Source organism: Leeuwenhoekiella nanhaiensis, assembly GCF_002744755.1.
Classification (GTDB): domain Bacteria; phylum Bacteroidota; class Bacteroidia; order Flavobacteriales; family Flavobacteriaceae; genus Leeuwenhoekiella; species Leeuwenhoekiella nanhaiensis.
The window spans coordinates 1-57,671 of sequence record NZ_KZ319299.1; the positions used below are offsets into that span (position 1 = coordinate 1).

The window sequence follows — 57,671 nt, forward strand, 5'->3', positions numbered from 1 at the left end:
GTTTAAAAGATTGAAACGAAAAGCCTGTCCCCAAGGGAACGCACTGAAAAAGTTATTCTTTATCAAGAAGAATAAAGGAGGAAGGATGTTTTGAATTCTCTTTACGATTATAAGTAGCGTCAAACCTAGGATCGGGAACATATGCCATTCGTTGTATAGCAATGACTTCGAGTGTAATAAAATCAAATTCGGTAACCACTTTACCGGTTAGTTTGTAGATTCCTCTTCCGTGAAAGGGATATTTCTTAGCAATCGGAGGAAAATGCACCGTATCTAACCACTGGCCTTCTCGATCCAGAAATGTCCCGAAAAACATTCGGTCTCCCTTAGACGTACGCGTATTCTTTAAGGTCACGAGATAGCCGTAAATAGTAATGACTTTATCAAGATGATTTTTTAAATCTGCTGTGACTAATTTGCTATCAGGTTCATTTTCCAATAAAATAAAAGGATCGTAAAGCGGAAAGCCTATAAGTTCCAATTGATCAAATGCATTTTCCAGATCTGTTACGGAGAATTTGGGCAAAATATAATCGTGCATAGATATCCTGAAGAAGCTTTGCTGTAGTTCGTTTTTAGGTATGGTGTTTTCTTTATAATAAGCCTCCCAGAGTAGGCTGCGTTTGTCTTTGCCTAAAGATCTAAGGGCATCTATACGTATAAGTAAATCGAGCTGCTCAATACTTAACGGTACACGTTCTATAAAATCATCATAGGATTTGAATAGCCCCTGAACCCGGGCATTTATAATTTTCAACATGGTTTTTTGCTCCAGACTGTCAATATGCTGAAAGCCCAGATAGATCGTTTTACCTTTAATAGAAGTTTCAATGAAGCCGTAGTTTATGCAAGGTGCTTCAATCTTTGCTCCGTTGAGCCGTGCTTCGTGAATGTAGGTTTCGGCCCTGTAAAAACCCCCGCCATTGTTTAAGGTTGCAACCATATATTCAAGCGGGAAATAGCATTTGAGGTAAAGACTTTGGTAGCTTTCTACAGCGTAGGAGGCTGAGTGCCCTTTTGCAAAGGCATAACCTGCAAAGCTTTCTATTTGACGCCATACTTCATCTACAATAGCTTCTGGCTCACCAGCACTAATACAGTTGTCTCTAAATTTCTTCTTTACCGCTTTAAACTCTTTTCTCGACCGGTATTTACCGCTCATTCCCCTGCGCAAAACATCGGCCTCTCCCAGGTTTAGTTTGGCATAATGATGCGCTACTTTAATCACGTCTTCCTGATACACCATAATCCCGTAAGTATCTGGCATTATTTTTTGCAGTACAGGGTGACCTTCGTTGCGTCTTTGAGGATTGCGATGTCTTAAAATATACTCACGCATCATTCCGCTTTTAGCTACTCCCGGACGTATAATGGAGCTTGCAGCGACCAATAAGAGATAATTGTCAACGCCCAATTTTTTTAACAGCATACGCATAGCCGGTGATTCTACATAAAAGCAGCCTATGCATTCTGCCCTGGCTATCATTGCATTGATGTTGGCATCTTTAAAAAGCGGTTTCGGATTGTGAATGTCGAGCAGCTTTGCTTCGGGCTGATTGGTTTTTACGATTTCAATCGCATCTTTAATCTTTCCCAGGCCGCGTTGTCCTAAAATGTCAAACTTAAACAAGCCTACATCTTCAGCGATATGCATATCAAATTGAACGGTAGGAAAATCTTTTGGAGGTAAATAAGTTGCGCTAAAATAGTGAATAGGCCTGTCTGATATTAAGATTCCACCTGCGTGAATACTCAGGTAATTGGGATGCTCGTGTAAAATAGCGGCATATTTCAATGTAAGCCTGCTTAAATTATCGAGGTTTTGTAAGGAGTAGTTGCCGGCACTCAGTTTATCGATCTCATGTTTGGGAATCCCAAAAACCTTTCCCAGTTCGCGTACCGCACCACTATGTTGAAAGGTGACATACGAACCCAACAACGCTGCCTGACCGTTTTGGCCAAATTCCTCAAAAATAAAACGGGTAACATCTTCGCGATCCCAGGTAGAAAAGTCGATATCAAAATCAGGCGGATTGAGGCGGTATTCGTTCATAAACCGCTCAAAATAGAGGTCGAGTTCTATAGGGTCTACATCTGTGATGCGTAGTAAATACGCAACGATGCTGTTTGCACCGCTCCCGCGGCCTACGTAGAAATAATTTTTGCTCCGGGCATATTCAATAATTTTCCAGTTGATGAGAAAGAATGCAACAAAATCCTGTTTTCTTATAAGACTAAGCTCCTTCTCGAGGCGTTCCACTATTGTTGGGGTTAGTTCTTCATAACGTTCGCTCAAACCCTTGTCACAGAGTTTTTTTAGCTTTTTAAAATCGGCATAACTGCTACCCAGAACCGTTTTTAAGTTTTGAGAGGGTCTTTTGGGCGAAAAGTCAAAATCAATACTGCAAGCCTTCAGTAAAACTTCTGTGTTTTTAAGGATGTATGGGTGTTCTACGAAAACTTCTTTTACTTTTTCCGGTGGAAGCATATACTCATCGGGAGAGCCTTGTTCTTCTAATGGGAGCTTACTTAAAAGGGTATTGGTGTCTATGGCCCTCAATAAACGGTGTGTACTAAAATCTCTTTTAGAATTAAAACTTACCGGAAGCAATAAAACCAATTTGTCCTTATAGGCGCTGTATTTAGAAAAGCGAAGCCGGTTGAGATCTTTTGGTCCTATACCGATGAATTCATTTTCGGAAAAAGTGATTTTATCGAGTTCCATCGCCCGTTCAAAAGCGTAAATGGTATACGCATTTTTAAAATGCGGCGCCTTGTCAGCAATCGGAGTTTTATCATGGAGGTGCTTTGATAAAAAATTATTCAGTTCTAAATACCCTTCATTATTCCGCGCCAGCGAAACATAGCATTGCTGATTTCCATTTCTAAAATCAATTCCCAGAATGGGTTTGATGTTTTTTTCTTTCGCTCTGCGAACAAAATTTAAGCCTGCAGATGTATTATTGATGTCAGTCAATGCAATACAATCTTGCTTATGCTCAATCGCAAGGTTGAGTAATTCTACCTCTGAAAGTGTACCGTAGCGCAGGCTGTAATAGGAATGACAATTTAAATACATGTTGCAATCGGTTTATTGATGTCGGTGTGCCAAAACGATAGGAGGCTGACCGTTAAAAGGATTACCCTGCCCGCCAATGGTTCTGGAGCCTTCTCCCATCGTAGCTGCACGCATAACACTACGGTCGCCGTAGCGTTTGCGTATGGCATCCATCGCTTTGTACAGGTTAACCGTACGGTTGGTGTTTTCAAAAAGGTCTATCTGGTAATGACCTTCGGTAAGGCCGCTAAAGCGCACACCAACCAGCCGAATGAGCAATCGGCGGTTATAGAGTTTATCAAAAAGTTCAAGCACAGCGGGGATCAGATTGTGATCTGCCGCGGTATAAGGGATTTTGAGCTGTTTGGAATAAGTCTGAAAATCGGAATACCGAACCTTAACCGCAATGCACGAAGTGAGTTTGTTGCCCTGTCTAAGCTGAAATGCGAGGTTCTCTGCCATAGCGTGAATGGTTGTTCTCAGTTTAACCACATCGGTCGTGTCCTGCCCGTAAGTGCGCTCGCTGGAGATTGATTTACGTTCGTGATACTCAATAATGGGGGAGCGGTCAATGCCGTTAGCGCGCTCCCAGATCATTCGCCCATTTTTTCCAAAAACGGAAACCATCATCTCAACCGGCATTTGCTGCACCAGGCCAATGTGTTTTACGCCCAGATTGCAGAAGGTTCGAAAGGTTTTTTCCCCAACCATCGGTATTTTTTTGATGGAAAGCGGTTCGAGAAAGATTTTTTCAAAACCGGCGTCAACCTTGAGTTGATTGTTAGGCTTGGCTTCATTTGTAGCCACTTTAGAAACGGTTTTATTGACTGAAAGGCCAAAGGAAATAGGTAAGCCGGTTTCTTTAATGACTTTAGACCGAAGCTCTTTCGCAAACTTGTAACAGCCAAAAAAGCGGTCCATCCCCGTGAGATCTGCGTAAAATTCATCAACACTGGCTTTTTCCAGAACGGGGACCTGCTCCTGAAGGATTTCGGTAACGGTTTTAGAATATTTGGTATAAATACCTGCATTTCCGCGAATGTAAGTCGCTTGTGGGCAGAGTTGCCGGGCCATTTTCATCGGCATACCCGAGTGAACTCCAAACTTGCGGCTCTCGTAGCTGGCCGCACTCACCACGCCCCGATCGCCGGTGCCACCTACGATCACAGGTTTGCCTACCAGCGAAGAATCTGCCAGGCGTTCGCAGGAAACAAAGAAGGTATCGAGATCCAGATGTAAAATATTTCGGTTCATATAAATAGGAATTATTACAAAAATATGGAAATATTCCTATTTTAATCTTTGCCAAAGACCAATCTAAACGTTAAATATTAAAATTTGACTTTGGTTATAGTATGATAATTTTAATGTTTTGCTTTCGTATTAGAAACGAATTATAAGTTGTATTGGCTTAATTCTAAATTGCGTACTTTAGAAATATGGTAAATTATAAAGAACATATTGTTATCGATCCTAATAAAAGGTTTGGTAAACCTATAATTTTAGGGACCAGAATTTCGGTTTATGATGTGCTGAATTGGCTTGCCAATGGTATGTCTAGGGAGGAGATTTTAGATGATTTTCCAGAGCTCAGCGAGGATAATATAACAGCCTGTTTATTATTTGCTGCAAATAGAGAACGTAGAATTAGAGTAGCCTCGTGAAACTGTTGTTTGATCAAAATATATCATTTAGGATTATCAAACAGTTGGAGAATGTTTTTCCCGGATCTAAACAGGTAAAGGCACTTGGTCTTGAAAACACTTCTGATACAGAAATTTGGGAGTACGCCAAAATAAACAATTTTGTTATTGTTACGTTTGATGCAGATTTTTCAAATATTGCAAGTATTAAAGGTAATTACCCAAAAATAATTTGGCTAAGAACAGGTAATACTACAACCAGAAATATAGCAGCATTATTAATTAGCAATCAATCCTTGTTAAAGGATTTTGTTGAAAATGTAGAGTTTAATGAAGTCGCCTGTCTTCAGATTGAACAGGATTAATTAGTCTGAAACGATTATCCCTTCAATCTCGATCTCGTCGTATTTTTTCTGAATCAATTCTCTTGAATATTTGCGTTCCAGACGTCTGAGCGTGAAATGTGCGGTGGCAATTTTCTGAAAATGTTTGATGAAAAGTACATTAATCGAAGCACCGGCAGCAGCCCCAATAACCGGAATGGCCTGTGCGGCAAATTTTTCACTCACCTGAATGCTGAAACGTGCCGCCACCTGAGTGATGAGTTTTGAAATAGGGCCTGCTGTTTGTGAAGCCAGGGTTTCGATGATTTTTTTGGTTCCATTTTCGGCTACATAGGCACTTGCCTGATTCATCGCAGTGTGCAGGGCGGTGCGGGTGGCGTAATACGAAGTTTCGAGCGCATCGTCTTCAGTAGAAGTTCCGCCTAAAGCAAAAACCTGCAGACATGCAAGTTGAGTCTCAATGTCGTGCACGTCTTCCCCCTGACTTCGGGCGATATCCATAATAGAGCGCATCATAAATTTGGTCGAAATCAGCAAATCTGTTGTAAAACCGGCAACTCCAAAAAATCCGCCGGTTGCCCCTGAAAAACCGGTTACCAGTTGGTAGGTAAGATTAGATGATGGCGAACTTTGTTTATCAACTTTTAAGGTTTTCAGGTTTGCTTTTACTGCAAGCTGCAATGCCTTTTGAATCGTGGTGCTTACTTTACTTTGGTATTTTTGAGGTAAAAGCTCTAAGCCCTGATCGATGGGGGTGCCTATGTTATTGAGCACACGCATCAAAAACGGAGTTTCATCCAGATCTTTTTGACATTTTTTGATAAGAATTAAATCTTGTGCGCTGACAGACTCTGTGATCTCGTTATGCATAAAAATAATTTTAGTTGGCGGTTAATTCAGATTTAGAACAGCCTCTACGTATTCTAAATTTTTTCTGAAGTGGTCTTCATCTACTTCTGAAACGTAACCGGGAACGATTTTATTTAGCTTTTGCTGCGTTTCGGGATTATTCATTAATTCAGGAAAGGCTTTTTCAAGCACTTGCAGCATAATAGGGACAGCGGTTGAAGCTCCGGGAGACGCACCGAGCAGGCAGGTGATGCTTCCGTCTTTACTGCTAATTACTTCGGTGCCAAATTCAAGTTTTCCGCCTTCAAACTCATCTCTTTTGATGATTTGCACGCGTTGCCCGGCGACTTTGATCTCCCAATCTTTGTCATCTGCATCTTTAATAAACTTCCTGAGATCGTTCATTCGATCTTCAAAAGACATTGCAACCTGTTTAATAAGATATTCGGTAAGTGGAAGATTATGCCAGAAAGCACCCAGCATCGGTGAAATATTATCCCATTTAATAGACTTGAGCAAATCAAGGAAGGAACCTTCCTTTAAAAATTTAGGACTGAAGCCTGCAAAAGGCCCAAAAAGTAGTTCGCGTTTGCCGTTGATAAAACGGGTGTCTAAATGCGGCACAGACATCGGCGGATCGCCCAGCCCTGCTTTGCTGTACACTTTTGCATGGTGCTGATCTATGATTTGCTGGTTTTTACAAATAAGCCACTCTCCACTAACCGGAAAGCCTCCATAGCCTTCTTTTTCTTCAATTTCTACTTTTTGAAGCAGCAATAAACTTCCGCCACCGGCGCCTATGAAAACATGATCGGCGTCCAGGTGTCTGATAGTGCCGGTCTCTTTGTTTTTAACTTTAACAGACCATTCGTGGGGTCGCTCAGGATCTACGTCTTCAACCTCCTCATTGCATTGTACGGTGGTGTTGTATTCTTCTTCAAGTATTTTAAAAAGTTTACGGGTAAGTTCACCGTAATTCACTTCGCAGCCGCGATCTATGCGTGAGGCAGCCATCACCTCGTCCTCTTCCCGTTCGCGCATCATTAGTGGAAACCATTCCTTCATTTTTAGAATTTTACGCGTAAACCGGATACTGTCAAACATAAAATGCGAGCGCATTGCCTCGTAGCGTTTTTCCAGATAATCTGCATTGTCTGTACCGGTAACCCAGCTGTGATGGGGAACGTTTGAAATAAAAGAATCAGGGGTTCCCATTAAATTTTGGGAGACTAAATACGCCCAGAATTGTTTTGAAACTTCAAATTGATTGCAGATCGAAATGGCTTTGGTGATGTCGACAGTTCCATCTTCTAATTGGGGAGTATAGTTGAGTTCGCAAAGTGCAGAATGGCCGGTGCCTGCATTATTCCAGGCGGCAGAGCTTTCAAGAGCGACATCATCCAGGCGTTCTAAAATTAGGACTCTGGCTTCGGGTTTGAGTAATTTAGTAAGAAGGGCGAGTGTGGCGCTCATAATACCTGCTCCCACACAAATCAGATCGTATTCCTTATTGACCTGAATGGTTTTTGTTTCCATAGTTGGTGTTTTGATTAAAATTAGAAAACACGACTATGAAACTATGGCAAGGCTTTGTTAATAGTTTTAAGTGCGAAATTATTCGTCCCCTCATTCGCACCCTGTAAAAACAAAAAACCCCGAAACGTGAGTTTCAGGTTTTTTTGTGGTACCTCCAGCCCCGATGCTTCGGGGGAGCCAGGTTCTATCTTTTACTTAAAATTTCATTTAGTAGTTGAGGATTGTTAACTAGTTTCTCAATAAACTTTTTGCTTTTCATTCTCTTAATAAAGCGTTCCAGATACAAAGCTTCATTTCGATCTGCGCAACTAAAAGATAGCTTCAATACCCAGTCACTCGCAGCTTTTGTGTAGGCACTTTTAATTTTATGGGAATTGTGAATACTAATGCGTTGCTCTACGTCTGAAGTTTCACCAACGTAGAATTTATCAATTTTTTCAGAATAGATAATGTACAGGTAATGATTCATTGATTTCTAAAAACAAAAAACCCCGAAACGTGAGTTTCAGGGTTTTTTTGTGGTACCTCCAGGAATCGAACCAGGGACACACGGATTTTCAGTCCGTTGCTCTACCAACTGAGCTAAGGTACCTCGCCAAAGCGGCTGCAAATATAAAATCATATTTTAAACTGCACAACACTTCTGTAGAAAATTCCTGATTTATTTTTTGAGCTTTTTGTAATTCGGTGAGTCTGAGGGGTAGAGTATTTGTATTTTTGCAAAAATTTTTCAGCACATGACAACCTTAGCCATAGATTTTGGAAATACCCGGGTAAAATTCGGTCTTTTCGAGGGTGGGGAGCTTGAGACTTCCTGTTCGGTTCTTGCAGGCGATGCTCAAAAGCTGTTTGCAGAACTTCAGGAACGTGTTAATCTTCATAAGGTTGTCTTTTGCGCGACAGGCAATTCAAAAGATTTTGTCACGTTTCTAAAAAAAAGAGGTCTTTCCTATGAAGTTGTTGATGCCGGTACGCCGGTACCTTATACTAATTTGTATAAAACACCTGAAACACTGGGTCTTGACCGAAAAGTGCTAATGGTTACGGCTTTTAAGGAGTTTTCAGGTGTAAATACTTTAGTAATTGACGCAGGTACCTGTGTGACCTATGATTTTAAGAATAAAGAAGATGCTTATCTGGGCGGTGCAATCGCTCCCGGTTTGCAAATGCGATTTAAAGCAATGCATCACTTTACGGCAAAACTGCCGAATCTGGAGGCTTCGGGAGATCCTGTTGAGCTTATAGGTGCAGATACATATAGTGCGATGCAATCTGGAGTTATTAATGGCCTGATTGCTGAAATTGACGGGTTAATCGACCGATATAAACTCGAATACGACGAGTTAAAGATTATTTTAACAGGAGGGGACGGGCTATTTTTGTCTGATAGATTAAAAAATGGCATATTTGCGGACTCAAATTTTCTCCTGAAAGGACTCAATTATTTAGTAGAATTTAAAAGGACTTAATGATCAAAAGAATTTTAATTGTTGTTTTAATAGGCTTTACAGTATCAGGCTGGGCTCAGGAGGGAAATACATCACCGTATTCGTTTTACGGTTTAGGTCTGTCAAATTTTAAAGGTTCTGTTGAGAACCAGGCAATGGGCGGTATAAGTATTTTGGGAGATAGTATACATACTAATTTTAGAAATCCTGCTGCTTTTGGAGCTTTAAAACTTACCAATTTCGCTATTGCAGGAAGTCATACAGAAACCAGTTTAACTTCAGACGAAGGGAGTGGCAGTACCACTGCAACTACAATCGATTATTTATCGCTTTCCTTTCCGGTTTCCAGAAAACTGGGTGTAGGCTTTGGTTTGATCCCGCAAACCTCTGTTGACTACGCTAACATCGAGGTTTCCGAAGAGCAAATTAATCAGTACAGTGGTAGAGGCGGGGTAAACCGGGCATTTTTAGCCGCCGGTCTTGAGCCCTTTAAAGGTTTTAGAATTGGAGCCGAAGCCAGCTATAATTTTGGGAGTATTCGCAATGAGATCATTCAGGCTGATGCCAATCAACAATATGCTGTACGAGAAATCGACCGTTCAGATGTGAGTGGCTTTACCTATAATTTAGGTCTTCAATACGAACAAAATTTAGGAAGAGGCTACCAGTTACATACATCGGCTACATTTCAGCCAGAGACCGCATTAACTTTAGAGAACGACCGTTCCCTGCAGTCCGTTATTTATTCTGCAGCTGATAGATCAGTGGCGGGGGTTGTAGAATCTCAGGACTTTCGTTTGGCAGATACAGAAATGATCATGCCAAATACCTATTCAGTTGGTCTGGGTACAGGGAAGCGTAACGTGTGGTTTGCCGGCGGACAGGTAGAGTTTGCGGAAACCAGCAAAAGCACTAACAGATCTTTTACTTTAAACGATGCATCTTATCAGGATTCGTATAAATACCGTCTTGGAGGTTATTTCATTCCTGACTACAATTCAATTACAAGTTATTTTAGCAGAGTCACTTACAGACTCGGTGCTCGCTATGAAGAAAGCGGATTATACATACAAAATGAGTCGATTGACGAGTTTGGCATATCTTTTGGACTTGGATTACCGTTAGGACGCGGATTCAGTAATGCCAACTTGACATTTGAATACGGCCAGCGCGGAACAAATAACGCAGGTCTGGTAAAAGAAGATTTTTTCAAAGTTGGTCTTAGTTTGTCTCTCAACCCACTTAGACCGTGGTTTGTGCCTAACAAATACAACTAAAATTCTTATTATTGCTATTAAAACCTTTCAAACGATGAAAACTAAATTTAAATTACTTTTTATAGCCCTTGTAGGTGCGGTAAGCTTCGCCAGTGCTCAGGCTACTGAGGAGTGTGTGACTACAATGTCTATTTTTTCAGAACACGCTAAAGTTAAAAATTATGATGCAGCTTACGAGCCTTTTATGAAGCTTCGTAAAGACTGTCCTACAACTTCATTTGCCTTATATCAATATGGAGAGCGTATTTTGAAATACAAAATCGAAAATTCTACCGGAGCTGAGCAAAAAGCATTCTTAGATGATCTTCAAAAGATGTATCAGGAAAAGAAAACGCATTTCGCAAGCAAAACCAGTCAGGGAGAAGATATTTCAGAACTAGCTCTTACTATGTATGAGAATAAAATCGGTTCTACCGAAGAGCAGTACGAAATGTTTCAGAAAGCCTGGGATACAGACAGAGAAACATTTAAGAATCCAAAAGCTCTTTATGTTTTCTTTAATCACGCGGTAAGTTTACAGGAAGCGGGCAAGATTGAACTTCAAGAGGTATTTGATCTTTATGATGGTGTGCAGAGTCATATTACGACTATCCAAAATAATTATGCAACAGACCTGGAAAAGATCTTAGAGAAGAATGAAGCTGGTACTCCGCTCAATGCTCAGGAAAAGCGTTTAGAGCAGGTAGCTGAGGCTAACCTTGGTAACTACTCTAAAGTTTCTGCCGGTGTAAATGGTATGTTAGGTAAACTGGCAGACTGTGATCGATTAATTCCATTTTACGAAGCTGATTTTGAAGCTAAGAAAAATGATGTGGCCTGGGTTAAAGGTGCAGCAGGACGTTTAGTTTCTAAAGAATGTACAGACAGCGAATTGTTTGTGACTTTAGTAGAGCAGTTAAACACGCTTGAGCCATCTGCACAAACTTCGTATTATTTAGGTCGTCTTGCAGAGCAACGCGGTGAGAACGCTAAGGCTTTAGAATATTATGAAGAATCAGCAGAGCGTCAGACTGATCCTGCTGAAAAAGCTAAAGTATACTACCGTTTAGGTGAAAACTTTAGAGATAAAGGGAACTATCCAAGAGCACGTACCTATTATCAAAAAGCAGTGGCATCACAGCCATCTATGGGTATTGTGTATTTGAGAATAGCAGATATGTATGCTAAGAGTGCAAACAACTGTGGTGATTCTGTATTCAATAAGAGAGCAATATATTGGTTAGCTGCCGATACTGCTGCTAAAGCCGGGCGTATAGATCCTTCTCTTGCTGATACAGCAAACAAAACTGCTGCAGCTTATAGAGGCTTGGCTCCAGACCGTACGATGATTTTTAATGCGGGTAATCAGGGGCAACGTATTTCTTTCAACTGTTGGGTTGGAGGTAGTGTAGTAGTGCCTAGCTTATAAGTGAAGCATAATTCACAACATATAATTCTAAACTTGGTCACAGCTCTTGCTGTGACTTTGTTTTTTAGCTGCGGAAACAATGCCGAAAGCATTCAGAAGTTTAATCAGCGTTCTGAAGGACCTTCGGCTGAGGGTGAAGGGGTTCTTCTTAAATATACAGACTCCGGCAAAGTGGTAGCGACCTTAAAAACACCATTGATCATTGAGTATGGTCTGGCTGATTTTCCCTATGAGGAATTTCCGGAAGGAGTAGAAGTAACTTTTATAGATGATAATAAAAAGGAAAACTACATCACTTCAGACTATGCTATTCGGTATAAGCGTTCTAACCTTATTGATTTGCGTAAAAACGTGGTTTTAATCACAAGCGACTCCACGCGATTGGATGCTTCTCAACTATTTTGGGACCAAAAAGACAAATGGGTTTTTACAGATAAGCCCTATACCATTAAATTTCCTGATGATTCTTTTAATAAAGGGGATCTTTTTGACAGCAGCGAAGACTTCAAAAATTTTATATCTTTAGATAACCAAAGCCGTATGTACGTTAAAGACAACGCTACAGAAGCTCCCAAAGACAGCATAAACTAATGTCTAAATACTTTAAATATTTTGAGTACGCGTACCTCTTTTTTGCGGCATTGTTTCTCTTTGAAGCCGTAAGAATTTGGAGTGAAGAACCCTCAAAAGCCTATCTTTTTCTATTTTTTGTAGTGGTCGCCGTAGGCATGTATTTTTTTAAACGCAGGTTTAGAAAAAAATACGAGCAGCGCAATCAAAACTAATTATGGAAACCGAAATTCTTATCATTATTGTTTCGTTGATCCTGTCCGCATTTTTTTCGGGGATGGAAATCGCATACGTGTCTTCTAATAAGATACATATCGAGATTGAGAAGAAACAAAATGATCTAATAGCCAAAGTGCTTACCCGGTTAACGCAGAAACCCTCCAAGTTTATTGCTACTATGTTAGTGGGCAATAATCTTGCGCTGGTGGTTTATGCCTATTATATGGGAGCAATTTTGCAAAACTGGCTTGAGGTCGCAGATTTTGGGTATCCCTGGCTCACTGCTTTTTTTGTGGAATTCAGTCTGCTTACCCAGACCCTTATTTCTACGCTTTTGGTGCTTATTACGGCGGAATTTTTACCTAAAGTATTCTTCCAGATTTACGCCAATTCGTTGCTTAAATTTTTTGCCATTCCCGCTTATCTGTTTTATGTGGCTTTTAGCTTTTTATCCTCATTCATCATTTGGATTTCAGATAAGGTGCTGAAAAAATTCTTTAAAACCGAAGGCGACGAGGTGCAGCTGGCATTTACTAAGGTTGAACTGGGAAATTACATCACCGAACAAATCGAGTCTGTGGAAACCAATGAAGAACTGGATTCTGAAATCCAGATTTTTCAAAATGCATTGGAATTTTCAGAAGTTAAATCCCGCGAAGTGATGATTCCCCGTACTGAAATTGTAGCGGTAGACCGGGAAGATAGCCTGGCGGAATTGCGCAGTCTATTTACTGAAACCGGACTCTCTAAGATTTTGGTTTATCAGAATTCGATAGATGATATCGTGGGTTATGTGCATTCTTTTGAGCTTTTTAAAAAGCCGAAAAGTTTTGAGGAGGTTCTGATGCCGGTCATTTTTGTGCCCGAAACCATGCTGGTTAAAGATGTCCTGAGTATTCTGATAAAAAAGCGCAAGAGTATAGCCGTAGTTATTGATGAGTATGGTGGCACTAGCGGAATGATGACGGTTGAGGACATTGTTGAAGAGCTTTTTGGGGAGATTGAAGACGAGCACGACAGTGTTTTGCTGATTGAAGAGGAATTGGGAGAAAACGTCTATAAGTTTTCGGCACGTCTTGAAGTAGATTATATCAACGAGACTTATAAATTAGAACTTCCGGAAGATGAGAACTATGAGACTCTGGGTGGTCTGATTGTTAATCATACAGAAGGTATTCCCGAGGAGAACGATGTGGTAGATATTGAAGGCTATCAGTTTCATATTCTGGAAACTACTAACACCAAGATTGAACTCGTACAGGTTCGGGTGATCGATACAGATTAAGTTTTGAGTGCTTTCCGTAAAGGTTTTCGACAACGATTTCAGACCTTTTCATCTAATCTGCCTTGCGGCAGATTTTTATACCCGTATTTTGATTCGATTACATTTTATTTTTTCATTTAAAATGGTATTTTCGCCCACTATTTGACAAACACATAAAAAATGGCAGTTTTAAACAAAATTAGACAGCGGTCTGTATTTCTTATTGCGATTATAGCTTTGGCTTTATTTGCATTTGTACTGGCTGATGTATTTCAAAACGGTGGGTTTTCTACCCAGAAATCACAGCGTATAATCGGTTCGGTAAATGGAGAGGACATTGATCAGCAAGAATTTGCAAGCCGGGTTGAGGCGCAGACTGCACGTTACGGTGGTAACATTACAAATACTCAGGCAGTAAATGCCGCTTGGGAAGAAGAATTGCGTCGTATTTTGCTTGATGAGCAATACGAAGAGTTGGGCATCAGCATTGAGCAGGATCGTATTAACGATTTGCTTAAAGAAGCTTTACAGAATGATCCTAATTTTCAGACTGATGGCGTTTACAGCGAGCAAAAGGTACGTGAGTATATCGCAACTTTAAAGTCTACAAATCCTACTATGTACGATCAGTGGGTAGCTTATGAAAAGCAATTGGCTAAAAATGAGCAGCAGCAAATTTATTTTGACCTTGTAAAGGCAGGAATCAATACCAGCTTTAAAGAAGGCAAAATGGCTTACGAAATGGAAAACAACCTGCGCAACATTGAGTTTGTACAGGTGCCTTATACGTCCATAGCAGATGAGGAGGTTTCAGTAACTAAAGAAGACATTGAAGCGTATTTGAAAGATCATAAAGATGCGTATCAGACTGAAGCTTCACGCAACCTGCGCTATGTGCTCTTTTCTGAAGACGCAACGCTTGCCGATGAGGACACGATTAAATCTTCTGTGGCAAAACTGCTTAATGACCGTTTAGCTTATACAGCGGCAACTAAAACTAATGATACCGTACGTGGTCTTACACGCACTGAAAATGTGGAAGATTTTGTAAATGAAAACTCAGATATTCGTTACAACGACAACTTCCTGTTTAAAGGTGAATTGCCTGTTGAAGTTTCTGATGAGCTTTGGGCGTTGAATGAAGGTGATGTATACGGGCCTTATAAGGACAACGGGTTCTACAAAATATCAAAAGTTGTAGCTGTAACTCAGATTCCTGACTCTGTACAATCGTCTCACATTCTATTAACCTATCAGGGTCTTCAGAATGCAGGAGCGCAAACCCGTACTAAGGCTGAAGCTAAAGAATTAGCAGACAGTCTTGCCGGAGTAATCAAAGCCACGCCTTCTAAAATGGCCGAACTTGCACCTGAGTACTCTGCAGACGGAAGTAAGGAAAAAGGAGGTGATTTAGGTTATGTAACTAAAGGCCGCTTTGTAAAGCCTTTTAATGATTTTGTATTCAACGGTTCTACTGGTGAAGTAGGAGTTGTAGAATCACAATACGGATACCACGTTATCAAAATTGATGATCAGAAAAACAGACAACGCGCTATTAAATTAGCTACTGTTGCTAAAGAGATCACACCTTCTCAGCAAACCATTAATGACGTTTTCAATAAGACGACCAAATTCCAAATGGCAGTTAGTGAAAACAAAAATGGTTTTGAAGACATCGCAAAAGAGAGTAATTATACCGTACGTCCTGTAAACAATATAAAAGCTCTTGATGAGACTATTCCCGGTCAGGGCAGTCAGCGTGAGATTATTCGCTGGGCTTTTGATGAGGATCGTAAAACCGGCGATGTAAACCGTTTTAATGTTGACGGTGGATATCTGGTTGTACAGGTTACTAAAAAGACCGAAAAAGGATTGATGTCTGTTGATGAGGCTTCTCCACGGGTAACTCCTATTCTTCGCAATGAGAAAAGAGCTGCGATGATCAGAGAAAAAATATCTGGGAACGACCTTAATGCAATCGCTAGTTCAACTGGTGGAAGTGTACAAACTTCAACCGGAGTTAATCTTAAAAACCCAACTCTTGCAGGTGCCGGTACAGAGCCAAAAGTGGTAGGTGTAGCTTTCGGTCTTGAAAAAGGCAAAGTTTCTAAACCTATTGACGGAAATAGAGGTGTGTATGTGGTTAAAGTAACCGAAATAACTCCTGCTCGCGAATTGGATAACTACGCAAGTTTTGCTATCCAAAAACAAAACGCTGACCGTGCTTCTGCAAACGGTCGTGTGTATCAGGCGTTGAAAGATGCTGCTGATATTGAAGATAAACGAGCAAACGTGTACTAATCAGTTTACTTAAGTAGAATAGAAAAAGAGCCGTATTTAGCGGCTCTTTTTTTGTTTAGTCTAATACCATCTGGTTAAAAGGGATAACCGTGGAGTAGCCTTTAGAGCGAAAATACTCCTGCTCATCAGCTCCGCCGGTTGCCAGTATAAAGTCACCGCCCCAGCCTCCCAGGCTTTTGATACTGCCGCTATAGTCTTTAAAAAGCATCTGCTTTATTGGTGCGGTATTTAAAGCATTAGCGATTAATTGTTCGTGGGCCTCAATCAGCATACAAAAACTGGTGAGATCTTCGCACTTCAATACCGTCTCACTAATACCTGAAATTTTGGTTTTGAGAAGTTCCTGTCCGGCTTTAGGTTGATTGCGATAATTAGTGATGGCTTCCCGGCTGTTTTGCTTTTTATTGAGATAAACAAAGAAAAGCTTATCGCTAAAAGGCGGATGAAAAGTTGTTTGATAAACCGTGGGTTCTCCTAAGTTTTTTTGGTATAAAATAGCAGTCTCAGCGCCTGCACAGGCAAGGTCATAACCACTTCCGCCAAAAGTTGCTTCCAGTAGGCTGTAGGCGTTTACCTGAGCCCATTTTGCCAACATATACACCAATGTTGATGAGGAGCCTAATCCCCAGCTACGATCAAACTCTAGTTTTGTAGTAATCTTCAGGCCGCTTTGTTCTGCCAGAAATTGCGGATTCAGTTTTTGAGCAGCTCTAAGTAATTGCAGCAGACGTTGTTTAGGGTCTTCGGGCTTTGCGATTTTCGCTTCGATGATTTCGCCATAGGTCAATGTGGTTTCAAACCAAATTTTCCCATCTGCATCCTGACTTTCCCAGGAAATACCATTCTGTTCACTTGGTTCTATATATATATGTTGCCCTTTCTTTGTGGGTACAGCTAAAGCCAGGGCACCGTCAAGCACGGCGTATTCGCCGGTTATTAAGAGTTTTCCGTGTGCGTAAAAATGCAACATGCTTAGGGTTTTTTAGATTCTTGCGGATGATTTAATATCCATTTTCGCAGGTTATAGATGGCTTTTACGGCTTCAGGAGTAGCTGTGTTTGCAACAATAACCACGGCCAGCTCTTCGTCTGTATTGATGAACGTATGGCAATAATAAGTGCCGGCACTACCGTCGTGATAAGAAATACGATTTCCATTATCATTGGCATTTCCCCAACCGTAGGCATACGGACTTTGCCCAAAATGAAGCAGCTTGTAATTTTCAGCCTTTAGGTAGTTTGATTTACCGGCAAGTCCGTTTAGATTCAATTGAACGAATTTGCTGTAATCAGAGAGGTTCATAGCAACATCACCGGCGCTTGACATAAAATTAGGTAGTTTGTAATCGTGCCCGGGTTCAAGTGTTGTAAGACTTCCGCCTTCAAACCAGTGTCCCCAGGGATTTTCTGGCTTTTCTTTATTCGGGAACCCTACAAACCAGTCCAGGTTTAGGTCATCCATAGCTTCTTCAAGAAGTTGGCGGTAGGTTTTGCCACTTGCTTTTTCGAGCATTAGGGCTGCCAAAACATAACCGGCGTTGGAATATTCCCCTTTTTTTACCGGTTTGTCCTTCAGGATGCTTTTGGCGAAAGCATACCGGTTTTCAGAAGCGCTTCCTTTTAGATTGCGAAATTTCGCCAGTTCAATTCCTTTGGTATAGGGCGGGATAAATGCCTGATGACTGAGTAAATCGCCCAAAGTTATTTGATGGTATTCTGCTTGTGCGTTGGCTTGAAGTTCCGGGAAAAGCTGAAAGAAAGGTGTTTCGAGCTCTAGTTTTCCTTCTTCAATAAGATGCATTGCCATAAAAGCGGTTATCGCTTTGGTGTTTGAGCCTAAATGAAATTTTGCATCTGTACTGATCTTCTCTTTTTTTCCAAGTTTCGCTTTTCCGTTGACGTAACTGAAAATAGAATCTGTTGTGATCAGACTAACTCCAATCGCGGGAATTTGAAATTCCTTTTGAGCCTGCCTGATTTGTTCCTGTAAATCAGCAGAAAGTTCCTGAGAGGAGCTTAAGACCGGAGCTAAACCTAAAAAGAGAAGGAGTAATTTTTTCATTTTTCGGTGTTATGACGCAGCGCTTCAATAAATTGATGCACGGCATTGTGACTAACTTTATGAGTTTTGAAATGACTGACGGCCTGTTCTTTTTCGGTTTTCGTGGCTTCCAGTTGGTTGAGCATATTCATCAGGTGCATTTTCATATGCCCTTTTTGGATTCCTGTTGTTGTAAGTGATTTAACGGCCCCGAAATTCTGAGCCAGACCTGCTACCGCTATGATCTCCATAAGTTGGGGCGCACTTGGATTGCCTAGCATTTCCAAGTTCAGTTTAACAAGCGGGTGCAATTTAGTGAGTCCGCCCACCGTACCCAAAGCCAGCGGTATTTCAATCCAAAACCGGAAATGGTCGTCTTTGATCTCTGCGTGGGTAAGACTGCTGTAGCGGCCGTCTTTTGCGGCATAAGCATGCGCCCCGGCTTCAATGGCTCTAAAGTCATTGCCGGTTGCTAACACCACAGCGTCAATACCATTCATAATGCCTTTGTTGTGCGTAACCGCGCGATAGGGTTCTACTTCTGCTATGCGTACAGCCTGCACAAACTTTTCTGCAAATTCCTGTGGGTCTATCCCGTCAGCTTCAGAGAGTTCGCTCACCGCACAGTTTACTTCGGCCCGTACCACACAACCGGGAACGTAATTAGAAAGGATGCTCATCACGACCTGTAGTGTTCCGTTTTCGGGTTTTGAGGTCTGGGAAGCAAAAATACGTTGCCAGCTTTCGCTTAATTGCTCGAGGCAGGTGTTTATAAAATTTGCACCCATCGCATCAAGCGTTTCAAAAGTTACGTGAAGCTGGTAGTAGTGTTCCAGGGCTTCCGTTTTGTTGACCAGCTTAAGATCGGTTATTCCGCCACCACGTTTTTCCATGGAAGCAGTAAGTGGTTTTAAATCCGCTAAAAGTTCCGCTTTGCTGGCGTCAAACAAGGCTCTGACTTCAGACTCTTTGCCGGTGTACATAAAATGAACCTGACCTATTTTTTCGGTGCCTAAAATTTCAGCCTTAAAACCACCTCTAGACATCCAGAACTTCGCAGCTTTGCTGGCTGCTGCGACAACTGAAGATTCTTCAATAGCCATAGGGATCGCAAACGTCTTGTTATTAATGACAAAATTTGGAGCAATACCCAGCGGTAGATAATAATTGGTGACGGTGTTTTCGATAAACTCATCGTGCAGTTGCTGCAAGGTTTCATCGGTATTCCAGTATTGTTTGAGAATTGCTTCCGCTTTAGGATTATGGGGTAGAAAGCTTTGGGTGAGCCAGTTGATTTTTTCTTCTTTACTCAGCTTTGAAAAGCCTTGAATGGTATTTGACATAATAGGACTGATATGATTTACCGGTAAAACTCGTATTGTAAAACAGGTTTTATGGGATGGCAATTTAATTTAAAATACGCTTTTATAGCGCAACCAGGCCAATTCGATTCTGAAAAATGCACTGCAGTAGTTGACTCAAAAAACGGTACAATCTTAGTAGGAGTTTTTGTCAGGACTGAAATAACCTCAATAAAAACCTGCTTTACCTCACTTTGAATAGGTATTTAACAAGGGAATTGCGTGTTCTTTAGTTAATTTTTAGTAAAATTGGCGGACTATTTTTTAGGCCTGACCGGGTTTAAAACCATGCGCTTCGGTGCAATTACACTCTTAAATTTTTAATATGTCAATACGAAAAGCAGGCGCCCTGATTTTGTTTCTACTTGTGGGAGCCGTTTATGCTCAGCAAAAGCAAATTACCCTAGAAGAAATCTATGACGGTACATTTAGAATGCAATACCTGGACCGGTTGCATTCTATGAATAACGGGAAGGAATATGCTGTTCTCAATACAGACCGTAATACCGGCACCAAAACTCTGGATGTTTACAGTTACAAAACCGGAGATAAGGTTTCTACTCTTATCAATTCGGGCGAAATAGAAGGCCTTGATTATTTTATAGGCTATACGCTAAGCGATGATGAAAGCAAGGCGCTTCTAAGCACCAATCTGCGCTCTATTTACCGCCGCTCAAGCCTTGGGGTGTACTATGTTTATGATTTAGACAGTAAAAAGCTTACAAAGGTGGCAGATGAGGCCATTCAGGAGCCTACTTTTTCTCCGGATGCTTCAAAAGTCGCGTACGGATTAAATAATAACCTTTTTGTAAAAGACCTGAAGACCGGTACAACCACTCAGGTTACCATAGACGGGGCTAAGAATAAAATCATAAACGGTATCACAGACTGGGTTTATGAAGAAGAATTTGCCTTTGTACGAGCTTTTGACTGGAATGCAGACGGAACCAAACTGGCTTACATCCGTTTTGATGAGACCGAAGTGCCTGAATTTTCAATGGATGTCTTCGGCAAGGAATTGTACCCTTCGCAGGATGTGTTTAAATATCCAAAAGCCGGCGAAACCAACGCTACGGTGAGTTTGCATATCTATGATTTGGAAGATCAAAATACTAAGGAAGTTGATCTTTCCGGATTTCAGAATTATTACATTCCACGGCTGGAGTGGACTCCGGATGCCGATGTACTGGCAGTGCAAACCACAAACCGAAAGCAAAACGACGTCAACCTGCTTTTTGTAGATGGCGCTTCCGCGAAAGCGAAACTCATTCTGTCTGATACAGACGATGCTTATGTGGATATCACCGATAACCTTACTTTTTTGGATGAAAACGAGTTTCTCTGGACCAGCGAAAAAGACGGCTGGAATCACATCTACCACTACGATCAGGATGGAAAACTCATCAATCAGGTGACTAAAGGCCCCTGGGAGGTGACCAGTTACTACGGTTATGATGCTAAAAATAAGCGGGTGTTTTACCAAAGCTCAGAAAACGGTTCAATCAACCGCGGAGTGTATTCGGTAAAGCTGAATGGTTCTGATAAAAAAGCACTAAGTGCAGATTCGGGTACTAATTCGGCTAACTTCAGTACTGACTTTACCTATTACATCAATAGTTTTTCAGATGCTTCAACACCGTATGTTTTTACGCTGCATAGTGCCAAAGACGGAAAACTCATTCGCAAGATTAAAGACAACCAGGCTTTAAAAGATCAATTTTCGGAATACGTAATATCTGAAAAGGAATTTTTCACCCTTTCCATAAATGGTGAAGAACTCAACGCCTATATGATTAAGCCGAAAGATTTTGATGCTTCTAAAAAGTATCCGGTTTTTATGACCCAGTATAGTGGTCCCGGTTCACAAAGCGTAGCAAACAGCTGGGGTGGTGGTAATGATTACTGGTTTCAGATGCTGGCTCAGGATGGCTACATCATCGTGTGTGTTGATCCTCGTGGGACTGGTTTAAAAGGCCGTGATTTCAAAAAAATGACTCAAAACGAATTGGGTAAATATGAAGTAGAAGATCAGATTGCTGCTGCTCAGGCTTTAGGCCAACGCCCTTATATTGATGCAGATCGTATCGGAATCTGGGGATGGAGTTACGGCGGTTTTATGGCTTCAAACTGTATTTTTCAAGGAGCCGATACCTTCAAAATGGCCATCGCGGTGGCGCCGGTTACCAGCTGGAGGTTTTACGATACTATTTATACCGAGCGTTATATGACTACGCCGCAGGAAAACGCGAGCGGTTATGACGAAAACTCACCTATTTCGCACGTAGATAAACTGAAAGGAAAGTATTTATTGGTTCACGGTAGTGCAGATGATAACGTACACGTACAAAACACCATGCGATTGATAGAAGCTTTGGTTCAGGCTAACAAACAGTTTGACTGGGCAATCTATCCCGATAAAAACCACGGTATTTATGGCGGAAACACGCGTTTACACCTCTATACCAAAATGACCAATTTTATTAAAGACAACCTATAATCCATTTATATGACACAAGCAACACAAGTCGCCAGACAAAAAGAATTGTTCGGCCATCCGGTAGGACTTTATATTTTATTCTTCACAGAGATGTGGGAGCGTTTTTCGTATTACGGAATGCGGGCAATATTGGTATTATACCTTGTTGCAGAGGCAACTTCCGGCAACCCCGGCTTGGGTTGGACAAACGCTGAAGCCCTTTCATTATATGGAACCTATACCATGCTTGTGTATGTTTCTTCCATTCCCGGAGGTTGGATCGCAGATAAGTTTTTAGGTCAGAAAAAATCGGTACTATACGGAGGTATTCTGCTGGTTGCCGGGCACAGTATTTTGGCCATTGAAGAAATGTGGGCTTTTTATACCGGTCTGGGGTTGATTATTGCCGGAGTTGGAATGTTGAAACCTAATATTTCAACTATGGTAGGTGGCTTGTATAAAAAAGGTGATATCCGCAGAGATAAAGGCTTTACTATTTTTTATATTGGTATTAACCTGGGAGCTTTCATCGCTAGTTTACTGGTTGGAACTGTAGGAGAAGTTTACGGTTGGCACTACGGTTTTGGTCTTGCAGGAATTGGAATGGCTTTAGGGCTATTACAGTATTTATTTGGGCAGAAGTATCTTAAACACGTAGGGAATTTTATTGGAACGTCTCTGGATCCCGAAGAGATTGAAGCCCGTAACAGACCATTAAACAAACAAGAGAAAGATCGGGTTGTAGTTCTTTTTGTTTCTTTCTTAATGGTTATTGTTTTTTGGGGCGCTTTTGAACAGGCAGGTGGCTTGATGAATTTATATGCATCTGAGAAGACAGATCGTTTTTTGTCATTTTCACTTCCATTTATAGGTAATGAAGTTCCGGCTTCCTGGTTTCAGTCATTAAACTCTTTGTTCATCATTCTTTTAGGAACGAGCGTTGCGGCATACTGGGCAAGGCGTAAACTCAAAGGAAAAGTAGCTACATCGCTTTTTAAAATGGCCATGGGGCTAATTATTATGGGGTCCGGTTTCTTCTTTATGACCGCTGCTTCAGCGCAATTTCAATCTAATGGAGCATCAGCAATGTATTGGTTAGTACTTGCTTATTTATTTCATACCGTTGGGGAACTTTGTCTTTCTCCTGTAGCCTTATCTTACATAACAAAACTTGCTCCCCTTAAATATGCATCGATCATGATGGGGGTGTATTTTGCAATGACCGGTTTTGGAAATAAACTTGCCGGACTTTTGGGAGAATCAGCATCTCAATTAGGGGAGTACACGATTTTTACAGGAATCGCTATTTTCTGTATCACTTTTGCGCTACTTGTTTTGGTTTTTAGAAACAAGCTCGAAAAGCTTACTCACGGGGCAGAGGATAATGAACGTGAAATGCTGGAGCAAGAAGATTATGAACTGGCAGATCCTAAAATCAATAATTAAGATTTAGTATTCAGCAATGGCTACATCTTCAACTGAACAGTTTTTCAAAAATCCGGTGTTGGGTCATCCCGCCGGATTATTTGTATTGTTTTTTACCGAAATGTGGGAGCGTTTCTCGTATTATGGAATGCGCGCCTTACTGGTATTATTTTTAACGGCTTCGCTGTTTGATGAGGGCTGGGCCTGGCCACGAGAGCACGCGCTTGCACTCTACGGCACCTACACCTCCATGGTTTATTTAACACCTATTCTGGGCGGGTATATCGCCGATAAAATTATTGGATATCGAATGGCAGTGGTTGTAGGGGCTTTGTTGATGACCTTAGGTCACGCTTCAATGGCGCTTGATGCTCCGGTTGCCTTGTATTTAGGACTGTTTTTGCTTGTTGCGGGAAATGGTTTTTTTAAGCCGACTATGACTTCGATTATTTCTCAGATGTATGAAAACCATCAGCACAAAAAAGACGGCGCATATACCATTTATTATATGGGCGTAAATGCCGGAGCATTTTTGGGTATTTTGCTCTGCGGTTATCTGGGCGAGCAATGGGGCTGGCATTGGGGCTTTGGTCTGGCAGGGATTTTTATGTTTGCGGGGATGCTTCAGTTTTATTTTTCACAGAATATCTTTGGTGAGGTTGGTAAAAAGCCTGAAAAGACTGATGATGAAAAAGCTTCGCTTGACCCTTCGGTTAAATTGAACCCATTCTCGTTACTCGATAAAGCTTTTATCGTAATTAGTGCGGTCATAGGTCTGGTGTGGATAATTAATGATCCTATGTCTAAAATTGGTGACGTCAATGTCTTTGATTTTGAAGTGGGAAGCCTTTCAGGAAGTAATTTCATGATACTTTTTGCTCTGGCCGTATTTCTCATTTTGCTCGTTTCACGTATTGTTCGTTATGCGCCTGTTGTACGCGATCGCATGATTGCCGTTTCGATCTTTGCTTTTTTTACTATTTTCTTTTGGGCGGCATTTGAACAGGCTGGTGGCTCGATGACCATTTTTGCAAATGACTATACAGATCGCGTACTGGAAGGAAGCGCAGGAACCATCTTCAGAATTGCCAATACGCTAATTACTGTGATTCCCCTTGGTGTAATTACCTGGGTTTTATGGATGTTGTTTAAGCAGACTTTTGAGAAGTACAAGTGGGCTAATATCATTCTGGGAGCCAGTTTTGTCATCATTTGGGCTTTGGTACTGCGTATGCTTTACGAGCAATATACCGCCGAGGCGCCTGAAGTGCCGGCATCATGGTTTAGCGTTTTAAACTCTTTATTTATCATCATTTTTGCACCGCTTTTTTCTAAACTTTGGGAGAGTAAATACAATCCCAGTGTAGCTGTAAAATATGGTGCCGGACTTATTCTTTTAGGAGTGGGGTTTGCAGCTCTGGCTTATGGTTCGAGTGATATCCCACAAGGTGCAAAAGTGGCTGCAGTGAGTATTATATGGTTGATTTTAGCGTATTTCTTTCATACCATGGGAGAGCTTTGTCTGTCGCCGGTAGGGCTTTCATACGTTAGTAAATTGGTGCCGGGCAGAATGATCGCGATGATGTACGGGGTATGGTATCTTGCCATCGCAATTGGTAATAAACTTGCAGGTACAACCGGAGGAATGATCGATACAATTACGGCTGAGTATTCGCTTTCTACCTTCTTTTTATTATTTTTCCTCATTCCGGGAGGTGCAGGGGTACTAATCATCCTGTTACATCCGTTACTTAAGAAATTGATGCATGGCATTCACTAATGTGGTCTGCTTTTTGAAATGTGTTGGAAAAACAGAATTATGAAAAAAATAATTATACTTCTTCTTTTAACCGTACTAGGCACTGTTGCGGGATTTTCCCAAAAGCAGGGCGAGATCAAATGGATGAGTTTTAACGAGGCTCTTGAAGCTCAAAAGAAAGAACCCCGAAAGATTTTTATGGATGTCTACACAGACTGGTGTGGTCCCTGTAAATTGCTGGATCAAAATACCTTTCACAATAAAGATGTGGCAGACTACATCAACAAGAATTACTATGCGGTAAAGTTTAATGCGGAAGGCACTGAGGAAATAGATTATCAGGATTTTGTCTATACCAATCCTAATTATGATCCCAATCGCAAAGGCCGAAACAGTCAGCACCTTTTTGCGCATGCGATGAAAATAAATGCTTATCCCAGTGTTGTGTTTTTTGACGAAACCGGAAAGCTCATTCAGCCGGTGCCGGGTTATAAAACGCCGCAACAATTGGAGATTTTCTTAAAAATGGTGCATTCTGACGCGTATAAGAAAATTACTTCAGCAGAAGCCTGGCAAAACTATCAGGAAAATTTTGTAAGTACTTTCAAAGGATAAGGTATTCATTCTAAGCTATAAAATCCCTTTTCATACGTGCTGTGAAAAGGGATTTTTCGTTTCTCACAAGTTGCTTCCCAACGTTTCACATAGCTTTTGTAATTGCTGGCATCTGCTATTAGAATAGCCTGCGGAAAATACGTGATTAGGCGATCAAGATTGATCTTTGGCGATTGGATGAGCAAAATGTATTGAGGCTTTAATTCGTTAAGCTCGTAAATCCCGAGACTGTCAACAAGTAGCAGGGGTCCTTCAGGTGTATTGTAAATGGGTTTCAATCTTTCGGTTGTTATATTTTGAAGCTGAAGGTTTTCCGTGAAGCCTTTCGTAATTCTGGACAAATCCATTTTTTCATCATTAAGATGGAATACCAGGTGATTTGAACTACCTACGTTCGCAAGACTGGTGGTGCGATAGCTGTTGAGAATATAGAATTCTTCTTTTTGCTTCAGTTTTAAGACCAAAAGCGTCAGGGGTAAAATCGCGCCTGCAATCAATAACCCGCTTAAACGTGTATAATTTCTTTTCTGAATAAGTCTGCCTAAACAGAATATGAGCATGTAGCATACAGGAATAAGGATCAAAGGGAAATAGATGCTTTTCAAAATAAACGGGTCTGCCTGAGCAATCAATTCGATAAACGAATTGAGTAATTGGAGTATGAAATCGTAAACGCGTATCAAAAAGTCAGGTAGCAGGTTTAAAACAGCCAGAATCAGAATCCCAATACCGTATATCAGAATAAAACCCAAAATCGGAAGCACCACCATGTTAGCCAGTAGAAACAATCCCGGAAACTGATGAAAATAATACAGGCTTAAAGGTAAAACTCCTACTTGTGCTGCCAGACTCACGCAAATAAGTTGCCAGTAGTAGCGCAGAATTTTGGGCTTAGGAAGCCAAAGGTTTTCAATTTTTGGATAAAGCCACATAATAAAAAACACGGCGGCATAACTCAGTTGAAAACCCACTTCAAACAGGAGTCTGGGACTTATGAGAAGAAGTATCAATGCCGATGCGATTAGTGCGTTATATCCCGAACGTCGCTGGCTGTAAACCAGACCAATTTGCAAAAAGCTGAACATCGTGGCAGCTCTTAGAACTGATGGGGATAGTCCTGTGAGGATCGCAAATAGCCAGATTGTTGTAAGCACAATGAGCAGACGAACGAGCCGTGTTTTCTTGCTATTGCCTAATGGTTTGAGTAAGAATTGTACCAAAAGCATTAAAATCCCAACGTGAAGTCCCGAAACCGCAAGGATATGAATAACACCGGCGTCAACATAGCTCTGCCTGAGTTGGGGAGACAAATCCTGACGTTCTCCCAGTAGCAGGGCATAGGTTATAGCTTTGGTATCAGGGCTAAGTTGGTAGCGGTTTAGTTTAGATTTGAGATAGGAGCGAAAACCGTGCGCACTGTATTCTGAGCTGTTTTCCTTTTCGGTAAACTTAATAAACGAATCCCGTTCCAAACGAATCTGACCAAAAATGCCCTTGTTTCTGAGGTAGCTGCCATAGTCAAATTGGTAAGGGGCTTGCATCGGAAATTCAGTTTGTAAGGAAGCATTGACATAAAGTACGTTTCCGGTTTCTAAGTTAGTAGTGTTTGCAGAAGTATCTCTTGGTATGCTAAGCAGGACTTTGCCGGTCGTGGTTTTGCCATTGAGTTCAAGCATTTTTCCGATAAAGCGGGCTTGAGAATTACCGGGAGCAAGTTGCTCATCAAGCACTATGACAAGGTTTGCTCTGGGAGTAATCTTCGGCTGATTAAGATAATGTTGTTCTGAAAGCAGGGGGCTGCTTAGGGTGTAAACCGAAAGCCCTATCGAGCCAAACAACAGAAATGCAGCGATTCCCGTTAAAACGGATTTCTTTCGCAGAAAAATTAAATGAATTAGAAGAAAGAAAATAAAAGCCGTCGCCTGAGCCAGAAGGATAGATGACAGCGAAAAGGAATGCAGCTTTCCGGACACTATTCCAACGATAAGTCCGGCCAGAATGAGTAGCAATGAAGTGTTTAAGCCTTTCACAAGTAATTTTTAAAATACAAAATCACCTGTTGCTTATACGGTAGGGCGTTCTAAGAACAGAAGCCTTAAAGTACTACTTAAATCGAAATTTACATAATGCGGCGCGCTTCTACAAAAGCATTATTCCAGTAGCCTTCGTTTAGAGATGAAACGATAACTCCCTGAGAGGTAGAAGAGTGAATAAACAGAATTTGCCCTGGTAAGACGTCAACCACCAGACCCACGTGATTGATGTTTTTACTGCGCCTTCCGGTAATGAAGAATAGCAAATCCCCCGGAATCACTTCATCGGTTTTAATGCGTTTCCCTTCCTCGGCAATAGCCCGGCTTACCCGGGGAATACTGATGTTTTCTTCCAGAAATGCGGTATAGATGAGACCGCTGCAGTCCATACCTTTTGAGGTGGTGCCGCCGTATTTATAGGGCGTGCCTTCAAAGCGGCGCGCGTTACTAATGATATTATAGCGCAGTTGATTTTCGTCTTCATCCTTTATTTCAGAAAGATAGATGAGTTCATCACCGGCATCTTCAGAGGTTTTTATTTCTTTTCGTTTAGGGGCTTCATATGCTACGGCTCCTATAACAGCAGCAGTTTGAGTGGTTCTTTTGCTTCCGCCGCAACTGGCTAATGCCAGACTTAAGGCAAGTATGCCGCTCTGCTTTAGTATTCTGTTTCTCTTCATATATAGAAGCAAATCTTCCTTAATTGGCGCCGCAAAGGGGAGAAAATATTCCCGGGCTTGCCTGATAATTTTAAAATATATCCGGGTTTATAACTCTTTAGCTTTGTTAAGTATCGTTATTCCTTTAGATTCTTATAGATCAATTGAGCTGTATTTCTACTGGCACCCGGTCCTCCCAGTTTTTTTTCGAGTTCGAAATACTCGTGAAACACCTGTTTCCGGTTTTCTTCATCAAGAATATTGTTTAACGCAGCTTTCAGCGATTTGGTATTAAAATCGGTTTGAATCAATTCTTTTACCACTTCCTTATCCATAATAAGGTTGATCAGCGAAATATAGTCCAGATTAATTACGCGTTTTGCGATCTCATACGAAATCCTTCCGCCTTTATAGCAAACCACTTCAGGAACTTTAAACAATGCGGTTTCTAAAGTCGCCGTGCCCGAAGTGACTAAAGCGGCGCTCGCCACATCCAGGAGATTATAAGTTTCATTCATCACAATGTGCACCCGGTTTTTCTTTAAAAACGGCTCGTAAAATTCAGCATCCTGACTGGGAGCTCCGGCTATTATAAATTGATATTCCTTAAAATCTCCGGTAATGCTGAGCATGCCTTCAAGCATTTTTTGAATTTCCTGTTTCCGGCTTCCGGGCAAAAGAGCGATTATAGGTCGTTCATCCAGATTGTGCTTTTCGCGGAAGTCTTCCGGAGATACGGGTTCGCGGTCGTAAATAGCATCGAGCAGGGGATGCCCCACAAAATGAACCGGAAACTGATGTTTCTTTTCGTAAAACTCCTTTTCAAAAGGTAGAATCACAAACAGCTCATCAATATCCCGCTTGATGTCTTTAATTCGGCCTTCTTTCCAGGCCCAGATTTGAGGCGAAATGTAATAGTAATTCTTAAAACACTGCTGACGTGCCCATTTCGCTATGCGCAAATTAAAGCCTGGATAATCCACGTAAATTACGACGTCAGGATTATAGGCCTGAATGTCTTTTTTGCAGAATGCCAGGTTTTTGAAAATCGTGCGTATGTTTAATAACACTTCCAGAAAACCCATAAAGGCCAGATCGCGATAGTGCTTAACCAGAGTACCGCCCTGTTGCTGCATCAAATCACCTCCCCAAAACCGGAATTCGGCCTCGGGATCTTCCCTTTTCAAGGCTTTCATCAGATTTGAGGCGTGTAAATCGCCGCTTGCTTCGCCTGCCAGGATGTAATACTTCACGTGTTGAGTTTTAAAGATTTTCGCACAGCGAAAAAACTAGGGGTTCAGATTCCAGGAATTCAATTCAGTAATAAAACGATGCGCGGTAAGGTCAAATTGTACCGGTACTACCGAAACATAGCCGTTTGCCAGGGCCCATTCATCGGTGTCTTGGCCTTCGTCGTGATTTACGAACTCTCCGCTCAGCCAGTAGTAATCGCGACCCATGGGGTTTGTGCGTTTATCAAAATCTTCCACCCATTGCGCATTAGCCTGGCGACCCACCTTGATGCCCCGTATTTCGCTGGCCTTCAGTTTTGGAATGTTCACATTCAATACCACGCCCTGAGGAAGACCATTTTCCAGGACCTGACTGGTTATGCGCTTTACAAAGGTGTCACAATGCGAAAAATCTGCATCTATTGAGTAATCAAGCAATGAAAACCCTATTGCCGGAATGCCTTCAACACCGGCTTCTACCGCTGCACTCATCGTGCCGCTGTAAATCACATTGATAGACGAGTTAGAACCGTGATTGATGCCGCTCACGCAGATATCGGGTTTGCGGTGCATAATTTCCTGCACGGCGATTTTGACACAATCGGCAGGCGTGCCCGAACACTTGTATTCTTTATGATCTGCATCCTGAAATTCACGAACGGGATCACAATAAATTGTATCGTTTACAGTTATAGCGTGACCCATCCCGCTTTGCGGACTGTCTGGCGCCACTACTATAACGTCACCCAGTTCTTTCATTAGAGTAATGAGTTTGCGAATGCCCGGTGCGGTAATGCCGTCGTCGTTTGTAATTAAAATAAGCGGTTTTTGAGCTGTCATTAAATTTTTGCTTTCTGCTGCTAAAATACTAAATTACGTGGCCTTTGGCGAGCCCGCGGTTTAACAAATAATTACCGCATAGTATTGGCCGTGGCACGGTTTTTAATGTAGATTGCTAGTAAAAGAATAAAATGCTTAGAATTATGATAAAGAATGCAAAAGTACTTGTTTTAGCCTTACTTCTTGGGGCTGCGTCGTGTAGTTTCACGACAAATTCTGAAGACCCCGGTAAAGACAAAGTACTCATCAGCCTTATTTCTTACGTACTGGAGAAAGGCCATTATGACGCAAAAGATTTTGATGACACATTTTCTGAGCAGGTTTTTAATGACTTTATCACGGCTTTAGACCCACTTAAGCGTTATTTCCTGGCAAGCGATATCAAGGAGTTTGAGGTTTACAAAGATCAAATTGATGATCAGATCCGTAAGGAAGACATTACCTTTTTTGACATGGCTTACACGCGTTTGAGAGAGCGGATGGAAGAATCGAAGAAGATTTACGAAGAGGTACTTGACAAACCTTTTGATTATACAGCAGAAGATTCAATTGATACCGACTATGAGAATATAGCTTATGCTAAAAATCGTAAGGAGCTTAAAGAGCGTTGGGAAAATCAATTGAAGTTTAGTGCTATTGGTACGTATTACGACCGCATACAGGAAGAGGAGCAAAAAGCGAAAGACTCTACAGGTTATACTCCAATGTCCAAAGAGGCACTTGAAGAAGAAGCCCGTAAAACTACCAAAGATTCGTACGCAGAGTACTTTGAGTTTGCAGATGAGTTAGATCGTGACGATTATTTTGCGGTGTATATAAATTCTATTGTAGAAGAATTTGACCCGCATACAACCTATTTTGCGCCGGTTGATAAAGACCGATTTGATATGCAAATGAGTGGTCAGTTTCAGGGGATTGGTGCACGTCTACAGAAAAAAAGTAACGAAATAAGCATTACTGAAATTATTTCCGGAGGTCCCGCCTGGAGAGGTGAAGAGCTTGAAGAGGGAGATGTCATTCTTAAGGTAAAACAACAGGATGAAGATGTAGCGACCAGTGTTGTGGGAATGCGATTGGATGATGCGGTTGAATTGATCAAAGGCCCTAAAGGGACTGTAGTTACTTTAAATGTTAAGAAAAAAGACGGAACGATTCGCAATGTCGCAATTACCCGTGATGTTGTAGAGCTTGAAGAGACTTATGCCAAAACTACCACCGTAGAGAAGGAAGGTCGCAAGTATGGGGTTATTAATTTGCCTAAGTTTTACTTCGATATGCAAAACGCGAATCAACGTAATGCAGCGACTGATGTAAAGCAGGAAATAATCAGACTTAAGGAAGAAGGAGCAGAAGGTTTGGTAATCGACCTGCGCAGTAATGGTGGAGGTTCACTTTCTACTGTTGTTGATATCGCCGGCTTGTTTATTAAAGAAGGTCCGGTCGTTCAGGTGAAGTCTAATGGAGCCGAAAGTGAAATTCTTAAAGATAAAGACCCGAGTATTTTATGGGATAAGCCGTTGGTTATTTTGGTAAATGAAATCAGTGCTTCGGCAAGTGAAATCCTTGCTGCAGCAATGCAAGATTACAAACGTGCTGTGATTATAGGAAGTAAGCAAACGTACGGGAAGGGTACTGTACAAAATGTATACGACCTTAATCGCTGGTTACGCCAAAATGACCTGGGCGATATGGGAGCATTAAAAATTACTACCCAGAAGTTCTACCGAATCAACGGGGGTTCTACCCAGCTTGAAGGTGTGAAAAGTGATGTCGTAGTACCAGACCGTTACAGCTATATTGACATAGGGGAGAAAGATTTGGAAAACCCACTTCCCTGGGATAAAATTGATGCTGCAGATTACAAAGTTTGGGATGGTTATATCGATTATGAGCAAACCATCAACAACAGTAATGAGCGTATGTCGCAAAACGAGCAACTGCAATTGATTGAAGAAAATGCAAAATGGATCAAGAGTAAACAAGATGATTCGGTGTGGCCGCTAAATTTAGATCAATATGCCGCTAAGGTTGAGCAAAGCGAAGCAGAAGCCAAGCGTTTTGATGCGCTAAGAGATTATAAGACGGATTTAGTCTATAAGTCTTTGCCTTACGAAATGGAAGAATTTAAGAAAGATACGGTACTTAGGGAAAAGCGTCAGCGCTGGCACGAAGAGTTAGCTAAAGACGTGTATATGGAAGAGGCCATCAACGTTCTCGAAGACCTTAAGATTAACAATATCAGAAGAGGTAAGCTGGCAGACGTCAGAGATTAACTAGAAAAGGTAGACTTCTCTACCTTTCTAATCAAGGCTCATTCAGTGAGTGATTTATGGCAGAAAAATCCAGTTCATTAACTCAATTAGCGCTCCGGAAATTCAAACGAAATTTCTGGGGCGTTTTGAGTTTTATATACATCGTACTTTGCGGTCTTGTCGCGCTCTTCGCCTACGTGTTGGCGCCCGATGATACCCAAAATGCAAACCAGATGCATCTGGCTATCCATTCAAAGAAACCGGGTTTTACCGTAAAAATGCTTACTGTTCCCGGTCCTGATCCTGCGGCGCAATCTTTTTTGAGCGAATTCTTTTTAGGTGAAGCCAATGCAGATACCGAAATCCCGATTAATTCCATTAACCTGACAGAAACCGAAGTAGAATATGTGCCCTACAGCGACGAGGGGGCAGGGGAGTTGACTAAAGCCATAGCATACACAGACTTTGGCCTACAAGGGCAAATAGATCCTTCTGTTTTTGAAAAGGAATTTGTCTCTGAGAAAACTTTTATTCTGGGTACTGATAAATACGGAAGAGATTTGCTTAGCCGTATGCTCATCGGTACACGAATTTCGTTCAGTATTGGTTTTGTAGCCGTGTTGATTTCGTTACTCATCGGAATCTTTATGGGCGCGATTGGGGGCTATTTTGGCGGAAAAATTGATGCACTCGTGATGTGGATTATCAATGTAACCTGGTCTATTCCCACTTTACTTCTGGTAATCGCAATCACTTTGGCTTTAGGTAAAGGCTTTTGGCAGGTGTTTATCGCCGTTGGACTCACTATGTGGGTTGAGGTTGCCCGGGTAGTGCGGGGGCAGGTTTTAAGCGTTAAGGAGGCTCAATACGTAACTGCAGCGCGGGCCTTAGGGTATCGGGATATGCGCATCTTGTTTCGGCATATATTGCCTAACATTCTGGCTCCGGTTATCGTAATTAGCGCGGCAAACTTTGCCAGTGCGATTCTCATTGAAAGCGGTCTCAGCTTTTTAGGAATTGGGGCGCAGCCGCCTATTCCCAGCTGGGGCGCGATGATTAAAGATCACTACTCGTACATTATTTTGGGTAAAGCCTATCTGGCAATTATTCCCGGTCTTGCCATCATGAGTCTGGTAATGGCGTTTATGCTAATGGGTAACGCCTTGCGTGATGCGCTTGATGTAAAAGGAACAAACTAAAATGAAACGAAAATATACCTATCCGTTGCTGATGATGATTGCAGTGACGCTTATTTTTTTGGCCGAAAGGTATCTGGATGCTCAGGAGAAACAGAAGTATGTTGAGGCTGCCACCAGCGTAAAGTCTGAAGCGCTTGATTTTTTTCTGCCGGCTGCTACCTCAAATCAAATCATTAACCACGATTATTATACTCTTGAGTATAACGAGGAGGCTGAGCAGGCCAGCTGGGTGGCGTATACCCTGACTAAAGATCAATTGGTAGATGCCGAATTAAGTCGGCCCTATTTTGAGGTTGACCCGGCTGTAAAAACCGGGGCTGCCCACTGGCGCAATTATAAAAATAGCGGATATGACAGGGGGCATTTATGTCCTGCGGGAGACCGTCGTTTTAGCCCTCAGGCCTATGATGAAACGTTTCTGACGAGTAATATTAGTCCGCAATTGCGGGAATTCAATGGCGGCATCTGGAACCGTCTTGAAAATCAGGTGCGTGACTGGGCGAGGCGTTATGGCGAGCTTACTGTTGTCACGGGTGGACTTCTGGAAGATCCGGTAGCCAAAATAGGCGAGGAGGAAGTTTATGTACCTTCAGCTTTTTATAAAATTGTCATTCGAAAGGAGTCTTCCGGTTTTACGGCACTTGCGTTTTTGGTTCCGCATAGCGAAAGCGATCAGGATTTAAAAGCATTTGTAGTTACGATAGATGCTATTGAAGAGCTTACCAAACTTGATTTCTTTCCGCAGCTAGACGACGCTACTGAAACTCAATTGGAAGCTTCCAATTCGGTTACAGACTGGAAATTCTGATTTATCAAAAGTCTTTCCGCTTAAATGTTACCAGTCGTTAACGCGGTTACTGTCTAGCTTAACGAAGATAAAAAGCAGGATCGTAAAGCCCCATAAAGAAGAACCGCCATAACTGAAAAAGGGCAGAGGAATACCAACGGTGGGGAGCACCCCGGTTACCATCCCGATATTTACCAAAAAGTGAATAAATAAAATTCCGGCAACACTATAGCCGTAAATACGACTGAACTGACTCTTTTGCCGTTCGGCAAGTATAATGACGCGCAGCATAAGGCCTACAAAGAGGAAGATGACCAGCGTACTGCCCAGAAAGCCCCATTCTTCACCCACGGTGCTAAAAATATAGTCGGTTTGCTGCTCAGGTACAAAATCCCCTTTGGTCTGAGTTCCCTTTAAAAACCCTTTTCCAAATAAGCCACCATTACCAATTGCAATTTCAGACTGATACGTGTTGTAACCTATACTTTTCATATCTACATCTTTCCCCAATACCACATTAAAGCGGTCACGGTGACGCTGTTCAAACACGTTTTGAAAGATGTAATCAACCGAAAACACAAAGAGCATTGCGACAATGGGCAAAATGTAATACAGTCGTTTTCCGAAGCGCTTTTTGCGATTCATTATCAGAAGAATTACCGCGGTTACGAGAATTCCTGCAATGACATAGTAAGGCCCAAAAGCCAGTGTCAGTATAAAAAGGCCTACGACAACAGAGCCAATAATGAGATAAATTCCTGAAAGTCCCTCGCGGTAAAGCGGAAAGAAAAAGGCGGCATAAACGAGTGCACTACCCGGGTCTGGTTGTGGAATAATACAAATAGCCGGTAGAGCAATAATCACAAAGGCCCTGAGCTGGTGTACAAATGATTTTACATCGGTTTGAATATCGCTGAGGTATTTTGCCAAAGCGAGTGCTGTAGCTGCCTTGGCAAACTCACTGGGTTGCAGACCAAAGCTCCCAAAGCCGTACCAACTGGTTGCACCCGAAATGGTTTTTCCGAAGACAAAAAGCCCCAGAAGTGACAATATGGAAACTACATAAATAATACTGGCAAAGCGTTCAAAAAACTTGGCTTCGAGTGAGAGTATAAATATGATGAGAAGAATGCTTAGCCCTATAAAAAGCAACTGCTTCGCATAGAGATTACTCATATCAAAAAAGTCATAGGTTTCTGTCGGGTCTATTGATGCCGAGATAATATTCACCCACCCAATACCTACTAATGCGAGATATAATACAATAATTAGCCAGTCAAAGGTGCCGCGGTTGCGTGTATTTATAGCCATTAAAGTTTAGGCTTTTCGGGTACTCCACTTAGTTTTTTGCCGTCGTTGATGTAGAAGGGCTCGCCACTCAAAGGTTTAGCATATTCATCTTCGAGGCTGTGGGTAAGCACCCAGTCTTCCAGATCGGTACGTGTAATTTCACCCTTAATGTGTTTTTCAATCATCAAACTGGCGATCTTACCGGCATAACGGGAACCCCAATATCCGTTTTCAACGAAAACCGCAATGGCAATCTTCGGATTATCCTTGGGTGCGAAAGCTACGAAGATCGAGTGATCGGTTAATTGCTCGCGCTCACCATTGATTTTGGTATAGTTTTCTGCAGTACCGGTTTTTCCGCAAATTTCAATATCAGGAATGCGCACAGCCGAAGCGGTACCATAATTATACACATCGTTCATTCCCTGAACTACCGGCTCAAAATTAGCGGGGTCGACTGAAGTAATATGTTTAGTGCGGTATTCTTCCGGAATTTGTTTTTCATCTCCCTCTATGCTCTTAATGATGTGTGGCGTATAGTACCAGCCCCGGTTTGCAATGGCTGCGGTAACATTAGCCAGTTGAATGGGCGTAGTGCTTACCTCCCCCTGACCAATGGAGTTAGAAATGGTAGCAGTACTGTACCATTTATACTCCGGAAATTTATACATTCTGTTGTAAAACTTTCCATCTGGTATAAAGCCGGGGCGACCTATTGGTAAATCGGTACCCATAAAGTCACCGAGTCCAAAACTCGCCAAATGATTATTCCAAACATCCATACCTTCTTGCGGAGTATCGTATTTTTCGATTACTCTTCGGTAAACGTTTGCAAAATAGGCGTTACAGGAGTTTGCAATACCCGGAATCATGCTCAGCGGTGAGGGATGGTGGTGGCAGCCCAGTTTTCGTCCTCTTCCATACGAATAGCCGCCATAACACGAAAAACTTTCCTGTGTATTCACCACACCTTCCTGCAATGCAATAAGAGCATTTAAGGTTTTAAAGGGTGAGCCGGGAGGATATTCTCCCTGAAGGCTACGGTCAAATAGGGGATCGGTTATAGTGTCATACCAAAGTCTGGTAAAATTTGCCGAACGCTCGCGGCCTACCAGCAGAGCGGGATCGTAGTTGGGCGCAGAAACTAGCGCCAGAATTTCACCGGTCGCCGGTTCGATAGCAATAATACCGCCGCGTTTGTTGATCATTAGCTCTTCGCCATAACGCTGTAAGGCAGCATCTACCGTTAGCGTAATGTCTTTTCCGGGTTGTGGCAGTGTGTCAAGGCTTCCGTTTTTGTATGGACCAATGTCGCGGTTAAAGCGGTCTTTCTGAATGTATTTTACTCCTTTGACGCCTCTTAGAACTTCTTCATATTGCTTTTCAACTCCGGTTCTTCCTTTAAGGTCACCCGATTGGTAATAGGGGTTTGCCTCAATATCTGAATGATTTACTTCTGCTATATAGCCCAGAAAGTTTGCGCCAAAATCAATCTGATAATCTCGTAATGAGCGTTTTTGAATGTAGAAACCTTCGTATTTGCGCATTTTTTCCTGCAAATAGGCATATTCAGATTTTGTAAGCTGGGGTATGACAATCGAAGGCAATCGTGGCGAGTAGACCCTTGCTTTGTCAAGACGCGTTACCAAAGCTTCTTTGGTCATCTTTAGCATTTGGCAAAGTTCAAGCGTATCAAAAGGTTCAACCTCCCTGGGTATCACCATTACATCATAGGACGGCTGATTGCTAACTAAAAGCTCCCCGTTACGATCGTAAATGTGACCGCGTTGCGGATAGTCAAAACTGCGTTTAATTGCATTGTTTTCAGAAAGGCCGGCGTACGAGGTATTCAGGATTTGTAAATAGAATAGCCTTCCGGTGAACAAAAGTCCGGAAACCAATACAACAGAAAATAGCAGTATTCTTCTCATTTACGTCTAAAACTAAAAAGAGTGATAAAAAGCATGCAGAGCAAAAGGGTAAATGCTCCACTGAACAACGTCTTCTTAAGTATATAGATTATGTCTGAAAAGTTAAAACTTTCGAGAGAAAAAAGAATCAGATGATGCGTAAATATCATGATACTGAGAAACAGCAGCCTTTCTCCATAAGCAGCGCTCGAAACCTTTACGGCATTATACTCATACGCAATACCGAAAATCGACTGTAAAATCCACGGTCTGAGATAGGCAACCGTCACGCAGGCAGCTGCGTGCATTCCACCGCTATTGGCAAACATATCTATGCTTAACCCCAGTAAAAAACTTGAAAAAAGGAGCAGGGCGCGATTATCACCAATAGGGAAAAGCAAAACAAAAAGAACATACGGATAGGGATTGATATAGCCCAAAAAGTCGATGTTGTTAAACAGGGTGATCTGTGCCAAAACCAGCACGATAAAGCGTAAGATGTTACGTAAAATACTATTGCTCATCTCTGGTCTCCTGTTCTAAAGTTTGTATCTCTTCCCGGTCCAGATTTTCAATAACGTATACGTGACCCACATTGGTCATATCGTTGAACAATTTTACTTTTATGCTGTAAAAATTTTCAGTGGGATCCAGCGCATATTCTGCAATGGTACCTATGCCGATTCCCTCGGGGAAAATGGTCGATTTTCCTCCGGTAACGATAGTGTCGCCCTGTTTGACGGGAGCTTTAGATTGCACGTCAACGAGATCAACGAGATTAGGATCGCCGCCCTTCCAGACCAAAATACCAAAGTGATTGCTTTTCTTCAATTTGGCGTTAATCTGCGAATTGCTGTTTAAAATACTCATCACTGTTGCATAACCGGGAGAAACCCGGTCTACAATACCCACAATTCCTTTGCTGGTAATCACACCAAGATCTTGCTTTACGCCCTGATCGCGGCCTGCTTTCAGCGTGAGAAAATTGTCTTTATGCGAATAATTGTTATTGATGACCCGCGCTGTGGTAATTTGAAATCGGCTATCAAAACGCGTGGTGTCTATTTCCTGCGAAATGCTGTCGCGGGTATTTAAAAGTTGCTGTCTCAACCTGCTGTTTTCAGCAAGTAGTTGTTCATTATGTGTTTTAAGGTCGAAGTAGGACGAAACATCATCTATAGCCGTAAATATACCGCCGCTCAGAAAGTTTGCTGAATTGACAAACTTACTGCGGTGATAGGAGTGCGACTGAATCGTAAAAACAAGGGATAAAAACAGCAAAAATGCAAATAGCAGAAAGTTTCTATACTTGATTAGAAAATTGACAATTTGCTGCATGAATCACAATCCTGTTATTTGATGAGTACGCTCTTGAATTTATTCAAATTCTTGAGGGTGATACCGGTACCTCTTACAACTGCACGAAGCGGATCTTCTGCGATATAAACCGGTAAATCGGTTTTTTGAGATAAACGCTTATCCAGGCCGCGCAACATACTACCACCACCGGCAAGATAGATTCCGGTGTTGTAGATGTCTGCTGCAAGCTCAGGAGGTGTTTGTGACAGGGTTTCCATCACAGCGTCTTCAATGCGCAGAATTGATTTGTCTAAAGCCTTAGCGATCTCCCGATAAGAGATAGATACCTGCTTCGGTTTACCGGTTAGCAGGTCACGTCCCTGAACGCTCATATCTTCTGGCGGAACTTCTAAATCTTCGGTAGCCGCACCAATTTGTATTTTAATTTTTTCCGCACTGCGTTCCCCTACATACAGGTTATGCTGGGTGCGCATATAATAGATGATGTCATTCGTAAACACATCACCCGCGATCTTAACCGATTTATCGCAAACAATTCCACCTAAAGCAATCACGGCGATTTCGGTAGTACCACCACCTATATCTACGATCATATTTCCTTTAGGCTGCATGATATCAACCCCAATCCCTATGGCCGCAGCCATCGGCTCGTGAATCAAATAAACTTCCTTACCGTTAACACGCTCGGCACTCTCTTTTACCGCTCGCATTTCAACCTCTGTAATCCCGGAAGGGATACAAATCACCATACGTAAAGCAGGAGCAAACAAACGCTTTTTCAGCGCAGGAATTTCTTTGATGAACATACTCATCATTTGCTCACTGGCGTCAAAATCTGCGATTACCCCATCTTTAAGCGGGCGGATGGTTTTGATGTTTTCATGCGTTTTTCCCTGCATCATCGCGGCATCTTTACCGGCAGCGATAATTTTATTGCTTACCCGGTCACGGGCTACAATAGACGGACTATCAACCACAACTTTGTCGTTGTGAATGATGAGCGTGTTTGCGGTACCAAGATCTATTGCTATTTCTTCGGTAAGAAAATCAAAAAAGCCCATAAGCTAAGGTGTAATTAGAGAGATTAGGTGCTGAATCCTTTGTATTTAAATGTACTTAAAAAATACGTTTATTAGTGTTTAAAATGTCTGGTTCCGGTCATAACCATCGCCACATCATGCTCGTTGCAATAATCAATGCTCAATTGATCTTTGATAGAGCCTCCCGGTTGAATTACTGCGGTTATACCTGCCTTATCTGCCAGTTCCACACAGTCTGGAAACGGGAAGAAGGCATCACTCGCCATCACGGCTCCCTTAAGGTCAAAACCAAAGGAGGTTGCTTTCTCAACTGCCTGACGCAAAGCATCAACCCGTGAGGTCTGCCCGGTACCACTGGCGAAAAGCTGTTTGCCTTTAGCAAAAACAATGGTGTTAGACTTGGTGTGTTTGCAAATTTTTGAAGCAAATACTAAGTCAGTTAACTCTTCAACCGTGGGTTTATTGTTTGTTACGGTCTTAAGATCTTTAAGACTGTCTGTAATATGATCTTTATCCTGTACGAGTACGCCATTTAAGCAACTGCGCACCTGATCTTTAGGAAGGTCAATCGGCTTTTGAACCAACAGAACTCGATTTTTCTTTCCTTTTAAAATTTCTAAAGCCGCATCCGAATAAGAAGGAGCAATCACCACTTCACAGAATAGTTTGTGAATTTCCTCGGCAGTTGCTTTATCAATTTCTTTATTGGCAATTAGAATTCCGCCAAAGGCCGAAACCGGATCTCCGGCTAGCGCATCAACATAAGCCTGATGAAGGGTAGGGCGCTGTGCCACACCGCAGGCATTGTTGTGCTTTAAAATCGCAAAGGTTGGGTTTTCGTCTTTAAACTCAGCCATTAGGTTTACGGCTGCATCTACATCAAGCAAATTGTTATACGAAAGCTCTTTCCCGTGCAGTTGCTCAAACATCGCATCAAAATCTCCGTAAAAAGTACCCTGCTGATGTGGGTTTTCACCGTAACGCAAAGTTTTACCCTGAGTATAGCTCGCTTTGTAAACGGTTTCTTCTTCGTTGAAATAATTGAAGATCGCCGTATCGTAATGGGAGGAAACATTAAAGGCTTTGGCAGCAAAACGCTTGCGATCAGCAAGGGTAGTGGTGCCTTTATTAGCAGAAATCAGTTCTAAAACTTCTTCATAATCGTCAACCGAAGAAACACAAAGCGTGTCTTTAAAGTTTTTAGCTGCAGCGCGGATTAATGAAATACCACCGATATCAATTTTCTCAACGATATCCTGTTGTGAAGCGCCCGAAGCTACTGTTTTTTCAAATGGATATAAATCTACAATGACGATATCCAACTGTGGAATCTCATATTCTTCCATCTCGGCAACATCGCCCTCGTGATCCTGACGGTTTAGAATACCACCAAAAATCTTAGGGTGTAGGGTTTTTACTCTTCCGCCCAAAATAGAAGGATAGGAAGTGATGTCTTCAACCGGCACAACCGGAATATCCAGATCACGAATAAATTTTTCGGTACCTCCTGTAGAATAAAGCGTTATGCCAAGTTCATGAAATTTTTTAATAAGGGGTTCAAGACCTTCTTTGCTAAAAACGGAAACCAGGGCTGCTTTGGCCTGAATAGGAGTACTCATAAGAAAAATTTATTTTGGGTGCAAAAGTATGAATTTAAGCACTAAAACGTCACGCATATTTTTGTATTTTCTCGGTATAATTTTGTAACGCCAAACGGGCTTTTGCGTCATACAGGCATTATCATTTAGTCTTTACTATGCTAATTTACCTCAGGGTTCTAAAAGAGAGTCTCGCATTTGCGGTCAATGCATTGCGTAACAACAAGTTGCGAACACTTCTGTCTTTATTGGGAGTGACCATTGGTATCTTTTCGATCATTGGGGTTTTGGCTGCGGTTGATTCGCTAAAACAGGAAATAAAAGGCAGTCTTTCTTCACTTGATAACAGCACAATTATTTTAATGCGTTTTTCATTTGGGCCCACAGATATTCCGAAGTGGAAACGGGAGCAATTTCCTGATGTGACCTATGAGGAGTATCAGTTTATAAGCCGAAATGTACCCGATGTAGAAGCAGCCTCTTTTAGCCTTAATGTCCCTGCGGAATCCATAAAATTTGGTGATAAGCTGGTAACGGGCGTAAATATCGCTCCGGTAACTGACGGGTACTACAATATCGAAGCTTTACAATTAGCGGAAGGGCGCTTTTTTAATGAGGCGGAATCCAATAGCGGTTCTAATGTAATTGTTTTGGGAGATGAAATTGCTGAAGGTTTATTTGGAGGATTGGATCCTATCGGAAAACAGGTGCGTCTATATGGGCAGCGCTTTTCGGTGATTGGAGTGTTAGAGAAGGAAGGAAATAGCATTTTTGGTCCGTCAAAAGATGGAATGGTTATACTTCCCGTTAATGTAGTGCGTCGTATTTACGGAAGCAATAATAAAGCGGCCTTTCCGCAGATTGTTATCAAACCCGAATCTGGTGTTGATGTGCCCGAGTTTAACGCCATTCTTGCACAGCGTCTGCGTCAATACCGGGGTTTAAAAACTGACGAAGTCAATAATTTCTTTATCAATCAGCTTTCGGGCTTTACCGATTTTATAGATAATATAACCGGCACCATGTCAACTATTGGCGGGTTTATTGGCCTTTTCTCCTTATTGGTGGGTGGTTTTGGTATTGCCAATATTATGTTTGTAAGCGTAAAGGAGCGTACCAATTTAATCGGGATTCAAAAAGCACTTGGAGCCAAAAATCGGTTTATCCTGCTTCAGTTTTTATTTGAATCAATAATCCTGGCCGCTATTGGTGGATTAATCGGTCTCGGTTTGGTGTGGATTATCACCATTGTGCTCTCGCAATTCACCGGAAGTTTTGAGTTTGTACTTTCGGCAACCAACATATTCTACGGCCTGTTCAGCTCTGTTCTTATCGGCTTAATCGCCGGCATTGTACCTGCGTTTATGGCTTCGCGCCTAGATCCTGTAGAAGCAATCAGAACCGGGATGTAAATTTTTAGCTCAAAATTCCCGAGACCTGCTCATTCACCCATTCTAAAAAGCGCTCGTCAGCTTCAGTAAACGGGTCTGCAGTATTTGAATCAATGTCGATTTGACCTATGTTTTTTCCGTCAACAAATAGAGGGACAACGATCTCTGCTTTCACTGTAATGCTGCAGGCGATATAATTGTCCTGAGCCTTAACATCTGGCACTACAAAATTTTGATTGGACACGGCTACCTGCCCGCAGATACCTTTTCCAAAAGGAATTATGGTATGATCTGTAGGCTCACCGGCATAGGAGCTTAGTTTTAGTTCGTCTTTATCTCCATTCTTAAAATAGAAACCTACCCAGTCGTAATAATCAACTTCAGCGCGCAATAGCGTGCAAAGCTCTTCAAGTCGGTGCTCTACCGAAAGCTGATCTTGTTGCAGAATAGTTGATACTTGTGGTTTTAGAGCTTCAAAAGTCATTTTTCTTGTATTTTAGGGCGGTTTTAAACCTGTTTTTAGTGCTTCAATTGATTCGCAAATATAAGTCGGTACTTTTTTTTATCCTTACTTTTTTAGGGGTGTATCTTGTGCTGAGTTTTTGTTATGCGATGTACTTGAAGTATGCGCAATCAGAAGCCTATTATCCTGATTATATAACGCACCGCGTGGCACAGCAGAGCGAAAGCTTGGTGAATATACTTGGGTACCGCGGTGAAATTGAACCACACCCCGACGAGGCTTCGATGAAATTATTTGTAAACGAGCTTTTTGTAGCCCGCGTGGTAGAGGGTTGTAATGCGGTAAGTGTTTTGATTTTATTCGCTGCTTTTGTTCTGGCATTTTATCAGGGCTTGCGGTCCACGTTGCTTTTTGTTTTTGGCGGCGGCGTGTTGATTTATGCGGTTAATATCATACGCATTGCCCTGCTGAGTATTGGGCTGTACGCGTATCCCGATTATAAAGAGCTTTTGCACGATGTGGTTTTTCCGGGTATCATTTATGGGCTGGTTGTAGTGCTTTGGCTTTTTTGGATTCGCAGGTTTAAAGAGCAAATGCGATGAGAAAAGTCTTAGTTTTTTTACTGTGTATCAGTTTAATAGCTGCGTTGATAGGGATTCGTGTTTATCAGGAGCATTTGTTTTATGACCCGCTTGTGCTGTTTTTCAAATCGGCTTATCTTTCGGAGAACACCTTGCCTCAATTGGATTTCGTTAAGCTGATGTTGCATACCGGCATCCGTTTTTGGCTGAACGCATCCATCTCTATTGTTTTTATTGGTTTGCTTTTTCGCAGCCGCGAAAATTTTAAAATACTGCTACTCATTTATGCTGTGGCATTTGTAGTGCTTCTAACGGCCTTCGCTTTAGTGCTGAAAAATTATAATATTGAGCTCAACCTGTTGCTGTTCTACATCCGGCGGTTTTTGATTCAGCCTATGTTGCTGCTTATTTTGCTTCCGGCATTTTATTACCAAAGGCTCAAGAGCAGGGCTTAGTTTGTATCTTTAGCCCGAATATTCAATTTATAATATGAAAAAACTAGTTATAGCAAGTTCAGTACTTGTGCTTTTAGCCTGCGGCGAAAAGAAAGCGAAATCAGAAACGGTGAGTGTTTCTGCTGATACAACTCAGGAGGAAGTGTATACGGGTAGCGAGCGTGAGGCGCAATTCGAAAACGAGCAGGTTGCTCAGGTTTATGATGATTATAATTTACTGAAAGTAGCCTTAGTCAATACCGATGCCGAAGCGGCAAAGGCTGCAGCCTCAAAAATGCTGGAAAGTATTAAAGCATTGGAAGGGGATACGGCTGATCTTTTGGTTACTGCTCAGGATATTGCTGCCGCGACTGATGTGAATATTCAGCGGGCTCGTTTTGAAGAGTTAACTGCTGAAGTTAAATCTTTAGTTGAGGCCAACATCACCTCCGGTAGTTTGTATTATCAGTATTGCCCAATGGCTTTTGACGGGAAAGGGGCGTATTGGATTTCTAATGAGGAAAAAGTGTATAATCCGTATTTTGGAGATGTGATGCTCAATTGCGGTACGATTGATTCTAAGATTGAATAATCCTCTCCAGAGTCAGAATTAAAAGTTTAGCACTAAAAAAATCCCTTCAGAGAAATCTGAAGGGATTTGATATTTAAGTGTACGTTTCGTACTACATCATTCCGGGCATACCGCCACCCATTCCTCCAGGCATTCCGGCGCCTCCGCCTTTCTCTTCAGGAATGTCAGTCAATGCACACTCGGTAGTAAGAATCATACCAGAAACCGAAGCTGCGTTTTCAAGTGCGACACGGGTTACTTTCTTAGGATCGATGATTCCTTCCGTAAGCATATTTACATAACGCTCAGTCTTGGCATCATAACCATAGTCTGCTTCGCCTTCAATTACTTTGGCGATAACTACAGAACCTTCACCACCGGCATTAGCCACGATAGTACGTAATGGAGCTTCGATTGCACGGTCAACGATTTTGATTCCGGTTGCTTCATCAGCGTTTTCAGATTTAAGTCCTTCAAGAACGCGTTTTGCGCGAACTAAAGCAACACCACCACCGGCAACAATACCTTCTTCAACAGCCGCACGGGTTGCGTGAAGGGCGTCATCTACACGGTCTTTTTTCTCTTTCATTTCTACTTCAGAAGCAGCACCTACGTAAAGAACAGCAACACCACCGGCTAGTTTAGCCAGACGCTCCTGTAGTTTTTCTTTATCGTAATCGCTGGTAGTAGTCTCAATCTGAGCTTTGATTTGGTTTACGCGAGTTTTGATCGCATCGCTGTCGCCACCACCATTTACAATGGTAGTATTGTCTTTGTCTATGGTTACATTTTCAGCAGTACCCAACATGTCAATAGTGGCGTTTTCAAGAGTGAAACCGCGCTCTTCGCTAATTACGGTACCGCCGGTAAGAATAGCGATATCTTCAAGCATTGCTTTACGACGGTCACCAAAACCTGGAGCTTTAACCGCAGCGATTTTAAGTGCACCGCGCAGTTTGTTCACTACAAGAGTTGCAAGTGCTTCACCATCTACATCTTCAGCTACAATAAGCAAAGGCTTACCTGATTGAGCAACCGGCTCAAGAACTGGCAATAAATCTTTCATGGAAGAAATTTTCTTGTCAAATAACAAGATGTACGGATTCTCCAATTCAGTTTGCATTTTTTCGCTATCAGTCACAAAATACGGAGAAAGGTATCCGCGGTCAAACTGCATACCTTCTACCACGTCAACGTAAGTTTCGGTACCTTTTGCTTCTTCAACGGTGATCACACCTTCTTTTCCTACTTTACCAAAAGCTTCGGCAATCAACTCGCCAATAACGTCATCATTATTAGCAGAGATTGAAGCTACCTGCTTGATTTTTTCAGAAGAGCTTCCTACTTCTTTAGCTTGTTTTTCAAGGTCTGCTGTGATGGCTTCAACTGCTTTGTCAATACCACGTTTCAAATCCATAGGGTTTGCGCCGGCAGCAACGTTTTTAAGACCTTCCTGTACGATTGCCTGAGCAAGTACGGTCGCAGTGGTTGTACCGTCACCGGCAAGATCGTTAGTTTTAGAAGCTACTTCTTTTACCATCTGAGCACCCATATTTTCAAGTGCATCTTCAAGCTCAATTTCTTTAGCAACGGTTACACCATCTTTAGTCACCTGTGGGCCACCAAAAGATTTGCTGATGATTACGTTACGACCCTTTGGGCCTAATGTTACTTTTACTGCGTTAGCGAGTGCATCTACACCACGCTTAATGCCATCTCTTGCTGAGATGTCAAATGTTATATCTTTAGCCATTTTTGTTGATTTTAGTTTTTCGCGAATGCGAAAGAATTGATAATTACTTAGTTAAACAGAAGTTTGCATTAGATGATCGCTAGGATGTCGTCTTCGCGCATCATCAGGTAGTCGTTTCCATCTAATTTTAATTCGGTACCCGAATATTTTCCGTAAAGAACCGTGTCGCCCACTTTTACGGTCATCTCGTGATCCTTTTTACCGCTTCCTACAGCTACAACTTTGCCTTGTTGAGGTTTTTCTTTTGCTGTTTCCGGAATGTAAAGGCCGGATGCTGTTTTAGTCTCGGCTGCCATTGGCTCTACCAAAACCCGATCTGAAAGAGGTTTAATATTTACTCCCATTTTTGTATGAATTTTTAGTTATTAATTTTCTTAATTGTGACCACTAAAAGGCACAAAGTATGCCAGTCGAAGGAGGCTGACAAAAAGGCAAAAAAAAGACCGCATTATTGCGGTCTTCTAAATTATAGGATGACTAAACTGTCACTTAGTTATTATCGGTGTCTGTTGCCGGAGCCGCGTCTGCAGGTGCAGGCTCTGTCAGGGGAACGATGTTTTCTACATCTTCTCCTTCAATAATCTTAGACTCATTGCTTTCTCCACCTCCAAAAATGGTAACATTTGAAATCAAAATAAGCACTAAAAGAATGGTTGCAAGACCCCAGGTACTTTTGTCAAGAAAGTCTCCGGTCTTTTTAACTCCACCTATTTGCTGAGTGCCTCCGCCCCCAAAAGAAGAAGATAAACCGCCGCCTTTAGGATTTTGTACCATAATTACTACGATAAGTAGGAAGGCTACTATAATGATTAAAACTAAAAAGATTAAAAACATCTGATATTCAATTTATGAGTTGCGGTTTCCTGCTTTATCTACCGCGGTTTAACTATTTATTTTCCTGCAATTGTTCTATTGCCCGAATTTGGTCTGCAAAGAAACCACTTTTTTCCGGATATTTCAAACTTAAAATTTTATAGGCTTGTTTTGCTTTTGCATAGTTTTTTTGCTCCACATAAACCCGGGCCAAAGTCTCGGTCATCAGGCTATCACTGGGCTTAAAGCGATCTTCTAAATCAGTCTTTTTAAAACCGGTATCTGGCGGACTTACTTTTATCTTGGGATTGGTTTCTATAAAACGGTCTATAAGCTCCAGTCGGCGCGCGCGATCGGGATCCTCTTCGGTTATTGTTTGCTCCGTAATCGGGGCTTGTGGTTCTTCTTTTTCTTCGGAAACTTGCGTTTCGGTTATTTGGGGCTCCTCAATATCAGCCGGTGAAGGTTCCCGATTGATTTTATTAAAGGAAGTAAGCTTTAGCCATTCGCTAAAGGAATGTGTTTCCTTTTTATTGAACTCAAGGGGTTTGCCTACCTGCAACTGTTCTTCGGGAGTTTGATCTTCCTTATTTTTCTCCTCAGTGGGTTCTTTCGGTACAAAAAATTCCGGGTCAAGTACCCTATGGGCTTTATCAACCTCTTCGGCTTCTAATTGAGCCGAAACATCGGTAAACTCAAAAACAGCCATGTTTTTAAGATGCGCTTCCTGATTTTTAATCTGCTCACTTACCTGAGTCTGATTAAAAAAGTCTGAAGTGATGTAGTCAAAGAGTACGCTGCGATCCTGGGTGTAGGCTGCGGTTTTTTTAAGCTCGGTGTTATACAGGTAGCTGTCATCATTTTTCAGGCCTTTGAGATAAAGCGCACGTGCTGCCTGAAAAAAAGGATATTCCTTTACCAGATTTCGCAACTCCATAGACTCCTCGCCGGTAATGCGGTCAGGGTGTTCCAGAAGGTATGTAAAGGTTTTGGTTTGCATACTAAAGAGTTACCAGTTTGCCAGCGATGCCTGAAAAATATCCTGGGTTATCCGTTCAAAAATTTCCTCAAGTGCACTATCTAACGCAGAACCTACGGGCTGCGCGTTACCGGGTATGTCAACAAAAAAGGAGAAGCGCTTCTCGAAATCTGCGCTTCCGTCTTCAATCGTTTTGTTGGTAAAGCTGCAGAGCACCACAATGGTCAAACGTGTTTGTGCTGCCACATTATCTGAGGTCGCTGTTTGCGGCGCGAAATAATAGTCTATGATTTCGCCTGTATATACCAAATCGGCCTGATTAATATTGGTTGTGAGATTAAGGCTGGTTTGGTTTTGAATTAGATCCTGCAGGGCAAACGTAAAACGCTGGTCAATACCCGGTTCTACTACTGCGGCTGTATTCTGAAAGAAAGGAACTGCAAAGGTCGTTGCGCTACCTATGTTTGCTCCTGTAAACGAATAAAACCCGCAACTGTTAAACGTTAAAAGGCTTAAGAATAAAAAAGTCAGTTTGAGTTTTGTCATAGTTGCGTTTACTAAAAGGTGTATACAGTAAAACGGATTGATTATAAATCGTATTGTTTAATCTTACGGTACAGGGTGCGCTCGCTGATGCCGAGTTCTTTTGCTGCTGCTTTGCGCTTGCCGTTATGGCGTTCCAGAGATTTTTCAATCAGTTCCAGTTCTTTTTCTTGAAGCGAAAGCGTTTCTTCTTCCTCCACGTCTTCGGCAAAATGATATTTGTCGGAAACCGGAGCGCTCACAACAGACTCCTGTGGAATCTGAAGCACCTCGGTGATATCTTCAGCACTCTCAAAAGCATCGGTGTCTTCTTCCTGATAAATCTTCTTGATCAGTGATTTGTTTTCTTCCCTTACCGAAGCGTTGTTTCCATTTTCCATCAACTCCAGCGTCAGCTTTTTGAGGTCATTCAGGTCACTTTTCATATCAAAAAGCACTTTGTAAAGAATCTCGCGTTCGCTGCTGAAGTCGCTTTCTCCTTTTTTGCTTCCTACGACTGCGGGCAGGTTTGCCCCGGTATCGGGTAAATAGGCGCGTAATTTCTCTAAAGTAATGCTCCGGTTTTGCTCCAGTACCGAAATTTGCTCGGCCACATTACGCAATTGTCTGATGTTCCCAGACCAGCGGTATTTCAGCAAAAGCTGAACCGCGTCATCTTCAAGCCTGATGGTAGGCATTTTGTATTTGCTGGCAAAGTCTGAAGCAAACTTTCTGAACAACAAATGAATATCGTCTTTACGGTCACGCAGGGGCGGAAGATTGATCTCAACCGTACTCAGGCGGTAGTATAAATCTTCCCTGAATTTCTCCTGATTGATAGCCTCAAACATTTTTACGTTTGTAGCGGCTACGATGCGTACATCGGTTTTTTGGGTTTTTGATGAACCCACTTTTAGGAATTCGCCGTTTTCCAAAACACGAAGTAAGCGTACCTGGGTGGGAAGCGGCAGTTCGCCCACTTCATCCAAAAAGATGGTCCCGCCATCAGCCTCTTCAAAATATCCGCTTCGGGTTGATGTAGCGCCGGTAAAGGCTCCTTTTTCGTGACCAAAAAGTTCACTGTCAATGGTTCCTTCGGGGATGGCGCCGCAGTTTACGGCAATGTATTTATTGTGTTTGCGATGAGAAAGCGCGTGTATGATACGCGGAATACTTTCTTTACCCACCCCGCTTTCACCGGTAACCAAAACCGAAATATCTGTAGGTGCCACCTGAATGGCTTTTTCTATTGATCGATTGAGTTTGGGATCATCACCTATGATACCAAAACGTTGTTTAATCGCGTGAACTGATTCCATAGTTTGTCCTTAGTTATTGTCTGAATAGCCCACAGCCTTACCTAAAAGGGTGGTGCTGGTGCAATCTAAAATTTCTACGTTTACAAAATCTCCTACTTTATAGTGTTCTTTTGGGAAAACAGCTACCGTGTTTTGAGTCGTACGACCCATCCACTCGGCATCACTTTTCTTCGACTCCTTTTCGATCAGTACTTCTACTGTTTTGCCCAGCTGTTTTTTGGTGTTGTATAATGAATGCTTTTGCTGAAGGGCGATGATTTCGGCAAGTCGTTCTTTTTTAACCGCTAGAGGCACATCGTCTTCCAGTTTTCGTGCAGCTAAAGTTCCGGGACGCTCGCTGTAGGCAAACATAAACCCAAAATCGTATTTTACGTATTCCATCAGGCTTAGCGTGTCCTGATGATCGGCATCGGTTTCGGTTGGGAAGCCGGTGATCATATCCTGAGAAATCGCACAGTCTGGAATAATCTCACGAATGCTGTCAATTAAATCAAAATATTCCTGACGCGTATGCAGGCGGTTCATTTCCTTAAGAATGCGGTCGCTACCACTTTGTACAGGCAAGTGAATGTACTTGCAAATATTGGGGTATTTAGCCATTGTTCTAATCACGTCAAGTGTCATATCCTGAGGGTTAGAAGTCGAAAAGCGAATGCGCATTTTAGGTTGGGCCTCAGCAACCATTGCAAGCAGGCCGGCAAAATTTACCGCGGTAGCCTTGGCCATATCGCTTGCTTTTTCAAAGTCTTTCTTGAGTCCGCCGCCGTACCATAAAAAGCTGTCTACATTTTGACCAAGAAGGGTCACTTCTTTAAAGCCTTTTGCTGCAAGATCATTTACTTCCTCTACAATACTTTGTGGGTCGCGGCTGCGCTCACGTCCACGCGTAAAAGGAACCACGCAGAAAGTACACATATTATCGCAGCCTCGGGTGATGCTCACAAAGGCGGTCACCCCGTTACTTTGCAAACGCACCGGAGCGATATCGCCGTAGGTTTCTTCTTTAGAAAGAATCACGTTTATGGCGTCACGGCCTTCTTCGACCTCGCTTAATAAATTAGGTAAATCTTTATAGGCATCAGGACCTACAACAAGATCGACGATTTTTTCTTCTTCGAGGAATTTGCTTTTAAGACGTTCTGCCATACAGCCTAGAACACCAACTTTCATAGCCGGATTTACTTTCTTTACGGCATTGTATTTTTCCAGACGCTTACGTACAGTTTGCTCGGCTTTATCACGAATGGAGCAGGTGTTTACCAAAACAAGATCTGCATCTTCAAGCGACTGCGTGGTATTATAGCCTTCCTTAGAAAGGATAGATGCGACAATCTCACTGTCGCTAAAATTCATCTGGCAACCGTAGCTTTCAATAAATAACTTCTTGGTGTTGGCCGATTGAGGCTCGAGTACGAGGGCTTCTCCTTGTTTTTTTTCGTCAATAATCTTCTCCATAAACTAACTGCTTCCTTAAAATAGTGGGCAAAGATACAATTAAGCCCACTTGTGACAAAGTGTCATTACTGTATTCTTTGCAGGTTTTGTGGATGGTTGTGTCTTAATAGGAAAAATGCAGCGCTACAGGCTAAAAAAGATTATTTTCTGCAAATTTTGTTTAAGTTCGTTGCTTAATTTTTAGACAAACTAGAGCCTGTGTCAAGCCGCTATAATGAGCTTGCGGGTTGGGATAATAAAATTTCTACTACTTTTGTCTATCTCAAGTCAGAAATAGATTGGCTTGTGGCCCCTTTAAAAAGGGCAAATAGCTTCAAAAAATCACTATGGCAAAAAATCTGGTAATTGTTGAGTCACCTGCGAAAGCAAAGACGATAGAAAAGTTTTTAGGAAAGGAATTCAAGGTCGAGAGTAGCTTTGGGCATATCGCAGATTTGCCTACTAAAGAACTTGGCGTTGATGTGGAAGGTGATTTTAAACCCAAATACACAGTTAATAAAGACAAGAAATCTGTTGTAAAGAAACTGAAAGATCTCGCAAGCAAAGCTGAAATGGTATGGCTGGCGAGTGATGAGGACCGCGAGGGAGAGGCTATTGCCTGGCATTTGGCTGAAGAATTAGATTTAGACAAAAAGAAAACCAAGCGAATTGTTTTTTCAGAGATTACCAAAAAGGCAATTTTAAGAGCTATTGAAAACCCGAGAGAGATTGATTACAATCTCGTTAACGCTCAGCAGGCGCGCAGGGTACTTGACCGTTTGGTAGGATACGAGATTTCGCCGGTTTTATGGCGAAAAGTTAAAGGCGGACTTTCAGCAGGGCGCGTACAATCCGTATCAGTACGTTTGATTGTGGAGCGTGAACGTGAGATTCAGGCTTTTAATACGGAAGATTATTTTAGGGTAGATGCAGAGTTTGCAAATGCTGAAGGAAAGACTTTAAAAGCAAAACTTCCTAAAAACCTCGAAAACCGGAAGGAGGCTGAGGCTTTTTTAAATGCTAACGCCAGTGCTACTTTCAAGGTAGATGCACTGACTACCAAACCGGCTAAGAAGGCGCCGGCACCACCTTTTACGACTTCAACGCTTCAGCAGGAAGCTTCACGTAAACTGTACTTTTCGGTGAGTAAGACGATGACTCTTGCGCAACGTCTCTATGAAGCGGGTCTTATTACGTATATGAGAACCGATAGTGTTAACCTTTCGCAGGATGCGAAACAGGGAGCGGCAGATGAGATTGTTGCAGCCTACGGTCAAAAATACCATAAGGAGCGTAATTATAAAGGAAAAAGCAAGGGAGCTCAGGAAGCTCACGAAGCTATTAGACCTACCGATTTTAGTAAGCACAGCGTAAATCTCGATCGGGATCAGGCGCGTTTATACGAACTGATCTGGAAACGCGCCATTGCCTCGCAGATGAGCGAAGCGCAATTAGAGCGTACCAATGTTCAGATCGCCTCTTCAAACCATCCGTCTAACTTCACTGCAAATGGTGAGGTGATTAAATTTGACGGATTCTTAAAAGTATATCTGGAGGGAACAGATGATGAAGATCAGGAAGAAAGCGGAATCCTTCCTCCGTTAAAAGAAGGGGAGCAGCTTGATAATCTTTGGATCACAGCGACAGAACGCTTCACCAGACCACCTTATCGCTACACGGAAGCTTCTTTGGTTAAGAAGCTGGAAGAATTGGGTATAGGGCGTCCTTCTACCTATGCGCCTACCATTACCACAATTCAGAACAGAAAATATATCGAGAAAGGTAATGTTGAAGGCACCGAGCGTGAGTACGATCTGCTTACGCTTAAAAAAGGAAGTATTAAGGCTAAAAAACTCACCGAAAAAGTAGGTTCAGATAAAGGTAAATTGGTACCTACCGATGTAGGTATGGTGGTGAATGACTTTCTGGTTAATCACTTTGAAAATATTCTCGATTACAATTTTACCGCTAAGGTAGAACAGGACTTTGACGAGATCGCGGAAGGAAACGAGGAATGGACCAAGATGATGAAAGACTTCTATAAAGACTTTCATCCGCAAGTTAAAGATGTGGCTGAAAATGCAGAACGTGAGGTAGGGGAGCGTGTATTGGGGACTGATCCTAAAACCGGGAAACCGGTAAGTGTACGACTAGGTAAATACGGTGCGATGGTGCAGATAGGTTCTGTAGAAGACGATGAGAAACCTCAGTTTGCAGGTCTTTTGCCTGATCAACAGTTGGAAAGCATCACCTTTGAAGAAGCTATGGATTTATTCAAGCTTCCACGGGAATTGGGTGAGTATGAAGGCGAAGCCGTTGAGGTTAATAACGGTCGTTATGGTCCTTACGTTAAGTTTGGAAAAAACTTTGTTTCCCTACCTAAAGGCCGTGATCCACTCGAAGTGGAATTTGATGAGGCCGTAAAATACATAAAGGAAAAGCAAAAGGCAGATGCTCCTATTTATGAATACGAAGACAAGCCGGTAACTAAAGGTGTTGGCCGTTTCGGTCCCTTTATAAAATGGAATGGAATTTTTATCAATGTCAATAAGAAATACGATTTTGATAATTTGTCTGAAGATGATCTTATTCAGTTAATCGAAGACAAGAAGCAAAAAGAAAAGGATAAGATAATCCACGATTTCAAAGACGAGGGTATTCGAGTAGAAAAAGCGCGTTGGGGCAGGTCAAATATCATTAAAGGTAAGACTAAAATTGAATTGCCTAAGACCGTTGACGCGGCTAAGCTTACGCTTGAGGAGGTTAAAGATATTTTGGAGAAGCAAGGACCTAAGCCTAAGAAAAAAGCGGCTTCAAAGACTGCCAAAAAGAAAACAACCCGTAAAAAGACAACCGCAAAAAAGAAGTAATTCATGGCATTTGAAAATTTGCTTCCGGTCTCTGATGCGCTTCTGGCGCAGGCCGGGTTATTTAATGAGCAGCGGTTATTCAACCAACTTAAAATACACTCCAGGGAATCAGGTTTACCTGAACTCAACGAACTTGATGTGGTTTTAATTGGTGTTAGAGAGCGTCGTGGTGCAGTAGAGGAGCTTGAGGATTACCTTGATTTTTCCGCTGTGCGAAAAGCTTTTTACAAATTGTTTCCGGGTAACTGGCACACCAGGGTGGGCGATCTGGGCGATCTGGAAGCCGGTGATCAACTATCAGATACTTATTTCGCACTCAAAGAATTGGTCAATTCGTGCGTAAAAAACGACGTTATCCCTATTATTTTAGGTGGGAGCCAGGATCTTACCTATGCCTTGTACCGTGCTTTTGACGATTTAGATCAGATGGTAAATCTGGTCAGCGTAGATAGTCGTTTTGATTTGGGTAACAGCAGTTTGCCTATAACCCACGAGTCTTATGTGGGTAAAATCATCGTAGAGCAACCTTACAACCTTTTTAATTATTCCAATTTAGGGTACCAGACCTTTTTCAACAGTCAGGAAGAAATTGACTTGATGGAAAAACTCTATTTCGATGCCTTTAGACTGGGTAATTTAACGAGTGATATAAGCAGAATTGAGCCTGTGATGCGTGATGCAGATATCGTAAGTTTCGACCTTTCTGCGATACAGGCAGATGTGCTTGGGTTTATGCATCCGGAGCACAGTAACGGTTTTAACGGGCGGGAATCCTGTGCGATTGCGAGGTATGCGGGTTTGAGCGACCGGGTGCGGGTATTTGGGATTTTTGAATACCTGATCACTAAGGAGGCTAGTGTTTCCGCTTCGCTATTGGGGCAGATGATTTGGTACTTTATTGAAGGCGTGAATTATAGAATGAACGAGTCGCTTTCTAATCGTGACGAGGATTTTCTGCATTACAACGTGCCTGTTGATGATGAGATGTTGAGCTTTTACAAAAGCCGAAGGTCAGACCGCTGGTGGATTGAAATTCCTTTTTTAGAAGGCGTTAATACTAAATTAAAAAGGCATACGTTATTACCTTGCACTGAAGAAGATTATGTAAACGCTTGTAATCAGGAGATTCCGGAGCGCTGGTATAAGGCAAAGCTTAAGAATGAAATATAATTAACAATTTATTTAGATTTTTTGGTAATTTTCGGGAAAAAATTGCTTTTTAGCATTTTTATAGATAGGTTTACCGTCTCAAATCTAGATTTAACATAATTAACCTATGAAGAAGTTTCTTGCAATTATTGCAATTGCGAGCTCGTTGATTGGTTGCGGTCGGAATGATCGCGGTGAGCTTGTTGGGGCAAAAGGCAAAAAGTGGAACCCTGAAAAGCCCTACGGAATGACATTGGTTTCCGGCGGTGCTTACATTATGGGTAAGAGTGATGATGACATCGCTGCCATTAAAGATGCGCCTACCAAGACGGTTACAGTCCGCTCGTTCTACATGGATGAAACCGAAATTACAAATTCAGAATACAGACAGTTTGTTCAATGGGTGCGGGATTCAGTTATTCGCGCACGTTTAGCTATTGAAGCAGATCTTATGGGTGAAACGCCGGGTAATGACGGTATTGGCGAGTACGCCTTTATGGATTACGATCCGGATGATATGACTCCCTATGAGCAATATATGTATGACAATTACTATAGTTTGAGTGATGATTACAGCGATCGTAAATTAAACTGGGATATTGACCTTATTGAAGACCCTATGGATTATCCTGATGAGTCTTATGTAATGGTTATGGATTCCATGTACATTCCGCTTGAAGAGGCCTATAATGGTCAGCGTACCATTGATGTGGAGAAATTGATTTTCAAGTATAAATACCTAGATGTTGAGGCGGCTGCCCGTAAAAAGAATGGTTCAAGAAAAGACTTCATTGTAACCGAAGAAACTAAAATTTACCCTGATACCACGGTTTGGATTAAGGATTTTGCATATTCCTACAATGAGCCGATGCACAATGATTACTTCTGGCATAGCGCTTATGATGATTATCCGGTTGTGGGTGTGAGCTGGCAACAGGCCAAGGCATTTTGTCAATGGCGTACAGACAATAAAAACTCGTATAAAAAACAACGAGGGCAGGAATTGGTTAACCGTTTCCGTTTGCCAAGTGAGGCAGAATGGGAATACGCGGCCCGTGGTGGTCTGGAAGGAGCTACTTATCCGTGGGGTGGACCTTATACCAAAAATGACCGGGGTTGTTTTATGGCAAATTTTAAGCCTTTGCGTGGTGATTATGCTGCAGACCAGGCGCTTTATACGGTAGAGGCTGATGCTTATGAGCCTAATGACTACGATTTATACAATATGGCTGGTAATGTTTCAGAATGGGTGGCTTCATCCTATGATCCTAACGCCTATGAATATGTTTCTACAATGAACCCCAATGTTAGCGACCCGCTAAACGCCCGTAAAGTTGTGCGTGGAGGTTCATGGAAAGACGTTGCTTACATGATTCAGGTAAGCACACGTGATTATGAATATGCTGATTCTGCCCGAAGCTATATCGGTTTTAGAACCGTACAGGATTACCTTGGTGTAGATCAGGATGTAAATATGCGTAATGGTGCTTCGCGCCGCTAATTAACCCTAATATATTTCCCCAAATATATCTTAACCTAATTTCACTTAATTTAAAAATCCTTAAAAATGGCAAGCGCTAAAACAAAAAAGAAATTATTGAACATGGCTTACGGCCTTGGTGCATCTGTTGTAATCCTT

50 protein-coding genes and 1 tRNA gene (1 of these 51 running past the window's edge) are annotated in these 57,671 nt (G+C 42.0%); 24 read left to right on the forward strand and 27 right to left on the reverse strand.

Annotation, left to right across the window (positions count from 1 at the left end):
• Positions 1-52: 52 nt before the first annotated feature.
• Positions 53-3,079: a DNA polymerase III subunit alpha gene (locus CJ305_RS16085; protein ID WP_099647326.1), complete on the reverse strand. Its 3,027-nt coding sequence runs from the start codon at positions 3,077-3,079 to the stop codon at positions 53-55.
• A gap of 12 nt (positions 3,080-3,091) precedes the next feature.
• Positions 3,092-4,312, reverse strand: a complete 1,221-nt coding sequence (dinB, locus tag CJ305_RS16090) for a DNA polymerase IV (protein WP_099647327.1) — start codon at positions 4,310-4,312, stop codon at positions 3,092-3,094.
• A gap of 185 nt (positions 4,313-4,497) precedes the next feature.
• Here dinB and CJ305_RS16095 point away from each other — a divergent pair, with 185 nt between their 5' ends.
• Both CJ305_RS16095 and CJ305_RS16100 read left to right on the forward strand, forming a co-directional pair.
• Positions 4,498-4,722: a DUF433 domain-containing protein gene (locus CJ305_RS16095; protein WP_099647328.1), complete on the forward strand. Its 225-nt coding sequence runs from the start codon at positions 4,498-4,500 to the stop codon at positions 4,720-4,722.
• On the forward strand, positions 4,719-5,066 hold the full coding sequence (locus CJ305_RS16100) for a DUF5615 family PIN-like protein (RefSeq protein ID WP_099647329.1): 348 nt from the start codon (positions 4,719-4,721) through the stop codon (positions 5,064-5,066). The genes CJ305_RS16095 and CJ305_RS16100 overlap by 4 nt, the downstream gene beginning before the upstream one ends.
• On the opposite strand, the gene CJ305_RS16105 is transcribed toward CJ305_RS16100, so the two are convergent.
• From CJ305_RS16105 to CJ305_RS16120, 4 genes are all read right to left on the reverse strand, one after another.
• On the reverse strand, positions 5,067-5,915 hold the full coding sequence (locus tag CJ305_RS16105; RefSeq protein ID WP_099647330.1) for an EcsC family protein: 849 nt from the start codon (positions 5,913-5,915) through the stop codon (positions 5,067-5,069).
• 21 nt (positions 5,916-5,936) lie between these two features.
• A complete protein-coding gene (mqo, locus tag CJ305_RS16110) occupies positions 5,937-7,430 on the reverse strand; it encodes a malate dehydrogenase (quinone) (RefSeq protein ID WP_099647331.1) in 1,494 nt (497 codons plus the stop codon).
• A 184-nt stretch (positions 7,431-7,614) separates the two neighbouring features.
• The gene (locus CJ305_RS16115; protein WP_099647332.1) at positions 7,615-7,899 is read right to left on the reverse strand and encodes a GIY-YIG nuclease family protein; all 285 of its coding nucleotides are present in this window, start codon (positions 7,897-7,899) and stop codon (positions 7,615-7,617) included.
• A 50-nt stretch (positions 7,900-7,949) separates the two neighbouring features.
• Positions 7,950-8,022, reverse strand: a tRNA-Phe gene (locus CJ305_RS16120).
• 145 nt (positions 8,023-8,167) lie between these two features.
• On the opposite strand from CJ305_RS16120, the gene CJ305_RS16130 reads away from it, so the two are divergent.
• From CJ305_RS16130 to CJ305_RS16160, 7 genes are all read left to right on the forward strand, one after another.
• Positions 8,168-8,899, forward strand: a complete 732-nt coding sequence (locus CJ305_RS16130) for a type III pantothenate kinase (protein ID WP_099647334.1) — start codon at positions 8,168-8,170, stop codon at positions 8,897-8,899.
• A complete protein-coding gene (locus tag CJ305_RS16135) occupies positions 8,899-10,155 on the forward strand; it encodes a hypothetical protein (RefSeq protein WP_099647335.1) in 1,257 nt (418 codons plus the stop codon). The genes CJ305_RS16130 and CJ305_RS16135 overlap by 1 nt, the downstream gene beginning before the upstream one ends.
• Before the next feature lie 34 nt (positions 10,156-10,189).
• Positions 10,190-11,563: a tetratricopeptide repeat protein gene (locus CJ305_RS16140; protein ID WP_099647336.1), complete on the forward strand. Its 1,374-nt coding sequence runs from the start codon at positions 10,190-10,192 to the stop codon at positions 11,561-11,563.
• Between the two features lie 33 nt (positions 11,564-11,596).
• A complete protein-coding gene (gene lptC / locus CJ305_RS16145) occupies positions 11,597-12,154 on the forward strand; it encodes an LPS export ABC transporter periplasmic protein LptC (RefSeq protein ID WP_099647337.1) in 558 nt (185 codons plus the stop codon).
• Positions 12,154-12,348, forward strand: coding sequence for a preprotein translocase subunit YajC (locus CJ305_RS16150; RefSeq protein ID WP_099647338.1), 195 nt, complete (start codon positions 12,154-12,156; stop codon positions 12,346-12,348). The genes lptC and CJ305_RS16150 overlap by 1 nt, the downstream gene beginning before the upstream one ends.
• Positions 12,349-12,350: 2 nt before the next feature.
• Positions 12,351-13,637, forward strand: coding sequence for a hemolysin family protein (locus CJ305_RS16155; RefSeq protein ID WP_099647339.1), 1,287 nt, complete (start codon positions 12,351-12,353; stop codon positions 13,635-13,637).
• A 159-nt stretch (positions 13,638-13,796) separates the two neighbouring features.
• The gene (locus tag CJ305_RS16160) at positions 13,797-15,917 is read left to right on the forward strand and encodes a peptidylprolyl isomerase (RefSeq protein WP_099647340.1); all 2,121 of its coding nucleotides are present in this window, start codon (positions 13,797-13,799) and stop codon (positions 15,915-15,917) included.
• A 55-nt stretch (positions 15,918-15,972) separates the two neighbouring features.
• Here the strand turns inward: CJ305_RS16160 and CJ305_RS16165 are convergent, their stop codons facing one another.
• The 3 genes from CJ305_RS16165 to CJ305_RS16175 are packed head-to-tail and all read right to left on the reverse strand — an operon-like array spanning position 15,973 to position 19,312.
• Entirely contained in the window at positions 15,973-16,887 is a 915-nt protein-coding gene (locus tag CJ305_RS16165; protein ID WP_099647341.1) for a GYDIA family GHMP kinase, read from the reverse strand.
• A gap of 2 nt (positions 16,888-16,889) precedes the next feature.
• Complete coding sequence (locus CJ305_RS16170) at positions 16,890-17,978, reverse strand: serine hydrolase domain-containing protein (RefSeq protein WP_099647342.1); 1,089 nt, start codon at positions 17,976-17,978, stop codon at positions 16,890-16,892.
• Entirely contained in the window at positions 17,975-19,312 is a 1,338-nt protein-coding gene (locus CJ305_RS16175; RefSeq protein ID WP_262490589.1) for a hydroxymethylglutaryl-CoA reductase, degradative, read from the reverse strand. Before CJ305_RS16175 ends, CJ305_RS16170 begins: the two co-directional genes overlap by 4 nt.
• A 331-nt stretch (positions 19,313-19,643) precedes the next feature.
• Here CJ305_RS16175 and CJ305_RS16180 point away from each other — a divergent pair, with 331 nt between their 5' ends.
• From CJ305_RS16180 to CJ305_RS16195, 4 genes are read left to right on the forward strand one after another with little or no spacing between them, the layout of a single operon-like run.
• On the forward strand, positions 19,644-21,815 hold the full coding sequence (locus CJ305_RS16180) for a S9 family peptidase (RefSeq protein WP_099647344.1): 2,172 nt from the start codon (positions 19,644-19,646) through the stop codon (positions 21,813-21,815).
• A 9-nt stretch (positions 21,816-21,824) separates the two neighbouring features.
• On the forward strand, positions 21,825-23,240 hold the full coding sequence (locus tag CJ305_RS16185) for a peptide MFS transporter (protein ID WP_099647345.1): 1,416 nt from the start codon (positions 21,825-21,827) through the stop codon (positions 23,238-23,240).
• 16 nt (positions 23,241-23,256) lie between these two features.
• Positions 23,257-24,999, forward strand: a complete 1,743-nt coding sequence (locus CJ305_RS16190) for a peptide MFS transporter (protein ID WP_099647346.1) — start codon at positions 23,257-23,259, stop codon at positions 24,997-24,999.
• Positions 25,000-25,038: 39 nt separating this feature from the next.
• Positions 25,039-25,593, forward strand: a complete 555-nt coding sequence (locus CJ305_RS16195) for a thioredoxin family protein (protein WP_099647347.1) — start codon at positions 25,039-25,041, stop codon at positions 25,591-25,593.
• A 5-nt stretch (positions 25,594-25,598) separates the two neighbouring features.
• Here CJ305_RS16195 and CJ305_RS16200 read toward each other — a convergent pair whose 3' ends face one another.
• The 4 genes from CJ305_RS16200 to surE form a co-directional block, all read right to left on the reverse strand.
• The gene (locus CJ305_RS16200; RefSeq protein WP_099647348.1) at positions 25,599-27,623 is read right to left on the reverse strand and encodes a ComEC/Rec2 family competence protein; all 2,025 of its coding nucleotides are present in this window, start codon (positions 27,621-27,623) and stop codon (positions 25,599-25,601) included.
• A gap of 89 nt (positions 27,624-27,712) precedes the next feature.
• Positions 27,713-28,306 (reverse strand): C40 family peptidase, encoded by a 594-nt coding sequence (locus CJ305_RS16205; RefSeq protein WP_099647349.1) that lies wholly within the window; start codon positions 28,304-28,306, stop codon positions 27,713-27,715.
• A gap of 116 nt (positions 28,307-28,422) precedes the next feature.
• Positions 28,423-29,538 (reverse strand): lipid-A-disaccharide synthase, encoded by a 1,116-nt coding sequence (gene lpxB, locus CJ305_RS16210; RefSeq protein WP_099647350.1) that lies wholly within the window; start codon positions 29,536-29,538, stop codon positions 28,423-28,425.
• Between the two features lie 36 nt (positions 29,539-29,574).
• Entirely contained in the window at positions 29,575-30,357 is a 783-nt protein-coding gene (gene surE / locus CJ305_RS16215; protein WP_099647351.1) for a 5'/3'-nucleotidase SurE, read from the reverse strand.
• 143 nt (positions 30,358-30,500) lie between these two features.
• Here surE and CJ305_RS16220 point away from each other — a divergent pair, with 143 nt between their 5' ends.
• The 3 genes from CJ305_RS16220 to CJ305_RS16230 are packed head-to-tail and all read left to right on the forward strand — an operon-like array spanning position 30,501 to position 34,616.
• Positions 30,501-32,630 carry a carboxy terminal-processing peptidase gene (locus CJ305_RS16220; RefSeq protein WP_099647352.1) on the forward strand — a complete coding sequence of 710 codons (2,130 nt, stop codon included), beginning with the start codon at positions 30,501-30,503 and terminating at the stop codon, positions 32,628-32,630.
• A gap of 56 nt (positions 32,631-32,686) precedes the next feature.
• The gene (locus CJ305_RS16225) at positions 32,687-33,808 is read left to right on the forward strand and encodes an ABC transporter permease (RefSeq protein ID WP_099647353.1); all 1,122 of its coding nucleotides are present in this window, start codon (positions 32,687-32,689) and stop codon (positions 33,806-33,808) included.
• A 1-nt stretch (position 33,809) separates the two neighbouring features.
• Positions 33,810-34,616 (forward strand): DNA/RNA non-specific endonuclease, encoded by an 807-nt coding sequence (locus CJ305_RS16230; protein WP_099647354.1) that lies wholly within the window; start codon positions 33,810-33,812, stop codon positions 34,614-34,616.
• Between the two features lie 27 nt (positions 34,617-34,643).
• Here CJ305_RS16230 and rodA read toward each other — a convergent pair whose 3' ends face one another.
• The 6 genes from rodA to purH form a co-directional block, all read right to left on the reverse strand.
• The gene (gene rodA, locus CJ305_RS16235; RefSeq protein ID WP_099647355.1) at positions 34,644-35,906 is read right to left on the reverse strand and encodes a rod shape-determining protein RodA; all 1,263 of its coding nucleotides are present in this window, start codon (positions 35,904-35,906) and stop codon (positions 34,644-34,646) included.
• Positions 35,906-37,816 (reverse strand): penicillin-binding protein 2, encoded by a 1,911-nt coding sequence (mrdA, locus tag CJ305_RS16240; protein ID WP_099647356.1) that lies wholly within the window; start codon positions 37,814-37,816, stop codon positions 35,906-35,908. The genes rodA and mrdA overlap by 1 nt, the downstream gene beginning before the upstream one ends.
• Entirely contained in the window at positions 37,813-38,319 is a 507-nt protein-coding gene (locus CJ305_RS16245; protein ID WP_099647357.1) for a rod shape-determining protein MreD, read from the reverse strand. The genes mrdA and CJ305_RS16245 overlap by 4 nt, the downstream gene beginning before the upstream one ends.
• The gene (gene mreC / locus CJ305_RS16250) at positions 38,309-39,133 is read right to left on the reverse strand and encodes a rod shape-determining protein MreC (RefSeq protein ID WP_099647358.1); all 825 of its coding nucleotides are present in this window, start codon (positions 39,131-39,133) and stop codon (positions 38,309-38,311) included. Before mreC ends, CJ305_RS16245 begins: the two co-directional genes overlap by 11 nt.
• A 14-nt stretch (positions 39,134-39,147) precedes the next feature.
• Positions 39,148-40,176, reverse strand: coding sequence for a rod shape-determining protein (locus CJ305_RS16255; protein ID WP_099647359.1), 1,029 nt, complete (start codon positions 40,174-40,176; stop codon positions 39,148-39,150).
• A 71-nt stretch (positions 40,177-40,247) separates the two neighbouring features.
• A complete protein-coding gene (gene purH, locus CJ305_RS16260) occupies positions 40,248-41,774 on the reverse strand; it encodes a bifunctional phosphoribosylaminoimidazolecarboxamide formyltransferase/IMP cyclohydrolase (protein ID WP_099647360.1) in 1,527 nt (508 codons plus the stop codon).
• A gap of 137 nt (positions 41,775-41,911) precedes the next feature.
• Here purH and CJ305_RS16265 point away from each other — a divergent pair, with 137 nt between their 5' ends.
• The gene (locus CJ305_RS16265; protein ID WP_099647361.1) at positions 41,912-43,165 is read left to right on the forward strand and encodes an ABC transporter permease; all 1,254 of its coding nucleotides are present in this window, start codon (positions 41,912-41,914) and stop codon (positions 43,163-43,165) included.
• Between the two features lie 4 nt (positions 43,166-43,169).
• Here CJ305_RS16265 and CJ305_RS16270 read toward each other — a convergent pair whose 3' ends face one another.
• The gene (locus CJ305_RS16270; RefSeq protein WP_099647362.1) at positions 43,170-43,628 is read right to left on the reverse strand and encodes a GAF domain-containing protein; all 459 of its coding nucleotides are present in this window, start codon (positions 43,626-43,628) and stop codon (positions 43,170-43,172) included.
• Positions 43,629-43,666: 38 nt separating this feature from the next.
• Between CJ305_RS16270 and xrtF the strand changes: the two genes are divergently transcribed.
• From xrtF to CJ305_RS16285, 3 genes are read left to right on the forward strand one after another with little or no spacing between them, the layout of a single operon-like run.
• Complete coding sequence (xrtF, locus tag CJ305_RS16275) at positions 43,667-44,209, forward strand: exosortase family protein XrtF (protein ID WP_099647387.1); 543 nt, start codon at positions 43,667-43,669, stop codon at positions 44,207-44,209.
• Positions 44,206-44,643 carry an exosortase F system-associated membrane protein gene (locus tag CJ305_RS16280; RefSeq protein ID WP_099647363.1) on the forward strand — a complete coding sequence of 146 codons (438 nt, stop codon included), beginning with the start codon at positions 44,206-44,208 and terminating at the stop codon, positions 44,641-44,643. The genes xrtF and CJ305_RS16280 overlap by 4 nt, the downstream gene beginning before the upstream one ends.
• Positions 44,644-44,677: 34 nt before the next feature.
• Complete coding sequence (locus CJ305_RS16285) at positions 44,678-45,214, forward strand: DUF3347 domain-containing protein (protein WP_099647364.1); 537 nt, start codon at positions 44,678-44,680, stop codon at positions 45,212-45,214.
• A 91-nt stretch (positions 45,215-45,305) separates the two neighbouring features.
• Here the strand turns inward: CJ305_RS16285 and groL are convergent, their stop codons facing one another.
• The 7 genes from groL to miaB form a co-directional block, all read right to left on the reverse strand.
• Positions 45,306-46,946: a chaperonin GroEL gene (gene groL, locus CJ305_RS16290; RefSeq protein WP_099647365.1), complete on the reverse strand. Its 1,641-nt coding sequence runs from the start codon at positions 46,944-46,946 to the stop codon at positions 45,306-45,308.
• A 68-nt stretch (positions 46,947-47,014) separates the two neighbouring features.
• A complete protein-coding gene (locus CJ305_RS16295) occupies positions 47,015-47,290 on the reverse strand; it encodes a co-chaperone GroES (RefSeq protein WP_099647366.1) in 276 nt (91 codons plus the stop codon).
• Positions 47,291-47,435: 145 nt separating this feature from the next.
• Positions 47,436-47,780 (reverse strand): preprotein translocase subunit SecG, encoded by a 345-nt coding sequence (gene secG / locus CJ305_RS16300; protein ID WP_099647367.1) that lies wholly within the window; start codon positions 47,778-47,780, stop codon positions 47,436-47,438.
• Between the two features lie 52 nt (positions 47,781-47,832).
• Positions 47,833-48,759 carry a hypothetical protein gene (locus CJ305_RS16305; protein WP_099647368.1) on the reverse strand — a complete coding sequence of 309 codons (927 nt, stop codon included), beginning with the start codon at positions 48,757-48,759 and terminating at the stop codon, positions 47,833-47,835.
• 9 nt (positions 48,760-48,768) lie between these two features.
• Positions 48,769-49,284: an LPS assembly lipoprotein LptE gene (gene lptE / locus CJ305_RS16310; RefSeq protein WP_099647369.1), complete on the reverse strand. Its 516-nt coding sequence runs from the start codon at positions 49,282-49,284 to the stop codon at positions 48,769-48,771.
• Positions 49,285-49,325: 41 nt separating this feature from the next.
• Positions 49,326-50,579: a sigma-54 interaction domain-containing protein gene (locus CJ305_RS16315; protein ID WP_099647370.1), complete on the reverse strand. Its 1,254-nt coding sequence runs from the start codon at positions 50,577-50,579 to the stop codon at positions 49,326-49,328.
• Between the two features lie 9 nt (positions 50,580-50,588).
• Positions 50,589-52,034, reverse strand: a complete 1,446-nt coding sequence (miaB, locus tag CJ305_RS16320; RefSeq protein WP_099647371.1) for a tRNA (N6-isopentenyl adenosine(37)-C2)-methylthiotransferase MiaB — start codon at positions 52,032-52,034, stop codon at positions 50,589-50,591.
• A 326-nt stretch (positions 52,035-52,360) separates the two neighbouring features.
• Here miaB and topA point away from each other — a divergent pair, with 326 nt between their 5' ends.
• From topA to porL, 4 genes are all read left to right on the forward strand, one after another.
• Positions 52,361-54,883, forward strand: a complete 2,523-nt coding sequence (gene topA / locus CJ305_RS16325) for a type I DNA topoisomerase (RefSeq protein ID WP_099647372.1) — start codon at positions 52,361-52,363, stop codon at positions 54,881-54,883.
• 3 nt (positions 54,884-54,886) lie between these two features.
• Positions 54,887-56,053, forward strand: a complete 1,167-nt coding sequence (locus CJ305_RS16330; RefSeq protein WP_099647373.1) for a formimidoylglutamase — start codon at positions 54,887-54,889, stop codon at positions 56,051-56,053.
• 106 nt (positions 56,054-56,159) lie between these two features.
• Positions 56,160-57,533 (forward strand): T9SS ring complex lipoprotein PorK/GldK, encoded by a 1,374-nt coding sequence (gene porK / locus CJ305_RS16335; RefSeq protein ID WP_099647374.1) that lies wholly within the window; start codon positions 56,160-56,162, stop codon positions 57,531-57,533.
• 66 nt (positions 57,534-57,599) lie between these two features.
• Positions 57,600-57,671, forward strand: partial view of a type IX secretion system motor protein PorL/GldL gene (gene porL, locus CJ305_RS16340; RefSeq protein WP_099647375.1) — the beginning only. 579 nt of this gene lie beyond the right edge of the window; the window shows 72 of its 651 coding nt (coding positions 1-72); its start codon is at positions 57,600-57,602; its stop codon lies beyond the right edge, outside the window.

Coding starts and splice junctions, on each gene's coding strand:
- CJ305_RS16085 (WP_099647326.1), bottom strand. CDS start 3,079: ATGTATTTAAATTGTCATTCCTATTACAGCCTGCGCTACGGTACACTT.
- dinB (WP_099647327.1), bottom strand. CDS start 4,312: ATGAACCGAAATATTTTACATCTGGATCTCGATACCTTCTTTGTTTCC.
- CJ305_RS16095 (WP_099647328.1), top strand. CDS start 4,498: ATGGTAAATTATAAAGAACATATTGTTATCGATCCTAATAAAAGGTTT.
- CJ305_RS16105 (WP_099647330.1), bottom strand. CDS start 5,915: ATGCATAACGAGATCACAGAGTCTGTCAGCGCACAAGATTTAATTCTT.
- mqo (WP_099647331.1), bottom strand. CDS start 7,430: ATGGAAACAAAAACCATTCAGGTCAATAAGGAATACGATCTGATTTGT.
- CJ305_RS16115 (WP_099647332.1), bottom strand. CDS start 7,899: ATGAATCATTACCTGTACATTATCTATTCTGAAAAAATTGATAAATTC.
- CJ305_RS16130 (WP_099647334.1), top strand. CDS start 8,168: ATGACAACCTTAGCCATAGATTTTGGAAATACCCGGGTAAAATTCGGT.
- CJ305_RS16135 (WP_099647335.1), top strand. CDS start 8,899: ATGATCAAAAGAATTTTAATTGTTGTTTTAATAGGCTTTACAGTATCA.
- CJ305_RS16140 (WP_099647336.1), top strand. CDS start 10,190: ATGAAAACTAAATTTAAATTACTTTTTATAGCCCTTGTAGGTGCGGTA.
- CJ305_RS16150 (WP_099647338.1), top strand. CDS start 12,154: ATGTCTAAATACTTTAAATATTTTGAGTACGCGTACCTCTTTTTTGCG.
- CJ305_RS16155 (WP_099647339.1), top strand. CDS start 12,351: ATGGAAACCGAAATTCTTATCATTATTGTTTCGTTGATCCTGTCCGCA.
- CJ305_RS16160 (WP_099647340.1), top strand. CDS start 13,797: ATGGCAGTTTTAAACAAAATTAGACAGCGGTCTGTATTTCTTATTGCG.
- CJ305_RS16165 (WP_099647341.1), bottom strand. CDS start 16,887: ATGTTGCATTTTTACGCACACGGAAAACTCTTAATAACCGGCGAATAC.
- CJ305_RS16170 (WP_099647342.1), bottom strand. CDS start 17,978: ATGAAAAAATTACTCCTTCTCTTTTTAGGTTTAGCTCCGGTCTTAAGC.
- CJ305_RS16180 (WP_099647344.1), top strand. CDS start 19,644: ATGTCAATACGAAAAGCAGGCGCCCTGATTTTGTTTCTACTTGTGGGA.
- CJ305_RS16185 (WP_099647345.1), top strand. CDS start 21,825: ATGACACAAGCAACACAAGTCGCCAGACAAAAAGAATTGTTCGGCCAT.
- CJ305_RS16190 (WP_099647346.1), top strand. CDS start 23,257: ATGGCTACATCTTCAACTGAACAGTTTTTCAAAAATCCGGTGTTGGGT.
- CJ305_RS16195 (WP_099647347.1), top strand. CDS start 25,039: ATGAAAAAAATAATTATACTTCTTCTTTTAACCGTACTAGGCACTGTT.
- CJ305_RS16205 (WP_099647349.1), bottom strand. CDS start 28,306: ATGAAGAGAAACAGAATACTAAAGCAGAGCGGCATACTTGCCTTAAGT.
- surE (WP_099647351.1), bottom strand. CDS start 30,357: ATGACAGCTCAAAAACCGCTTATTTTAATTACAAACGACGACGGCATT.
- CJ305_RS16220 (WP_099647352.1), top strand. CDS start 30,501: ATGATAAAGAATGCAAAAGTACTTGTTTTAGCCTTACTTCTTGGGGCT.
- CJ305_RS16225 (WP_099647353.1), top strand. CDS start 32,687: ATGGCAGAAAAATCCAGTTCATTAACTCAATTAGCGCTCCGGAAATTC.
- CJ305_RS16230 (WP_099647354.1), top strand. CDS start 33,810: ATGAAACGAAAATATACCTATCCGTTGCTGATGATGATTGCAGTGACG.
- rodA (WP_099647355.1), bottom strand. CDS start 35,906: ATGGCTATAAATACACGCAACCGCGGCACCTTTGACTGGCTAATTATT.
- mrdA (WP_099647356.1), bottom strand. CDS start 37,816: ATGAGAAGAATACTGCTATTTTCTGTTGTATTGGTTTCCGGACTTTTG.
- CJ305_RS16245 (WP_099647357.1), bottom strand. CDS start 38,319: ATGAGCAATAGTATTTTACGTAACATCTTACGCTTTATCGTGCTGGTT.
- mreC (WP_099647358.1), bottom strand. CDS start 39,133: ATGCAGCAAATTGTCAATTTTCTAATCAAGTATAGAAACTTTCTGCTA.
- CJ305_RS16255 (WP_099647359.1), bottom strand. CDS start 40,176: ATGGGCTTTTTTGATTTTCTTACCGAAGAAATAGCAATAGATCTTGGT.
- purH (WP_099647360.1), bottom strand. CDS start 41,774: ATGAGTACTCCTATTCAGGCCAAAGCAGCCCTGGTTTCCGTTTTTAGC.
- CJ305_RS16265 (WP_099647361.1), top strand. CDS start 41,912: ATGCTAATTTACCTCAGGGTTCTAAAAGAGAGTCTCGCATTTGCGGTC.
- CJ305_RS16270 (WP_099647362.1), bottom strand. CDS start 43,628: ATGACTTTTGAAGCTCTAAAACCACAAGTATCAACTATTCTGCAACAA.
- CJ305_RS16280 (WP_099647363.1), top strand. CDS start 44,206: ATGAGAAAAGTCTTAGTTTTTTTACTGTGTATCAGTTTAATAGCTGCG.
- CJ305_RS16285 (WP_099647364.1), top strand. CDS start 44,678: ATGAAAAAACTAGTTATAGCAAGTTCAGTACTTGTGCTTTTAGCCTGC.
- groL (WP_099647365.1), bottom strand. CDS start 46,946: ATGGCTAAAGATATAACATTTGACATCTCAGCAAGAGATGGCATTAAG.
- CJ305_RS16295 (WP_099647366.1), bottom strand. CDS start 47,290: ATGGGAGTAAATATTAAACCTCTTTCAGATCGGGTTTTGGTAGAGCCA.
- secG (WP_099647367.1), bottom strand. CDS start 47,780: ATGTTTTTAATCTTTTTAGTTTTAATCATTATAGTAGCCTTCCTACTT.
- CJ305_RS16305 (WP_099647368.1), bottom strand. CDS start 48,759: ATGCAAACCAAAACCTTTACATACCTTCTGGAACACCCTGACCGCATT.
- lptE (WP_099647369.1), bottom strand. CDS start 49,284: ATGACAAAACTCAAACTGACTTTTTTATTCTTAAGCCTTTTAACGTTT.
- CJ305_RS16315 (WP_099647370.1), bottom strand. CDS start 50,579: ATGGAATCAGTTCACGCGATTAAACAACGTTTTGGTATCATAGGTGAT.
- miaB (WP_099647371.1), bottom strand. CDS start 52,034: ATGGAGAAGATTATTGACGAAAAAAAACAAGGAGAAGCCCTCGTACTC.
- topA (WP_099647372.1), top strand. CDS start 52,361: ATGGCAAAAAATCTGGTAATTGTTGAGTCACCTGCGAAAGCAAAGACG.
- CJ305_RS16330 (WP_099647373.1), top strand. CDS start 54,887: ATGGCATTTGAAAATTTGCTTCCGGTCTCTGATGCGCTTCTGGCGCAG.
- porK (WP_099647374.1), top strand. CDS start 56,160: ATGAAGAAGTTTCTTGCAATTATTGCAATTGCGAGCTCGTTGATTGGT.